Origin of the sequence: Microvirga sp. VF16, assembly GCF_016864375.1 — a bacterium.
Taxonomy (GTDB): domain Bacteria; phylum Pseudomonadota; class Alphaproteobacteria; order Rhizobiales; family Beijerinckiaceae; genus Microvirga.
This window is the reverse complement of sequence record NZ_CP069354.1, coordinates 848284-905402: the sequence shown is the minus strand read 5'-3', so window position 1 is coordinate 905402 and position 57119 is coordinate 848284. Positions and strand designations below refer to the sequence as shown.

Annotated in this window: 55 protein-coding genes (2 of these 55 only partly in view); 18 read left to right on the top strand and 37 right to left on the bottom strand. The window is 59.8% G+C overall.

Annotation, left to right across the window (positions count from 1 at the left end; genetic code table 11):
• From JO965_RS04350 to JO965_RS04340, 3 genes are all read right to left on the bottom strand, one after another.
• A protein-coding gene (locus JO965_RS04350) for an FAD-binding oxidoreductase (protein ID WP_203442489.1) crosses the window boundary here: on the bottom strand, window positions 1–314 show its 5' end (the start). 922 nt of this gene lie to the left of the window's left edge; only the first 314 of its 1236 coding nucleotides appear in the window; the start codon lies at window positions 312–314; its stop codon lies beyond the left edge, outside the window.
• A gap of 39 nt (window positions 315–353) precedes the next feature.
• On the bottom strand, window positions 354–1376 hold the full coding sequence (locus JO965_RS04345) for a 4-hydroxyproline epimerase (RefSeq protein WP_203442488.1): 1023 nt from the start codon (window positions 1374–1376) through the stop codon (window positions 354–356).
• Between the two features lie 79 nt (window positions 1377–1455).
• The gene (locus tag JO965_RS04340; RefSeq protein ID WP_203442487.1) at window positions 1456–2382 is read right to left on the bottom strand and encodes a dihydrodipicolinate synthase family protein; all 927 of its coding nucleotides are present in this window, start codon (window positions 2380–2382) and stop codon (window positions 1456–1458) included.
• A gap of 128 nt (window positions 2383–2510) precedes the next feature.
• On the opposite strand from JO965_RS04340, the gene JO965_RS04335 reads away from it, so the two are divergent.
• The 4 genes from JO965_RS04335 (at window position 2511) to JO965_RS04320 (ending at window position 6531) form a co-directional block, all read left to right on the top strand.
• A complete protein-coding gene (locus JO965_RS04335; protein ID WP_203442486.1) occupies window positions 2511–3212 on the top strand; it encodes a GntR family transcriptional regulator in 702 nt (233 codons plus the stop codon).
• A gap of 301 nt (window positions 3213–3513) precedes the next feature.
• On the top strand, window positions 3514–4938 hold the full coding sequence (locus tag JO965_RS04330) for a sensor histidine kinase (protein ID WP_203442485.1): 1425 nt from the start codon (window positions 3514–3516) through the stop codon (window positions 4936–4938).
• Complete coding sequence (locus JO965_RS04325; protein ID WP_203442484.1) at window positions 4913–5596, top strand: response regulator transcription factor; 684 nt, start codon at window positions 4913–4915, stop codon at window positions 5594–5596. Before JO965_RS04330 ends, JO965_RS04325 begins: the two co-directional genes overlap by 26 nt.
• A gap of 269 nt (window positions 5597–5865) precedes the next feature.
• Window positions 5866–6531, top strand: a complete 666-nt coding sequence (locus tag JO965_RS04320; RefSeq protein ID WP_203442483.1) for a response regulator transcription factor — start codon at window positions 5866–5868, stop codon at window positions 6529–6531.
• A 62-nt stretch (window positions 6532–6593) separates the two neighbouring features.
• Here the strand turns inward: JO965_RS04320 and JO965_RS04315 are convergent, their stop codons facing one another.
• The 5 genes from JO965_RS04315 to dctP form a co-directional block, all read right to left on the bottom strand.
• Complete coding sequence (locus JO965_RS04315; protein ID WP_203442482.1) at window positions 6594–7496, bottom strand: shikimate dehydrogenase; 903 nt, start codon at window positions 7494–7496, stop codon at window positions 6594–6596.
• A gap of 3 nt (window positions 7497–7499) precedes the next feature.
• Window positions 7500–7946, bottom strand: coding sequence for a type II 3-dehydroquinate dehydratase (gene aroQ / locus JO965_RS04310; protein WP_203442481.1), 447 nt, complete (start codon window positions 7944–7946; stop codon window positions 7500–7502).
• A gap of 28 nt (window positions 7947–7974) precedes the next feature.
• The gene (locus JO965_RS04305) at window positions 7975–9276 is read right to left on the bottom strand and encodes a TRAP transporter large permease (RefSeq protein ID WP_203442480.1); all 1302 of its coding nucleotides are present in this window, start codon (window positions 9274–9276) and stop codon (window positions 7975–7977) included.
• Window positions 9273–9791 (bottom strand): TRAP transporter small permease, encoded by a 519-nt coding sequence (locus JO965_RS04300; RefSeq protein ID WP_203442479.1) that lies wholly within the window; start codon window positions 9789–9791, stop codon window positions 9273–9275. Before JO965_RS04300 ends, JO965_RS04305 begins: the two co-directional genes overlap by 4 nt.
• 86 nt (window positions 9792–9877) lie before the next feature.
• Window positions 9878–10870: a TRAP transporter substrate-binding protein DctP gene (dctP, locus tag JO965_RS04295; RefSeq protein WP_203442478.1), complete on the bottom strand. Its 993-nt coding sequence runs from the start codon at window positions 10868–10870 to the stop codon at window positions 9878–9880.
• Window positions 10871–11068: 198 nt separating this feature from the next.
• On the opposite strand from dctP, the gene JO965_RS04290 reads away from it, so the two are divergent.
• From JO965_RS04290 to JO965_RS04280, 3 genes are read left to right on the top strand one after another with little or no spacing between them, the layout of a single operon-like run.
• On the top strand, window positions 11069–11737 hold the full coding sequence (locus JO965_RS04290) for a GntR family transcriptional regulator (protein ID WP_203442477.1): 669 nt from the start codon (window positions 11069–11071) through the stop codon (window positions 11735–11737).
• Entirely contained in the window at window positions 11734–12414 is a 681-nt protein-coding gene (locus JO965_RS04285) for a GntR family transcriptional regulator (protein WP_246776741.1), read from the top strand. The genes JO965_RS04290 and JO965_RS04285 overlap by 4 nt, the downstream gene beginning before the upstream one ends.
• Window positions 12415–12474: 60 nt before the next feature.
• On the top strand, window positions 12475–14361 hold the full coding sequence (locus tag JO965_RS04280) for a bifunctional sugar phosphate isomerase/epimerase/4-hydroxyphenylpyruvate dioxygenase family protein (protein WP_203442476.1): 1887 nt from the start codon (window positions 12475–12477) through the stop codon (window positions 14359–14361).
• Window positions 14362–14387: 26 nt separating this feature from the next.
• On the opposite strand, the gene JO965_RS04275 is transcribed toward JO965_RS04280, so the two are convergent.
• The 6 genes from JO965_RS04275 to JO965_RS04250 form a co-directional block, all read right to left on the bottom strand.
• Window positions 14388–15167 (bottom strand): HpcH/HpaI aldolase/citrate lyase family protein, encoded by a 780-nt coding sequence (locus JO965_RS04275; RefSeq protein WP_203442475.1) that lies wholly within the window; start codon window positions 15165–15167, stop codon window positions 14388–14390.
• Window positions 15168–15276: 109 nt separating this feature from the next.
• Entirely contained in the window at window positions 15277–15996 is a 720-nt protein-coding gene (locus JO965_RS04270; protein WP_203442474.1) for a ribonuclease activity regulator RraA, read from the bottom strand.
• A gap of 15 nt (window positions 15997–16011) precedes the next feature.
• Window positions 16012–17748 carry an L-arabinonate dehydratase gene (araD, locus tag JO965_RS04265; protein ID WP_203442473.1) on the bottom strand — a complete coding sequence of 579 codons (1737 nt, stop codon included), beginning with the start codon at window positions 17746–17748 and terminating at the stop codon, window positions 16012–16014.
• 52 nt (window positions 17749–17800) lie between these two features.
• Entirely contained in the window at window positions 17801–18643 is an 843-nt protein-coding gene (locus JO965_RS04260; protein ID WP_371826861.1) for an ABC transporter permease, read from the bottom strand.
• A 32-nt stretch (window positions 18644–18675) separates the two neighbouring features.
• The gene (locus JO965_RS04255) at window positions 18676–19437 is read right to left on the bottom strand and encodes an ABC transporter ATP-binding protein (RefSeq protein ID WP_203442471.1); all 762 of its coding nucleotides are present in this window, start codon (window positions 19435–19437) and stop codon (window positions 18676–18678) included.
• 65 nt (window positions 19438–19502) lie between these two features.
• Window positions 19503–20510, bottom strand: a complete 1008-nt coding sequence (locus JO965_RS04250) for an ABC transporter substrate-binding protein (RefSeq protein ID WP_203444054.1) — start codon at window positions 20508–20510, stop codon at window positions 19503–19505.
• Window positions 20511–20668: 158 nt separating this feature from the next.
• On the opposite strand from JO965_RS04250, the gene JO965_RS04245 reads away from it, so the two are divergent.
• On the top strand, window positions 20669–21391 hold the full coding sequence (locus JO965_RS04245) for a GntR family transcriptional regulator (RefSeq protein ID WP_203442470.1): 723 nt from the start codon (window positions 20669–20671) through the stop codon (window positions 21389–21391).
• Window positions 21392–21486: 95 nt separating this feature from the next.
• On the opposite strand, the gene JO965_RS04240 is transcribed toward JO965_RS04245, so the two are convergent.
• The 5 genes from JO965_RS04240 to JO965_RS04220 form a co-directional block, all read right to left on the bottom strand.
• Complete coding sequence (locus JO965_RS04240; protein ID WP_203442469.1) at window positions 21487–22224, bottom strand: response regulator transcription factor; 738 nt, start codon at window positions 22222–22224, stop codon at window positions 21487–21489.
• 60 nt (window positions 22225–22284) lie between these two features.
• A complete protein-coding gene (locus JO965_RS04235) occupies window positions 22285–22638 on the bottom strand; it encodes a DUF1236 domain-containing protein (protein WP_203442468.1) in 354 nt (117 codons plus the stop codon).
• A 123-nt stretch (window positions 22639–22761) separates the two neighbouring features.
• Window positions 22762–23517, bottom strand: a complete 756-nt coding sequence (locus JO965_RS04230) for a hypothetical protein (protein ID WP_203442467.1) — start codon at window positions 23515–23517, stop codon at window positions 22762–22764.
• Between the two features lie 33 nt (window positions 23518–23550).
• Window positions 23551–24042: an RNA polymerase sigma factor gene (locus tag JO965_RS04225; protein ID WP_203442466.1), complete on the bottom strand. Its 492-nt coding sequence runs from the start codon at window positions 24040–24042 to the stop codon at window positions 23551–23553.
• A 198-nt stretch (window positions 24043–24240) separates the two neighbouring features.
• Window positions 24241–24648: a DUF1236 domain-containing protein gene (locus JO965_RS04220; RefSeq protein ID WP_203442465.1), complete on the bottom strand. Its 408-nt coding sequence runs from the start codon at window positions 24646–24648 to the stop codon at window positions 24241–24243.
• A 1291-nt stretch (window positions 24649–25939) separates the two neighbouring features.
• Between JO965_RS04220 and JO965_RS04215 the strand changes: the two genes are divergently transcribed.
• Together JO965_RS04215 and JO965_RS04210 are read left to right on the top strand one after the other, a co-directional pair.
• Window positions 25940–27058, top strand: coding sequence for a S8 family serine peptidase (locus tag JO965_RS04215; RefSeq protein ID WP_203442464.1), 1119 nt, complete (start codon window positions 25940–25942; stop codon window positions 27056–27058).
• A 121-nt stretch (window positions 27059–27179) separates the two neighbouring features.
• The gene (locus JO965_RS04210) at window positions 27180–28217 is read left to right on the top strand and encodes an NAD(P)-dependent alcohol dehydrogenase (protein ID WP_203442463.1); all 1038 of its coding nucleotides are present in this window, start codon (window positions 27180–27182) and stop codon (window positions 28215–28217) included.
• 6 nt (window positions 28218–28223) lie between these two features.
• Here the strand turns inward: JO965_RS04210 and JO965_RS04205 are convergent, their stop codons facing one another.
• The 6 genes from JO965_RS04205 to JO965_RS04180 form a co-directional block, all read right to left on the bottom strand.
• The gene (locus tag JO965_RS04205; protein WP_203442462.1) at window positions 28224–29705 is read right to left on the bottom strand and encodes a mannitol dehydrogenase family protein; all 1482 of its coding nucleotides are present in this window, start codon (window positions 29703–29705) and stop codon (window positions 28224–28226) included.
• Window positions 29702–31378: a GMC family oxidoreductase gene (locus JO965_RS04200; RefSeq protein WP_203442461.1), complete on the bottom strand. Its 1677-nt coding sequence runs from the start codon at window positions 31376–31378 to the stop codon at window positions 29702–29704. The genes JO965_RS04205 and JO965_RS04200 overlap by 4 nt, the downstream gene beginning before the upstream one ends.
• A 20-nt stretch (window positions 31379–31398) precedes the next feature.
• Window positions 31399–32532, bottom strand: a complete 1134-nt coding sequence (locus JO965_RS04195; RefSeq protein WP_203442460.1) for an ABC transporter ATP-binding protein — start codon at window positions 32530–32532, stop codon at window positions 31399–31401.
• A 14-nt stretch (window positions 32533–32546) separates the two neighbouring features.
• Complete coding sequence (locus JO965_RS04190; protein ID WP_203442459.1) at window positions 32547–33368, bottom strand: carbohydrate ABC transporter permease; 822 nt, start codon at window positions 33366–33368, stop codon at window positions 32547–32549.
• Between the two features lie 9 nt (window positions 33369–33377).
• On the bottom strand, window positions 33378–34301 hold the full coding sequence (locus JO965_RS04185) for a carbohydrate ABC transporter permease (RefSeq protein WP_246776740.1): 924 nt from the start codon (window positions 34299–34301) through the stop codon (window positions 33378–33380).
• Window positions 34302–34366: 65 nt separating this feature from the next.
• The gene (locus JO965_RS04180) at window positions 34367–35683 is read right to left on the bottom strand and encodes a sugar ABC transporter substrate-binding protein (protein WP_203442458.1); all 1317 of its coding nucleotides are present in this window, start codon (window positions 35681–35683) and stop codon (window positions 34367–34369) included.
• Between the two features lie 464 nt (window positions 35684–36147).
• Between JO965_RS04180 and JO965_RS04175 the strand changes: the two genes are divergently transcribed.
• The 6 genes from JO965_RS04175 (at window position 36148) to JO965_RS04150 (ending at window position 44276) form a co-directional block, all read left to right on the top strand.
• A complete protein-coding gene (locus tag JO965_RS04175) occupies window positions 36148–37248 on the top strand; it encodes a branched-chain amino acid ABC transporter substrate-binding protein (protein WP_203442457.1) in 1101 nt (366 codons plus the stop codon).
• A 24-nt stretch (window positions 37249–37272) separates the two neighbouring features.
• Window positions 37273–40461 carry a response regulator gene (locus JO965_RS04170; protein WP_203442456.1) on the top strand — a complete coding sequence of 1063 codons (3189 nt, stop codon included), beginning with the start codon at window positions 37273–37275 and terminating at the stop codon, window positions 40459–40461.
• Window positions 40458–40835: a response regulator gene (locus JO965_RS04165; RefSeq protein WP_203442455.1), complete on the top strand. Its 378-nt coding sequence runs from the start codon at window positions 40458–40460 to the stop codon at window positions 40833–40835. The genes JO965_RS04170 and JO965_RS04165 overlap by 4 nt, the downstream gene beginning before the upstream one ends.
• Entirely contained in the window at window positions 40832–41878 is a 1047-nt protein-coding gene (locus tag JO965_RS04160) for an adenylate/guanylate cyclase domain-containing protein (RefSeq protein ID WP_203442454.1), read from the top strand. The genes JO965_RS04165 and JO965_RS04160 overlap by 4 nt, the downstream gene beginning before the upstream one ends.
• A gap of 206 nt (window positions 41879–42084) precedes the next feature.
• The gene (locus JO965_RS04155; protein ID WP_203444052.1) at window positions 42085–43440 is read left to right on the top strand and encodes a nodulation protein NfeD; all 1356 of its coding nucleotides are present in this window, start codon (window positions 42085–42087) and stop codon (window positions 43438–43440) included.
• Complete coding sequence (locus tag JO965_RS04150; protein ID WP_203442453.1) at window positions 43437–44276, top strand: slipin family protein; 840 nt, start codon at window positions 43437–43439, stop codon at window positions 44274–44276. Before JO965_RS04155 ends, JO965_RS04150 begins: the two co-directional genes overlap by 4 nt.
• Before the next feature lie 8 nt (window positions 44277–44284).
• On the opposite strand, the gene lpdA is transcribed toward JO965_RS04150, so the two are convergent.
• The 7 genes from lpdA to JO965_RS04115 all read right to left on the bottom strand — a co-directional run bounded on the left by lpdA (window position 44285) and on the right by JO965_RS04115 (window position 51074).
• Window positions 44285–45682 (bottom strand): dihydrolipoyl dehydrogenase, encoded by a 1398-nt coding sequence (gene lpdA, locus JO965_RS04145; protein ID WP_203442452.1) that lies wholly within the window; start codon window positions 45680–45682, stop codon window positions 44285–44287.
• 5 nt (window positions 45683–45687) lie between these two features.
• On the bottom strand, window positions 45688–47013 hold the full coding sequence (locus tag JO965_RS04140) for a dihydrolipoamide acetyltransferase family protein (protein ID WP_203442451.1): 1326 nt from the start codon (window positions 47011–47013) through the stop codon (window positions 45688–45690).
• 1 nt (window position 47014) lies between these two features.
• The gene (locus JO965_RS04135) at window positions 47015–48028 is read right to left on the bottom strand and encodes an alpha-ketoacid dehydrogenase subunit beta (protein WP_203442450.1); all 1014 of its coding nucleotides are present in this window, start codon (window positions 48026–48028) and stop codon (window positions 47015–47017) included.
• Window positions 48029–48031: 3 nt separating this feature from the next.
• Window positions 48032–49264 carry a 3-methyl-2-oxobutanoate dehydrogenase (2-methylpropanoyl-transferring) subunit alpha gene (locus JO965_RS04130; RefSeq protein WP_203442449.1) on the bottom strand — a complete coding sequence of 411 codons (1233 nt, stop codon included), beginning with the start codon at window positions 49262–49264 and terminating at the stop codon, window positions 48032–48034.
• 119 nt (window positions 49265–49383) lie between these two features.
• Complete coding sequence (locus tag JO965_RS04125; protein ID WP_203442448.1) at window positions 49384–49674, bottom strand: hypothetical protein; 291 nt, start codon at window positions 49672–49674, stop codon at window positions 49384–49386.
• Window positions 49675–49797: 123 nt separating this feature from the next.
• Window positions 49798–50175, bottom strand: coding sequence for an SPW repeat protein (locus JO965_RS04120; protein ID WP_203442447.1), 378 nt, complete (start codon window positions 50173–50175; stop codon window positions 49798–49800).
• 65 nt (window positions 50176–50240) lie between these two features.
• Window positions 50241–51074: a universal stress protein gene (locus JO965_RS04115; RefSeq protein ID WP_203442446.1), complete on the bottom strand. Its 834-nt coding sequence runs from the start codon at window positions 51072–51074 to the stop codon at window positions 50241–50243.
• Window positions 51075–51408: 334 nt separating this feature from the next.
• Here JO965_RS04115 and JO965_RS04110 point away from each other — a divergent pair, with 334 nt between their 5' ends.
• Entirely contained in the window at window positions 51409–51735 is a 327-nt protein-coding gene (locus tag JO965_RS04110; protein WP_203442445.1) for a cytosolic protein, read from the top strand.
• Window positions 51736–51755: 20 nt separating this feature from the next.
• Here JO965_RS04110 and JO965_RS04105 read toward each other — a convergent pair whose 3' ends face one another.
• The 5 genes from JO965_RS04105 to JO965_RS04085 form a co-directional block, all read right to left on the bottom strand.
• Entirely contained in the window at window positions 51756–52481 is a 726-nt protein-coding gene (locus tag JO965_RS04105) for a DUF2270 domain-containing protein (protein ID WP_203442444.1), read from the bottom strand.
• A gap of 157 nt (window positions 52482–52638) precedes the next feature.
• Window positions 52639–53670 carry a cysteine synthase A gene (locus tag JO965_RS04100; RefSeq protein ID WP_203442443.1) on the bottom strand — a complete coding sequence of 344 codons (1032 nt, stop codon included), beginning with the start codon at window positions 53668–53670 and terminating at the stop codon, window positions 52639–52641.
• A 35-nt stretch (window positions 53671–53705) separates the two neighbouring features.
• Window positions 53706–54626: an MBL fold metallo-hydrolase gene (locus JO965_RS04095; protein ID WP_203442442.1), complete on the bottom strand. Its 921-nt coding sequence runs from the start codon at window positions 54624–54626 to the stop codon at window positions 53706–53708.
• Window positions 54627–54730: 104 nt separating this feature from the next.
• Window positions 54731–55393 (bottom strand): peroxiredoxin, encoded by a 663-nt coding sequence (locus JO965_RS04090; RefSeq protein WP_203442441.1) that lies wholly within the window; start codon window positions 55391–55393, stop codon window positions 54731–54733.
• A 164-nt stretch (window positions 55394–55557) separates the two neighbouring features.
• A complete protein-coding gene (locus tag JO965_RS04085; RefSeq protein WP_203442440.1) occupies window positions 55558–56274 on the bottom strand; it encodes a GntR family transcriptional regulator in 717 nt (238 codons plus the stop codon).
• 124 nt (window positions 56275–56398) lie between these two features.
• Between JO965_RS04085 and JO965_RS04080 the strand changes: the two genes are divergently transcribed.
• Window positions 56399–57119, top strand: partial view of a sialic acid TRAP transporter substrate-binding protein SiaP gene (locus JO965_RS04080; protein ID WP_203442439.1) — the 5' portion only. Its footprint extends 275 nt past the window's final position; only the first 721 of its 996 coding nucleotides appear in the window; it begins with the start codon at window positions 56399–56401; the stop codon falls past the right edge of the window.

Sequence of the window (57119 nt, the reverse complement as noted above, 5' to 3'; positions counted from 1 at the left end):
GCCATGCTGGTCTTGATCCGCGTCGGCGCCGATGCCAGCACGAAGCGGATGAGCCAGGGCATCAGAGAAGGCAGATAGGCTGGCCTGATGGTGAGTGGGCCCAGCGGATCCATCAGCCAGTTTGGAAGATTTCGCCAGACCTTGGGAGATGCCAGCGGCATGATGTCGGTATGAGCAATCCAGCCGGCATTGCCATCCGTGGGGCGCGCCGTCTGATCGCCCGGATCAATGAGAATAACCTGATGTCCTCTGTCGAGAAGGGCATGAGCGGCCGCGAGGCCGACGATTCCAGCACCGACAATCGCGATCCGCATCGTGCATCCTGTTCAGGGTAAAGATGAGGCTTCTACTGACTATGCTCGTTTGGCCTGATCCACGACTTGGAAGCCCTGCGCGAAGGGATCGCGGTCGTCGATGATGATCGTGTTGAAGCCTGTCACCCGCGCCCATCCCTCAATCGACGGAATGATGGCATCGCGATTTCCGACCTTCGCCCGCCCCTCGATGCGTCCGACAAAGGTCGAGCCGATGATGCTCTCATGAACGAACTCATCGCCCTCTTTCAGCTCGCCGCGAGCCGCAAGATGAGCCATGCGAGCCGAAGTTCCTGTACCGCAGGGTGAACGGTCGATGGCCTTGTCGCCATAGAACACGGCATTGCGGGCCGTGCCCACCTTCGTCTGCGCGCGTCCCGTCCACAGAACATGGGTCAGGCGATCGATGTCCGGATTCTCCGGATGGGCGATCCGATACCGTGCATTGAATGCCTCCCGCAGCTTCGGGCTCCAGCGCAGAATGTCTGAGGGGTTGATATCCGACAGGTCGGAATAGAGCTGTTGCGGCTCCACGATGGCATAGAAGTTGCCGCCATAGGCGACATCCACGGTCAGGTGTCCGAGCCCCTCGACTTCAACCTCGAAGCCCGTTTCATACAGGAAAGAGGGAATGTTGGTGATGCGGACCCGCTCGATGAAAGGGCCGTTCTGCTCGTATCGAGCCTCGACGACACCGGCCGGCGTATCGAGACGCAGGAGACCGGGTGTCTTCGGATGGATCAGGCCGTTCTCGAGAGCGATGGTGACGGTGCCGATCGTCCCGTGCCCGCACATGGGAAGACAGCCGGATGTCTCGATGAACAGAATTCCGACATCGCAATCGGGACGTGTCGGCGGATAAAGGATTGAACCGGACATCATGTCGTGTCCACGGGGCTCGAACATCAAGCCGGTGCGGATCCAGTCATACTCCGCCAGAAAATGCTGACGGCGCTCGAACATCGTCTCCCCCTTCAACTGGGGAATGCTGCCACCGGATACCACACGAACCGGATTCCCGCAGGTGTGACCGTCGATGCAAAAGAAGGTATGACGCGCCATCGCTTCACTCGCTGATCAGAGATATTGCCAACTATCACGAAAAGGGCGAAGGACCTCATGATCCTTCGCCGTAAGCGCATCAGGCGGCGGACTTCAAGCCGACGTCGGGAAGAACGGGGCGGTTCTTCAGGGCCTTGTCCATAACCGCCACCACCTCGGCACGCTCCTGGGCATTGAGAGCAAGACGCGGAGGCCGCGTCAACTCCGACCCACGGCCCATGATGGCCTCGCACAGCTTGATGCATTGCACGAGATCGGGCCGGGCATCGAGATGGAGCAGAGGCATGAACCATTCATAGAGCGCCCTCGCCTCCTCGTAGCGTCCCGCCTTTGCCAGACGGAACAGGGTCTCACCTTCCTGGGGAAACGCGTTCGACATGCCGGAGACCCAGCCGGCAGCGCCGAGCATCACGCTTTCGACGACGACATCGTCAAGGCCCGCGAACAGAACGAAGCGGTCGCCGACCATGTTCTTCGTATCGGTGAAGCGGCGCGTATCACCTGACGAATCCTTGAAGCAGACGATCGTTTCGCAATCCGCGAGCGAAGCCAGAATATCGGGCGTCACGTCGTTCTTGTAGATCGGGGGATTGTTATAGACCATCACCGGCAGGTCTGTGGCCTTGGCAACGCCGCGAAAATGCGCGGCGGTCTCATGCGGCTTCGAGGAGTAGACCAGAGCCGGCATGACCATGACGCCGTCGAGCCCGACTCGCTCGGCCTCCTTGGCAGCCTCGGATGCGAAGGCTGTCGTGAACTCGGCGATACCGGCGATCACCGGCACACGGCCACGGGAGACATCCTTCGCGGTCTCCATGACTGCCACCTTTTCCGAACGGCTCAGAGACGTGTTTTCCCCGACCGTTCCGCAGACGATCAACCCGGAGACGCCGTCTCGGATCAACCCGTCGATCACCTTGGCCGTAGCCTCGATGTCCAAGTCATAATTGGACTTGAACTGGGTGGTTACCGCAGGAAAGACCCCTTCCCATCCGATTCTAGCCATGCCGCCATTCTCCCACACTGGACATTGATGGGCATTATTGTAGATTGTATAAAATCTACCTTGTCAAGCCAAACTCCTGGGATGCTGCTATAGAGGCGGACCTTCCAAGTTCAGTGATTGCCCAACCCATGACGCTCGAAACCAAGCCAGCCGCCAGACCAGCGCAGAAGTCTCTTCAGCATCGGACGATTGCGGCTGCGGTGGCGGAAAACCTGCGGCAACGAATTCTGGACGGCGATTTCAAGGCAGGATTTCCACTGCGGCAGGACGCTCTGGCGGGCGAGTTCGGGGTGAGCCGCATCCCGGTTCGAGAAGCCCTGATGCAGCTCGAAGCGGAGGGGCTCGTCAAGATTCATCCCCACCGGGGTGCCATCGTCTCCGAGCTCTCGACGGACGAGGTGCAGGAGCTTTTTGAACTCAGGGCGCTGCTTGAACCGCGCCTCCTCAAGGCATCCGCCCGGCATCTGACCCCAAATGACTACGAGAAACTCAATCGGATCCTTCAGGAATACAGTGCGGAACTTCGGGCTCACCATGTCAGGCGCTGGGGCGAGCTGAATACGGAGTTTCATACGCTTCTGTACTCTCACGCCAAGCAACCCCGCACATTGGCGATCGTCGCCAACCTCCTTCAGGAATGCGATCGGCATACCCGGCTTCAACTCTCTCTGACGGATGGCATGAAGCGGGCTGAGGCCGAGCATGCCGAGCTATTGCGTCTCTGCGAGAGTGGACAGATCACGGCTGCCTGTTCTCTGTTAAAGACGCATATCGAGGACGTCGGCAAATCCTTGCGGGTCTATATCGAAAATCATCAGAGAGCTGACTGAGCACGATCATTGTTGACCATAAGGGCTCATGCTCGCTTCATTTAACTATGGGATGCCGTTCTCACCGGGAATGAGCTCGCCGTAGAAATCTGTCCGGACCAGAAGACATTGGCTAAGCCTTTGACATTGCTTGTCTTCATCTCGCTTCTCGCACAACTCGCAATCGCAGACCAAACCACCTGAGAACCGCTACCTCTTCGGGATAGTATTTACCCAATAGGGACTCCGGACCTACTTTGGAAAGCCTCTAGGTCCCAACCTCGCCAAGAAGGCTACGGTCCAGGGGTGGGGGATCGTCGCTGTGTCTGCTTCTTATCATGTAGAGCTTGGTACGCTCTCGGGACCGATGCCAAGAAAGAGAAGAAGTCTTGCGGGACAATTTCTTCTCGTTGCATTCGCCGTCATGCTGATGGGCATGCTCGCCATGGGTACTCTCGTGTCATGGCAGATCGAGAGGAGCGTTGCCGAAGTTAAAGGCATATCCACAGCGCTCTATGTCAACACCATTTTTGCTCCGCTTCTGCAAGATCTTGCAACAGGCGACGTCCTTTCTGAACACAATGCTCGCCGCCTGAACCAAGCGATGGAAAAACCGGATCTCCAGGCGAGCATCACCTCGATCCGCGTCTGGAAACATGATGGGCTTATCGCGCATGGTTCAGAGCCGGCTCTCATAGGAAAGAGATTTCCGCTTGACCCTCATTCCAAACGAGCCTGGGCTGGAGCGGTTGTGGCAGACTTCGATGGCACATTCGGCGATGGTGAAATCACTGAACCTTTTACCGGCATACCCGTGCTCAAAGTCTTTGCACCGATCCGAGATTTCGAGAGCGGCAATGTCATTGCCGTCGTCGAATTTCATGAGCGTGCGGAAGCGTTGAACTCGGAACTGATCGCATCGGAATGGAAGACATGGCTCTCGACCGCTTTGATCACTTTGAACATGATGGGATGCTTATTCGTCATCGTCGCCAATGGGAGCAAGACGATTGATCGACAGCGCGAAGCGCTGAGAGAGCGCGTTTCCCAACTTTCAGAACTGTTGCGTCAGAATCGGGTTCTGCAAGGACGCATCGAGCGTGCGGCACAGAACGCCACGGAGGACAACGAGCGCCTTATGCGACGAATGGGCTACGATCTCCACGATGGTGTCGCTCAACTGATCAGCCTCGCACTTCTGCGGTTGGACCGCGTAAAGGGTTCAAAGAGCGATCGAGACAATCTGCAGAAAATTCAAAAAGCCCTTTTGGATGCGCTCAACGATACCCGCAACATCTGCAAAGGTCTCCTCCTGCCGGAGATTCAAACTCTGACACTTAAGGAGGCGCTGCTGTTCATCGTCCGTCAGCATGAACGCAGAACGGGAACAACGATCACCTGTATGATTGCAGACCTTCCGGACCAAGCGCCGCAATTCGTGAAGATCGCCTTGTGCCGGTATATCCAAGAAAGCCTCAACAATGCTTTCAAGCACGCAGATGGCCATGAGCAACAAGTCGAAGTCAACTGGGATGGAGCGACCGTGACTGTCGAAGTGGCAGACAGAGGGCCAGGTATACGCGAATCGAGCGGAACCAAGGGCGAGCCTCGTTTAGGGCTGGCCGGTCTTCGGGATCGAATTGAGAGTATCGGAGGGGCTTTGAGCATCAAGAGCACGCCGGGTGATGGAACGCGCATCACAGCATCTCTGCCTCTGATGGATGCTGGAGGGGCGGATGCAGCATAAGATTCGGGTCGCGGTCATCGACGATCATCCGCTCTACAGAGACGGAGTGGTCTTTGCGCTCGAGTCAGAACATGACATCGAGGTTGTCGGCCAAGGAGAAACAGCCCTTGAGGCTCTTCAAATCGCTCAGGACCATGCCCCCGACGTTCTCCTCCTCGACATGAACATGCCAGGAGGCGGCGTCAATGCCGTCGCCAGAGTTGCGCAAAGTTGTCCTTCGACGAAAGCTCTCATGCTGACGGTCGTCGATGACGAGCATGAAGTGCGCGATGCCTTGAGAAAAGGGGCCAAAGGCTACCTCATAAAGGGAACCGGCAGCTTGGAGCTTGTGAATGCCATACGCTTGGTCAACGCCGGGCAGAATTACGTATCGCCCAGCTTCGCTGCACAACTCTTCATGTCGAGAGGAGCCGACGAAAACACCTCTTCGGAGACATCGAGGCATTTTCCTGAGCTCTCAGATCGGGAAGAACAGATCTTGATGCTCATTCATCAGGGGCTCAGCAATCGGCTGATCGGGGACGAACTCGGACTGACTGAAAAAACCATCAAAGGTTACGTGACCGCCGTGATGGAGAAACTTCATGTGCGCAATCGCGTGGAAGCCGCGATAGTGGCGGCGGAACGGCTGTCTGAGAGGAGGCTATCTCTGAAGTGACGCAGTGGACAAGCCCTTGTTTCCGACTGAGATAGACACGCGCATCGCAGTTGCTCTTTAGCATTTTTGAGAGGCAAATATTCCCTACCCACTTGGGGATAACACGCAAGGGCATGTAAGATACTATTCTCTCACTTCATAGATATTGCTGAATCCAAATTGAACTTAGTATCCTAAAATCCTGACGAAGTTCAATGAGCTCATTATTGAACAGATGAATATTTGCTGCACCTGTAAGCGGCAAGCGAGATTGGAACTGGGGGGCTCCAATGACAGGCCGAATTCGCGTTGGAGTGATCGATAAACATCCTCTCTTTCGGGATGGTGTCGTCCTAGCCTTGAATTCTCAACCGGACATTGACGTTGTTGGCCAAGGCGCAACCGTTTGGGATGCAATAGAGATTGTCAACAAGAGCCGACCGGACGCGATTGTACTCGATTCCAGTACGCTCGATGGCAGCATGGGGGCTGTCGAGTCGATCCTCCAGCAACATCCTACGATCCGTATCCTGATCCTTGCCGTTGTGGCGGGCGAAGAGCATGTCTACACTGCTTTAAAGCGCGGTGTCCGCGGCTATTTGCTGAAGGGCGCCAGCAGCACGGAACTGATACAAACGGTGCGGGTATTGAACCAGGGACAAAGCTTCATCTCACCAAGTCTTGCGGCCAAACTGCTTATGAAATCCGATACGGGTAGCGTCAGCGAAGCACAGGAACCAGGTTCTCTCCCACACCTGACTCCTCGCGAACAACAGATCTTGTCGATCCTGGTTCAAGGTCGCAGCAATAAGGAGATCGGCAACAAGCTTGATCTAAGCGAGAAGACGATCAAGCATCATCTGACCAACATTTTGCAGAAACTGCGCGTCCGCAATCGGGTGGAAGCGGCCCTCGTTGCATCCAATCATCTTCCACAAAGCCTGATGGCTTCCTGATGAGGCACACTGATTAGTCAATCGGCCTCGTTGAGGATGAGAAGGCCGGAAGGATAGCAGGCTCACATCCCGTTGAAATGTTGCAGCATGCGGTCCGCGTTCGGTTCCAGTCCTGTGAAGAGATGAAAGGCACCAACGGCTTGGAAGACAGCCATGCCGCCGCCAGACATGGTTCGGCATCCACGCGCCCGGGCCTGCCGCAGCAGTTCCGTCTCCAGCGGAAAATAGACGATGTCGGCTACCCATAGATCGGGCCGCAGCAGATCGATGGAAACGACCATGCCAGGATATTTGGCCATACCGAGTGGAGTGGTATTGATCATGCCATCGGCTTTAGCCAATGCGTCCGCCGGCGAGGAACTGAAGCACGCACGGTCTTGACCGAACCGCTCACACAAGGCAGTGGCGAGTCTCTGCGCGCGAGATTCATCGGTATCGATAACGATGATTCTGTTCGCCCCCAAAGTCAGAAGAGCATGGGCGACAGCGGTGCCAGCTCCGCCTGCACCGAACTGAACCACACAATCGCGGCGCACATCCGATAATTCGCGCCGGAAGCTCTCGGCAAACCCCCACCAATCGGTGTTGTGCCCCACACGTCGACCGTCCTTCAGAACAACAGTATTCACCGCCCCGAGGGCGGCAGCATCGGGTGCTAACTCATCCAGGAGCGGGATCACGGCCTGCTTGCAGGGATGCGTGATATTGAGACCGGCAAAGCCGAAGCGCTGGGCGGCTGTCAAAAGCTCCGGAAGGTCGTTCACGTCGAGCCCAAGCCCCTCAAGGTCGATCAGCTTGTAGACATAACGCAAGCCCTGCTCGGCCCCCTCCCGCTCGTGCAAGGCAGGCGTCCGGGAGGCCTGGATGCCTGCCCCCACCAATCCAACGAGAACGGACGGATAAGCCCATATCCCCGCGGCTGCTTCTGTCCAAGTTCCCGCTTTAGACAGTTGGCCACTCGCCATGACTCACGCCTTTGCCGATTGGCGGATCATGTCGAGGATGGCGCGAACCGCAACCGGGTAGCCATTCGTGCCGAGACCCGCGATCACGGCTGTCGCCACTGGCGAAACGTACGACTTATGATAGATCGGCTCGCGTCGATGAATGTTCGAGATGTGCAGCTCGATGAGGGGACCTGGAAACATCTTCAAGGCATCCATGATCGCCATGGACGTGAATGTGAAGGCGGCCGGATTGATGATAATGCCGCTAGCCTCATCAATCGCCTCATGCACCCAATCGATGATCTCGTATTCCCGGTTTGATTGCCGGAATATGATCGGATGATCGGATGCAGCCTCACGGCAAAGAGCTTCGACCTCGGCCAGTGTCGTGCGGCCATAGATCTCCGGCTCGCGGGCTCCCAGACGGTTGAGATTGGGCCCATTGAGAATGTAGATCGGTTTGCTCATCGGCAGTCTTCTCTCGAATGGAATTGTTTCATCCCTGGTACCCGAACAGACGAGGCAACCAGAGCACGGTCTCGGGCACGAAGGTCATGATCGCGAGAGAAACGATCATGGCGAAGAGGAAAGGCAGAGAATCCCGCACGATGTCGCGCAGGGGCTCCCCTGAGATGTTCGCCATGATGAACAGGAGCAGTCCGTAGGGAGGCGTGATCAGGCCGATCATGATGTTGACGACCACCACGACGCCGAAATGCACGAGGTCGATGCCGAGTGCCTGCGCCGTGGGAATGAAGACCGGAACGACGATCAGCAGGATCGCCGTTCCTTCCAGCACGCAGCCGAGAAGCAGCAGCAGGACATTGACGAAGATCAGGAAGCCGATCGGCGTGAGGTCCCATCCCTCAAGCAGGGCCTTCACGCCTTCCGGAATATTCTCGACGGTGATGACATAGTTGAACACGAGAGCGCCTGCGATCAGCATGCCGATGGAGGCGGTCGTCCTCGTGCTGGCGGCGAGAGCATTGTAGAAGTCGCGCCAGCTCACGCTGCGATAAAGGCCGGCGGAGATGAGAAGCGCGTAGCCCGCTGCGACGGCGGCTGCCTCGGTCGGAGTCATTACGCCGCTATAGATGCCGCCGAGCAGGACGACCGGCATCATCAGAGATGGAAAGGCCTCCCAGGTGATGCGCGGCAGCTTGCGCAGAGGCACAGGCTTTTCGACGGGGAAGTTCTTGCGGCGGGCCGTGATGGCCACGATGATCATCTGACTCAAGGCCATCAGCAGACCCGGAATGACGCCCCCGAGAAAGAGAAAGCCGATGGAGGCGTCGGACACGAGGGCATAGAGCACCATCGGGATCGATGGCGGGATAATCGGGCCGATCACGGAGGAAACCGCCGTGAGAGCTGCCGCATAGCTTCCCGTGTAGCGCCCGTCACGGGTCATCATGGCCTGCATCATGCGCCCCGTGCCGGCAGCATCGGCGATGGCCGAGCCGGACATGCCGGCGAATATGATACTCTGCAGAATATTGACTTGCGCAAGGCCACCGCGGAAGCGGCCCACCAGTGCATTGCAGAAATTCATGAGTCGGTCGGTCATGCTGCCGATGTTCATGAACTCCGCAGCCAGGATGAACAAAGGCACCGAGAGAATGACGTAGTTGGAATACATGCCATTGAGCAGCTGCTCGGCGGCCGTTCCCATGTCCAGCCCCGCCAGGAATAGATACAGGATCGAGCCTGCGATCATCGAATGGCCGATCGGCAGGCCAAGAAAGGCGAGGACCGTGATCGCAACGAGCGAGATGGAGAAGGGACTGGCCAGGTTCATACGCCGGAGCTCGCTTTCGTGGGATCGAATTCATCCGGCGCCACGCCTCGCAGAGCCTGCCAGGCGATCCAGATATAGCGGATGATGGTGGCAACCGCGAAAACGATGTAGATCGAGAACAGCCAGTCGAATCTGATCTTGAGATAACTTGTCCGCTCCACCTTCATGAAGGTGACATAGTCGACGACGGCCGGAAGTGAGATGGTATAAAGCGTGATAACCGCGAATGCGCTGATGAGCGCCATCACACGGCGAGTTCCAGGGCCGACGGCACCGTAAATGATGTCGAAGCGGATTTCCTCACGCTCGCTGACGACGAAGGCAGCACCCCACAGGACGAGCCAGAGCCACAGCACGACGCTGATCTCGTGCGTCCATCCGATGGGAAGACCCAGGACATACCGGAAGGCGATCTGCAGGAGGAAAGCTGCAAACATCGCAGCCAGCATGGCAGCGGCAATGTTCTCCGCGCGGCGTGCCAGCCAGGAGCCGATCGCCTGTAACGATGAGGTCATGAGAGCCGTTCCTTCCTGAGAAGGCACTGAGCGAAATGAAAAAGGCAGCCGCCGGAGCGCGACGCTCCAGCGGCCGCAGGTTCGCCTCACATCGCGTTGATCTTGTCGATCATCCCCGCAGGCCAGCTCTTCGCCAGATCAGAAGCCAGATACTTCTTCTGGGCGAATTCGCGGAACGCCTTCAGATCGGGCGTATAGATGTCGAGCCCCTTTTCCTTGAAGAAGGTCGCGAGCTGCGACTCCTGCTTCAGGTGTTCCTGCGTGCTCCACTCGATCGCCTTGTCGGCAGCGGCCTGGAACGCAGCTTTCTTCTCCGGCGACAGGGTGTCCCAGACCTTGTTGGACACGGCCAGAACGTCGAAGCCGACGAGATGCGACGTGAGCGCGATCTGCGACATGACCTCGTAGAATTTCATGTTCTGAACATTCGGCAGCGGGTTATCCTGGCCGTCGATAGCGCCCGTCTGCAGGCCGGTATAGACCTCCGCATAGGCCATCGGCGTGGGATTCGCGCCAAGTGACTGGCCGAGGAACTGCCAGGCATCGCCGCCGGGCATGCGCAGCTTGATGCCAGCGAGATCCTCGGGCTTGTTGATCTTCTTGTTGGGCTTCAGGCCTACATGCCGGGCACCGAAATAGGTCGGCCCGAGAATATGAATGCCGAGCTTTTCCGAGGCCATTTTCTTCAACTGCTGGCCGACATCGCCGGCAAAGACCTTCTTCAGATGGTCGGCGTCGCGGAAGAGATAGGCTGACGTGACAATCGACCATTCCGGGATCTGGTTCGAGATGTCCTGCGGCGCGATATTGCCCATCTCGAGGTTGCCGCGCTGCATAGCGACAAGCTCAGTCCCCTGCTTGAACAGGGTGCCGCCGTAATAGGGCTGGAGGTTGAAGCCCTGAGCCTTCAGGTCCTCGCCGAGGCGCTTCATCATATTGGCCCGGATGTCCTGCTCCGAGAAGACTGCCGAGAATCTCAAGTTTGCAGGCGCCTGAGCGCTGGCCACTCCGCCCACGCCCCACGCCAGAAGGGCTGCACCCGCAGCCATTAGAAAGCGACGATTGATCCCGAATGCCATGGTTTCCCTCTCCTTCATATTGCCGCGCATTAATCTGCATCTTAGTCGACACTATCCGCTCTGAGAATTTCAGAATCAATAGTGATTTTTAAAAATATCTGATATTTTGGATTTCAGCCGGCATTCCAAATGCCGTGCCGTTGGGGACAGGATGGTCAGGAGTTTATTCGTGATCAGACGTAGGTTAGTGAGGGCCGGATGAGCGTCGAGCTGCTGGCGACGTCCATTGCCGATCGGGCTTATGACCGGATCCGGGCCGATATCGTCTTCGGCCGCCTGTCCCCTGGGGCAAGGCTGCGGCTGGATCGGCTGGCGAGCCAGTATGGGGCGGGTGTCAGCACCTTACGGGAGATCCTGAGCCGCCTCTCGTCGGAAGGATTGGTCATCGCGGAAGGGCAGCGCGGTTTCCGGGTTGCCCCGGTTTCTCCTGCCGGCTTCGAGGATGTCGCGGCGATGCGGCTGCTCCTCGAAACCTATGCGCTGCCATTGTCCTTTGCGGCCGGCGATCTGGAATGGGAAAGCCGGGTCGTCGCCGCCCATCACAAGCTCGCCTTCATGGAACGGCGGATGTTGGCCGGGGATCAAGAGGGAACCGAGACCTGGAAACGCTACGACCGGGAGTTTCACCAGACCCTCATCGAGGCTTGCGGCTCCCAGACGCTACTCGATCTCTATGGTGGCGTCTTCGACCAGTATCTGCGGTATCAGATGGTGGCGGTCGTGTTCCGGGGCGAGGTCGCAGCGAACGAACATCGGGAATTGTTGAACTGCGCCCTCACGCGCAATGCCGACAAAGCATGCGCGGTGCTGACTCAGCATGTGAACGGATGCGTGGCCTATACTCTGGAGAGCGGAGCGTTGAAATGATCGACGATGTGCAGATGGTCCTGCAGCCATCCACAGTCGGGGAAAGTGCCTATCAGAGGATTCGATCCGACATCGTGTTCGGCCGCCTGCTCCCCGGCAAGAAATTGAAGCTCGACCGGTTGAAGGCCGATTATGGCGCCAGCGTCAGCACCCTGCGGGAAACCTTGAATCGCCTCCATTCCGAGCGGCTGGTGGTCGCCGAGGGTCAGAAGGGCTTCGAGGTCGCTCCCGTATCAATCGCGAATCTGAGAGAGCTCGCCGCTTTGCGCCAACTCCTTGAATGTCGGGCGTTGGAGCAATCGTTCCGGGCAGGAGACATGGAATGGGAAGGCCGGGTCGTCGCCGCCCATCACAGACTCGCGCGCATGGAAGAGCGAATGGCCGATGGGGACAGGGCCCATACCGAGGAATGGAAGCGATACGACTGGCAATTTCATCAGGCACTCATCTCGGCCTGCGGCTCGAAGATGCTGATCGACAACCATGCTGCCGTCTTCGACAAATATCTCCGCTATCAGATGATTGCCTTGAGCTACCGCGGCGAGATCGCGGCACGGGAGCACGCTCTTCTTCTGGAATGCGCTCTGGAGCGCGACGCAAAGCGAGCCTGCGAGGTGCTGACGCGCCATGTAGCGGGGGGTGTCGAGCACGCGCTGGCAACCGGCACCATCAGCTGACGATAGAAGGAGCGGCCATGCGCACGCTCCCAAGATCGAGAGAGGAAATGGACGAGGAGCATGCGCAAAGCCATTGCCACCGTTTGCCTGAGCGGCACGCTGACCGAGAAGATCGAGGCCATTGCGGCGGCCCAGTTCAAAGGCGTCGAAATTTTCGAGAACGATCTTCTCTCGTTCAATGGCACACCGGCCGAAGCACGGCGGATGATCGAGGGGCTCGGGCTCGAGACGATCACGTTCCAGCCGTTCCGCGATTTCGAAGGCATGCCGGAGCCGCAGCGTTCCAAAGTGTTCGCCCGCGCCGAACGCAAATTCGATGTCATGGAAGAACTCGGCTGCGATCTCCTGATGGTGTGCAGCAACGTCTCTCCGGATTCGCTTGGTGGGATCGAGCGAGCTGCGGTCGATTTTCATGAACTCGGCGAGCGCGCCGCAAAGCGAGGCATGCGCGTGGCCTTCGAAGCACTCGCCTGGGGACGACACATCCACGATTACCGGGATGCCTGGGAAGTCGTGCGGCGAGCAAACCATCCAGCGGTTGGGCTCGTGCTCGATTCCTTCCATGTGCTTGCGCGCGGAACGGATCTGTCGGCAATCCGCTCCATTCCGTCAGACAAAATCTTCCTCGTGCAGATGGCGGATGCGCCCAAGCTCGACATGGATTACCTGTCGTGGAGTCGGCATTATCGGTGCTTCCCCGGGCAGGGCGACCTGCCCATCGAGGATTTTATGCTCGCGCTGAACGCGACCGGATTCGACGGGCTCCTGTCCCTGGAAATCTTCAACGACCGTTTCCGGGCAGGCTCGGCGCGCAGCGTCGCCGTCGACGGGCACCGGTCTCTGATTGCCATGCTCGACGACCTGCGTCGGCGGACAGAAACACCATCACCTGACCTTCCGGCCTTGCCGCCCAAGGCCATGTGTTCCGGTGTTGAGTTCGTGGAATTCGCTGTCGATGAGCGAAGCGCCGTCGACTTCCAGCGGACCTTGAGCGGGCTCGGATTCGAAAAGGCCGGCATTCACCGCTCCAAGGCCGTGACCCGCTGGCGGCAGGGCGACATCAACATCGTCGTCAATGCTGACAAGGAAGGCTTCGCTCATTCCTTCAACATCACTCATGGAACCGCCGTCTGCGCTCTGGCTCTGCGCGTCGACGATGCGCCGGGAACGGTTGATCGGGCGGTCATGCTGCTGGACCAGCCTTTCCAGCAACCTGTCGGCCCTGGAGAGATGAACATCCCGGCCGTTCGCGGCCTTGGCGGGAGCCTCCTCTATTTCGTCGACCATAAGACCGGCCTGGACCGCCTTTGGGATGTGGACTTTCAGGCAACCGGGGCTGACGACTTCACCGGAGCCGGTTTGAGATCGGTCGACCACGTTTCCCAGTCGATGCATTACGAGGAAATGCTGACATGGCTTTTGTTCTACACGTCTCTCCTCGACGTGCGGAAGACGCCGGTTCAGACGATGATCGACCCGGGCGGTGTGGTTCAAAGCCAGGCCATCGAGACCCATGACGGCTCGTTGCGGCTGATCCTCAATGCATCCCAGAGCCAGCGCACCTTGTCGTCCCGCTTCCTGAACGATCTCTTCGGATCGGGCGTCCAGCATATTGCTCTCACGACAGACGACATCTTCGCGACGGTCGAACGCCTCAGGGCAACCGGCGTCGACCTCCTGCCGATCCCGGAAAACTATTATGATGATCTTGAGGTGAGAACCGACCTCTCCGCAGAAGATGTGGAACGACTGCGCGCGAACAACATTCTCTATGATCGAGAAGGCACCGCCGAGTACTTCCAGATCTACACCAAAACCATGGAAGGCGGGTTCTTCTTCGAGATCGTGGAGCGGCGCAGCTACCAGGGCTATGGCGCAGTGAATGCGCCGATCCGGCTCGCCTCGCAGACTCTTCTCACCTCCATGGCTGCGCCGCCAGAGATATAGCGCTTGAAAAGCGAGGCGCGCCGACCTCAAGTGCCCATGAGCTTGCGGGTCTCCGCAACACTGGCGCTCGCCGCACCGGCGAGAAGGCGAACATCGTTGGGCAGGGTGACGAGGTCGAAGCCCCAGCCTGTCGCCTTGGCTGCATAACTCGGTGAGCCGCAATGGAGCGCGGCGCGGATTCCGGCTTGATGCGCTTTTGCCAGGATCGTCTGAATAGCTTCGAGCATCTCTGGCTCCTCCCGATCAAAGCCGACGGGATAGCGCTTTCCGGTCAATCCGAGCGTCAAATCGGCAGGACCGATATAGACACCGTCCAATCCAGGCGTCGAGACGATCTCCTCCAGATTCCAGAAGGCTTCCGCCGTCTCGATCATCGCAAAGCACAGGATGTTGTCGTCGGCTTCCATCGCATAGTTCGACCCTGCCGAGAAGTTGGCGCGCGTTGGACCGAGGCTGCGGGTGCCGCCCGGCGGATAGCGGACGTAAGAAACGAGTTCCGCCGCCTCCGCACGATTGTTGATCATGGGGCAGATCACGCCGTAGGCACCCGCATCGAGCGCCTTCATAATGGCGGCAGGATCGAGCCACGGAACGCGTACGAGTGGCGTGACCTCGCTGGCACGCATGGCCTGCAGCATGCCTACGGCCGCCTGATAATCAACGACGCCGTGCTGCAGATCGATGGTGATCGAATCATAGCCCTGCTCTGCCAGGATCTCGGCCGTGAAGGCGCTCGCGATCGACAGCCATCCGTTCAGGATAGGCTTGCCGTCCGCCCAGAGCGCTTTGATCTTGTTCGGCTTCATCACGCCTCCTGGCAACCTGACATCGCATGAATCTGATTTTGTATCCCGTGGGGAAGGCCATCGTCAAAGGAGACCGACACGGCAGATCGCATGCCGGTCTCCACTGGCCTCAGCGCCCCTTCGCCTTGCGCCAGGCGGCAAAGTCGGTGGGCGTCTGCGGATCCGTCGGCGGATAGAGGCCCAGGATGGAGCGACCCTTCAGTACCTCCTCCTGCACGAAATCCTCGAACGCGGTCATCTCGACGGCTTCCGCGGCGATCTGATCCGCCAGATGAGCCGGAATGACCACCACGCCCTCGCCATCGCCGACGACGACATCGCCGGGCCACACCGGCACGTCGCCGCAGCCGATGGGAACGTTGATGTCGAGCGCCTGATGATGGGTGAGGTTTGTCGGCGCCGATGGGCGGTTGTGATAGGCGGGGATGCCAAGCTGGGCGATCTCAGGGGAATCCCGGAATCCGCCATCGGTCACGACGCCGGCAACGCCGCGCTTCATCAGGCGGGAGACCAGGATGCCACCGGCCGAAGCCGCGCGGGCATCCTTGCGGCTGTCGATCACCATGACCGCTCCCGGCGGACACTCCTCGACGGCCTTGCGCTGGGGATGGGCGCGATCCTGGAACACGCTGATCGGGTTCAGATCCTCGCGCGCCGGAATGTAGCGAAGGGTGAAAGCTTCGCCCACCATGTTGCCGAGATTGGGATTGAGCGGGCGCACATCCTGGATGAACTGGTTGCGCAAACCGCGCTTGTAGAGCGCCGTGCACAACGTCGCCGTGCTGACGGTCTTGAGCTTCTCGCGGGTTTCCGGTTTCAGCGTGGTCATGATCCTCTCCCAATCTCAATAAATCGCAGGTTCGCCAGTCGGCGCACCGAAGCTTGTTTCCAGGAAGTCGAAGTCGCAGCCCTCGTGAGCCTGCTTGATGTGCCGGGTAAACATCCAGCCATAACCGCGTTCGAAGCGGGGTTCGGGCGGGGTCCAGGCGGCGCGTCGGCGATCGAGTTCCTCATCGGAGACGTCGAGGCTGATTTTGCGCTCCGCCACGTCCACCGAGATCATGTCACCATTCTTCACCAAGGCCAGCGGCCCGCCGATATAGGCCTCCGGCGAGACATGCAGGACGCAGGCGCCATAGCTCGTGCCGCTCATGCGGGCATCCGACAGACGCAGCATGTCGCGCACGCCCTGCTTCACCAGCTTCTTCGGGATCGGCAGCATACCCCATTCCGGCATGCCAGGACCGCCCTGAGGACCAGCGTTGCGCAGGATGAGAATATGGTCGGCGGTCACATCCAGATTTTCGTCGTCGATGGCAGCTTTCATGGATGGGTAATCGTCGAAGACGAGAGCCGGTCCGGTATGCTTCAGATAACGCGGATCACAGGCACTCGGCTTGATGACACAACCATCGGGAGCGAGATTGCCTTTAAGGACCGCGAGCGCGCCCTCGGCATAGATCGGATTGTCGACGTTACGAATGACGTCCTCATTATAGACCTCCGCCTCAGCGATATTCTCGCCCAGGGTCTGGCCACTGACGGTCATGGCATCAAGATGAAGGTGATCCTTGATGCGGGTCATCAGCGCCGGCAGACCACCAGCATAATAGAAGTCCTCCATCAGGTATTTATCGCCGCTCGGCCGCACATTGGCAATGACCGGTACCTTACGGCTCGCCACCTCGAAATCGCCAAGGCCGATCTCCTGCCCTGCCCTTCTCGCCTGAGCGATCAGGTGAATGATGGCGTTGGTCGAGCAGCCCATCGCCATGGCAACGGCAATGCCATTCAGGAAGGCTTCACGGGTCTGGATGCGGCTCGGCGTCAGATCCTCCCACACCATCTCCACAATGCGCCGCCCGCATTCGGCACTCATGCGGACATGATTGGCGTCAGGGGCCGGAATCGAGGACGCACCCGGCAAGGTCATACCGATGGCCTCCGCGATGGCCGTCATGGTCGAGGCCGTTCCCATGGTCATACAGGTGCCATGGCTGCGGGCGATCCCCGCCTCCATGTTGAGCCAGTCAGCATCCGTGATCGTGCCGGCGCGACGCTCGTCCCAGTATTTCCAGGCATCCGATCCGGAGCCCAGGATCTTGCCCTTCCAGTTGCCGCGCAACATCGGCCCCGCGGGCAAGTAGATCGCCGGGAGTCCGGCACTCGTAGCGCCTAGAAGTAGCGCCGGCGTGGTCTTGTCGCAACCGCCCATCAGGACCACGCCGTCGACAGGATGGGAGCGCAGCAACTCCTCGACATCCATGGCCAGCATGTTGCGGTAGAGCATGGTCGTCGGCTTGACATATTGTTCTGCCAACGAAATTCCCGGCAACTCGACCGGAAAGCCTCCGGCTTGCAGGACACCTCGCTTCACGTCGTCAACGCGTAGCTTGAAATGGGCGTGGCACGGGTTGATGTCGGACCAGGTGTTGAGGATGGCAACGACAGGTCGGCCCACCCAATCCCTGGGAGCATAACCCATCTGCATCATACGGGAGCGATGGCCGAAACCCCGCAGATCGTCGGGCGCGAACCACCGCGCACTCCTGAGCGACTCAGGCGTCTTTTTAGCAGTCATGGTGCGGACACTCGTCAAAATGGAGGAAAGTTAGGAAGAGCCGAGCGAAGGCTCAGCTCTGGAGACCCCACTTCCGGATGGTCTTGCGCTCGATGGTCCTGAAGATCAGGTTCTCGACGACAAGACCGATGATGATGACGGTCAGAAGCCCTGCGAAGACGGAGGGAATGTCGAGCAGATTGCGATTCTCGAAGATGAACCAGCCCAGACCGCCCTGCCCCGACGAAACACCGAAGACGAGTTCCGCTGCGATCAACGTACGCCACGCGAAAGCCCATCCGATCTTCAAGCCTGTCAGGATCGACGGGAAGGCGGCGGGCACCAGGATCTTGAAGACGTAGGAGAGGCCTTTCAGGCCATAGTTGCGCCCGACCATGCGCAGGGTCTGCGATACGCCGAGGAATCCCGAATGGGTGTTGAGCGCCACTGCCCAGAGAACCGAATGGATGAGGATGAAAACGAGGCTGCCATTGCCAAGCCCGAACCAGATCAGCGCCAGAGGCAGCAATGCGATGGCCGGCAGGGGATTGAACATGGCCGTCATCGTCTCGAGAAAGTCGGTGCCGATGCGGGTGTTGATGGCGAGGATCGTGAGGACTGCCGCGATCGTGACACCTGACGCATAGCCCATCAGGAGAACCTTGAGCGATGTCCAGGCCCGGAGCGGGAGCGTTCCGTCCTTCACCCGGTCGACGAGCGTGACCAGGGTATCGGTGAGCGTCGGAAAGAGGAGGGGATTATCGAGGTAACGGCCGTAAATCTCCCAGACGATTCCGAGAAAGATGATGATCGCCGTCTTGCGGACGAAGCCGTTGCCCCAGGCCAGTTCCAGGGTGCTAAGCTTGCGCTCGATCTCACCTGTATGCGTCTGCGCCGCACCCGTGTCGGCGCGCATCACGATCTGTACATTGCTCATGAGCGTCATCCCTAATGCGCGACTTCGTCGGCGAACAGAAGTTCGTGGATATGCTTCTCAAGCTGTCCCGCGCTGCCATCCGTGGGCGAGACGCGATCCACGTCGTTCACCTCGGCCTTCACGCGGCCCGGATGAGGCGAGAGAAGCAGAATGCGATTGCCGATCTTGATGGCTTCCGCGATGGAGTGGGTCACGAACATCACGGTGAATTTCGTGTCTTCCCAAAGCTGCAGAAGCTCGTCCTGGCAGGTTCTCCGGGTGAGTGCGTCAAGCGCCGCGAAGGGCTCATCCATGAGCAGAATGTCCGGCTCCATCGCCATGCCGCGGGCAATCGCGACGCGCTGCTTCATGCCCCCGGACAGGGTATGTGGAGAGGAATGGATGGCGCGGGTGAGGTTGACCTTCTCGATATAGGCGCACGCCCGGTCCTCGGCCTCCTTGCGCGGCAGCTTGCGCGCCACGAGCAGAGGAAACATCACGTTTTCCAGAACCGTCTTCCAAGGTAATAGTTGATCGAATTCCTGAAAGACCATCATCCGATCCGCACCGGGCTCGGTGACGTCGCGGCCCTTGATACGGATCCTGCCTTCGCTTGGACTCAGATACCCTCCGACGGCCTTGAGCAGCGTGGACTTGCCGCATCCGGATGGACCAAGCAGAACGAAGCGGTCCGATTGATTGACTTGAAAGCTGACCCTGTCGGTCGCCGTCACGAGAACGCTAGGCGTTTTGTAGCGCAGCGTCACGCCACTGACATCAAGAAGAGCGGACATGAATGAATACCTGAAATGAAAGGCGGATGATGCGCCCTGCCCTTTCGCAGGGCGCGTCCGTTGTCTCAGCTGCCCTTGAGATCGTGCGCGATCGGCAGGTAGAAGTCCGTCCAGGATTTCGGCATCGTCTTGAGCGTGCCGATCTTGTAGAGATGCTCGGCAAACTTCATCGTGCCCTGAGGCTCAAGGTTCCATTCCATCATGCCCGGCTGCTTCAGCCACTCCAGCAGATCCCCGGGGCTGGTCTTGTCGCCGGTGATTTCCTTGTAAATGTCGACCGCCGCCTTGGTGTCGTTGCGGATGAAATCCTGCGCTTCCTTGGATGCAGCGCGAACGGCCTCGATCACCTTCGGATTGGCCTCGGCGAATTTCGTCGTCGTGAAGAACTGGCCCTGCGTAAGCGGCCCGCCAATGATATCGGGTGATTGCAGGATGATGCGTGCATTAGGCACGGTCTTCATCTCGATGTACTGGAAGGGCGGCGCCGCGAAGTGGTTCTTCACCTCGTGCTGCGGATTGGTCATGGCGACGACGGCATCGGGATGGCCGAGCTGAACCGTGTTCGCATCGAGCTTCGCCCATTGATCGGCGCCGAACTCCTTGGCGCTGGCCATCTGGAGAAGGATCGCCTGAGTCGAAACCTTCACGGTCGGCACGGCAATCTTGTCGCCTGGCCCGAAGTCCTTCAGGGATTTGATCTTGGGATCGTGCGTAACGAAAGCCAGCGGCAGTGCCGAGGATGCCACGATGCCCTTCACCCCGCCCTTGGTGCGGTCCCAGAGCAGGAGCAGATTGCCGACGCCGGTATTGACCATGTCGACGCCGCCGGAGAGGAGCGCATCCGTCTGTGCGCCGCCACCGCTGAAGGTGATCCACTTGGTCTTGAGCTCGGGCAAACCAAGCCTCGCAGCATGCTTCTCGATGAGTTGCTGCTTTTCGATGATGTGGGTCGGCAAATAGATGATGCCGGGTTGGCGCGTGATGGAAACTTCGCTTTTCTGCTGCGCCGAGGCGGTGTTTGCGAGAGCAAGTAACCCAACGGCAGCCGCCACACCGGCGCATAGGCGCCTCATCTGCTTTTTCATGGTGCTTCCTCGAGATGGGCTCCTCTTGTCGGGAGCCTTGATGGCCAAGATCGGCTAATCTGTCCGATGTCTCATACACTAATGCATTAGTGCATCCGAGACAAGTGTGGTATAGAAGGAGTCGACAAAAGTTCAGGTTCTTCCGAATGGCGCCTCTTCGCACAGTCCTCAGCCAGCCGATCCCAACCGCACCCTCCGATCGCCTCGAGCGGGGCCGCCAAGCTGCGCCCCAGGTCTTCGAGCGTCTGAGGGAGATGATCATTTCCCTCACCTTGGCTCCTGGGACCGTGCTGAACCGACTGACCCTCCAGAAGGAATTTGGTCTCAGCTCGACTCCGATCCGTGATGCCCTCTTAAGGCTCCAGGAGGACGGTCTTGTCGATATTTTCCCGCAGCATGCGACCGTGGTCAGCCCCATCGACCTCACGCTTGCGCATCAGGCGCACTTCCTGCGGCGCTCGCTGGAACTTGAGATCGTGCGGGGCTTGGCGCTCGTTCCGGATCCTCGGTTGATTGCCAGGCTTCAGGGCTTTCTTGCGCAACAGCAGGCCCTTATGGAGGCGGAAGACTTTGAAGCCTTTTCCGCAGCCGACCAAGCCTTTCACCAGCATCTCTACGAAGCGGCCAGAATGAATGACCTATGGGTTCTCGTGCGCAGCCGCAGCGGGCATATCGATCGCCTGCGCCGCCTCCATCTTCCGACTCCGGGCAAGGCGCAGGACATCGTGCAGCATCACAGGTTGATCGTGCAGGCGATTGCAGATGGGCAGCCGGAAGAAGCCCAAAGGCACTTGCGCCATCACCTCTCCGGCACTTTGTCTCATGTGGATGAGATCAGAGCGAAGTATCCCGGTTATGTGAGGGTCTAAAGTTGTCTTCCTGGCTTGCCGCATTTTTTGACGGCAAACCCGATCCACTTCGCCGAGAGTGCGCTAGAGTCTAGCGAGGCGCTGAAGATGCGCCTTTACAAAGGTTTCGGGTCTATCGAGATATATCTTCTAGCCCAAAGCGCGGCCTGAGTGCGATTGCAGGCGCCGATCTTCTTCAAAATGGCCTTGACGTGGACCTTCACAGTGGCCTCGGACAGATTTAGCTTGCGTGCAATGACCTTGTTGGGTGCGCCCTCCGTCAAGCAAGTCAAAATTTCCGCCTCTCTGCAGGACAATTTCCGACTTTGATGGCCGTTGGCGTTCTCTACCATCGAGTCCCCAGCAGATTCACGATGGGTGTTATGTGCGTCTATTCCTGCAATCGGGAGAACAATCGTTGCTGGAAGAACGGGTTCTCCTAGCATCACCAGTTCAAGTGACTTAACAAGCACATCCTGGTTATGGGTCGAGAGACAGAACCCGTGAACTCCTGCGCCCCAGGCTGCGGACACGGTGCCGGGATCAAAGGCATCCGCCAGTATGACAAACCGTGCCGCAGGAGCATGAGCTTTCAATCGTCGAACCAGATCGATGGCTCCGCTGGTGAAGCTGCTTGCATCAATGATGAAAAGCGCAGAGAACTCGTTCTCGATAGCGGGCAGGCTCGAGAACCCGTCGACGATGTCGTGCCACACGACAAAATCTGTGTCGGGAAGGATGCTTTCCAGTCCAATTCGAAGCAACGGATTGGTGCAGACGGGAAAAACGATTGCCAGGGTAATGGCCTTATCGTCAAACGCCAAATGTGTCCCGTTCGCGCTTTGCAGTGACATGATTTCGTCGCCTTTTCTTCGAGCGGAAATGTTTTTCTTCTTTACCTAGGCTCTGGACATTCATTGTATGACGTAGACGATTTTTCGGGATGTCGCATCGACGATCACACGATGACCGTCGACGACCGCATAACGATAGGTTTCATGCTTCGGGATAGGGTATAGTTCGATCGTCTCGGACAGGCTTTCTCCGGGAGATATCCCCCGGTCGAGAGCTGCGACCGGGAAATTCTCCTGTCCCGCATTCAGGCGCGCGGAAAGATCCGCCGCAATGTTACGAACGGTATCAGGAATAGGGTGCGATTGAATTGACGATGTCGCAGTGGTCGGATCTGGTGCGTTCGGCACTGTTGTGGGTGCCGCAACGGTGCCCACAGAGAATACGGCGAAGGCCAGATGATACGCGGCTCTCATACCCATCCTCTATCACTCGCCAAGTTGGACAGAGAACGGCGCGACTCGCGGGTTTATTCCACCTTTTTAGAAAAATTCTCAAAACTGGCAGGCAAGTCCGTTACGAGGCCTTAGACCGACAGCTTAACGGTGAGCCTCAGCGAGAGCCCTGGCTTCCGCCTCATCGACAAGAGGCCGGTCGGCGCCGATGCTTTCCAGGTAGGTTGCCATTGGCTCCCCTCCTCCGCTGGGAGTGAATTCAGCATCGTTGATGGCTTTTGCCAGGGCGATGGTCGCGTTCCATTCACCGTTGCGGCAAGCAACGGCTTCTGCTGCCGCAGTGGACGATTGAAGCCGGAATTCACGACACAGAGAGCCGTTTGCAAGACGATAGGTCGAAATCACCCGCAAGCGGCCAAACGGCAGTTCCACGTCCTTCCCTGACGCAATCCTACTTAATTCACGATGAACCAGCGGACTCTCTAGCTGCCCCATCAAACCGTCCATCCCTGGTCTGCCTTGCCAACCAGCGAAGTAGCCCAAAGCAAGCGCCACGGCAGCAATGGACGCCGCCAGAGCCATCGGCATGAACGAACCCTTTCGCGCAAGCCGCTCGTGCCGCGGCGCCTTGAGAGCGGGCTCTGCATCCAGCCTATTGGCATCCTCATAGGCCTCAACCTGAGCCGATACAGCCGCCCGCAATTCGGGCGGCACATCAGGCATCAAGGCGACAGAGAGTGCAGAACGGGTCAACCGGCGGCTCTGCTGAAAATCCATGATCCGCTTGGCCACAATGGGATCCTCTGCCATCGCTTTGGCAACGGCAGCGGCCGTAGGCTCTTCGAGTTCGCCGTCGGCAAAGGCCATCAGGATCTCATCACTGAGATACAACCGGGACATTACTATTGCTCCGCTTTTGCTTTTCTTCAGTCCCTAGGCGGCGGCTGTCATCTCCATCAGCCGCTTGCGTGCGCGCGCAAGGCGACTCATGACAGTCCCGATGGGGACACCCAAGACCTCAGCCGCCTCCCGATAGCTGAGATCCTCGGCGCATACGAGGACGAGGACCTCCCGTTGCTCCTGAGGCAGATCATCGACGGCTCGTTGGACCTCAGACAGAACCAGCCTGTTCAGGATTGGCCCCTCCCCTGGATCTCCAACAAGCTGTGTTTGCAGTGTCACGTCTTCCATTATGCCTTCAGTTCTCATCCGTCGCAGGTGATCGATCCAGTAATTGCGGAGAATACGGAACATCCATGCATCGAACTTTGTCCCCGGCGTCCAGCTATCCGAATTAGCAAGCGCACGCTCGCAAGCCCCCTGGACGAGATCGTCCGCAAGCGGCTGTGAGCGACAAAGCACCAGCGCAAAGCGCCTCAGCCGCGGCAGGAGCGCCACCAATTCCTGTCCTATGGCTGCCGGCATTCCTCCTCCGCATAGTCTCTTCGCATCATAACGAAGAACCTAGCCGCTTTATTCCAATCTCAAGTGGGAGAACTTTCGAATGACGAACGATGCGGGCGGGGCCGGCATGAATTGTCGTCGGGAATCCGCCCGCTCTGCCAATGCAAAAAAGGGCGGCCCATTCGGCCGCCCTTAGCTGAATTCAAGAAGTGGCGGGCTCTAGCGGATCACCTGCACGATCTTGCGGCTGCTCGGCTCCACCAGTACCGGCGTATTGTTCACAACCGTGTACCGGTAGCCTTTCACCTTGTACTCGGCCGGAACCTCGTGATAGGTCACGCCACTTTCCGGAAGAACCGCGCCGACGCGGACCTCTTCCCTATAGGTATAGGAAGGCACGCGCTGCGTCGTCACATACTGACGGAACTGCGGCTGCTGCTGATCGGCGATACCGCCCACGATGGCTCCCGTGACACCACCCACAGCCGCTCCGACCGGACCGCCGACGATCGCACCGCCAACCGCGCCCGTGGCGGCCCCAGCGGCAGCACCGCCCGACTGCGCGAAGGCAGCAGCAGGCGCAAGAGCGGCGAGAGCAGCGGCTGCAAGAAGGAACTTCTTCGACATGATCATACTCCTGAATGAACATTCGGGCTTTGCACCCGGCAACCGACAACGCGTCATTCCTAAAGTAGTTTCAAAGCAATTCTCGGCCCATGCGGCCAAACTCAAGTTACTGACAAGCATGAACAGAGGCTGAGCACCATCTACTATGATTATACACTTCGCCGTTATTCATCTTCTGTTCATCTGAGCCTTCCATCCAGCATCGCTTTCGGATCAGCGCCGACAGAAACTCTGAACGGAGCGTCGCCGTTCGCCAAGCCCATTCTGCTATCCAACAAGTCTCCGGCCATCCCTTGAAACAAACCCTGTGCCTTAGCCGTTATTGTCGTTTGGATGCGCTTCCCGAAATCGATTGCAGAATGTCTCGCTGGATGTCCGACTGCAAAGGTGAACCGTTTCGATGAAACCACGTCAGCGCACTCTTCTGATTGCGGTATCGTGCCTTGCCCTTGCGTGCCCGGTGAAGGTTCAGATCGATATCGCCGAGAGCGGTGGCTTAGCCTTGGAGAACGCACTCGCGACAGCTAAGGAAGGCAATAATTCCGGCGGAAAAGGCGGAGGCAACGGAAACGGTCATTCAGGTAGCACTGGTAACGCCGGGAACAATGGAAATTCCGATAATAGTGGGAACGCTGGGAGCAAAGGGAGCACAGGTGGCAGCGGCGCCTCAAGAAATAGTGGAGCTGCAAGTGCTACCGCGAGCAATGGGAACGGCAAGGGAAACAGCAACGGAAGTGAAGGGGGGAGCGAAAGTAGTCGAGGCAACGGCAACGCGAACGCAGGGCAGAGCAATTCCGGCAACCGCGGAAGCGCCTCAAATCAGGGAGGCACTTCGAAATCCGGAAAGTCATCAAGTGAGGGAAGTTCCTCCGGCCGAGGCAATGCATCTGGACAGGAGAAGCCCTCAGATAAGGGAAAGACACCGAGGCGGAATGCTGGCGCTCCGGTCGGAATTGATGGTTCCACGTCGACCATAACCAGGGGATTGTCGGCCCTTTTCGGAGCTATCTCTGACAGCCTTCGCCCTCGCACGGTGGCACCGGTAAGATCCGTTGAGAAAGCCAGAACTCGCAAGAGCGCCGCGAAAGCAAAATCGACATCAAGCAGTGCCGGATCGAAGAAAGCTGAATCCTCGCGCGTGGACAAAGTAGGCAAAGCGCAAGCGGCGGTCGGCAAGGGGAACGCAAGACAGGCGAGCGCGACGGAGCTCCATGCAGGCAAGGCATTGCCTTCCCGGCCTGCCATGCCTGCAGCAGCGGCTGATCGCCCTCTCCCTAAACCCGCTCGTGCCATGCGTTCGATCGTAGCGCTTGGCGTGACATCGGCTGACCTGGCTCGGCTGCGCGCACAAGGATTCCGCGCTGAGACGCGGACGAAAGGAACCCTTGCGAGCGTTGTCAGGCTCGTTCCACCACGTGGAATGTCTCTTGGCGAGGCGCAGCGCCGGGTGCGTATGGTCGACGCAGATACGGCGGCCGATTTCGATCATTACTATTACACGGATGAAGGTTCCGGCTGCACGGGACCGAGCTGTGAGGCTATTTCACTTGTGGGCTGGAGCGGATCCGCCTCCGAACAATGCGGCCCCCTCCCGACCATCGGCCTCATCGATACAGGCATCAACCGCGATCATGAATCTCTAAAGGGACAATCGATCGAAGTCCTGTCGGGACTCGAGCTCCACGGCAACCCGTCTCAGCCCGATCATGGGACGGCCATGGCCGCCATCCTTGTCGGACGGAGCGAGAGCAGCACGCCCGGGCTTCTCCCTGGCGCACGTCTTCTCGCCGTGGATGCGTTCTATCGCAATGGTGGAACGGCGGACCGAACGGACGTGATTACCCTCGTCCGGGCCTTGGAGGTTCTGGCAGAGCGCAATGTACGTGTCGTCAACATGAGCCTGTCCGGTTCGCCCAATGAAGTCCTGAAGCGGGCGATTGCCTCCGCTCAAGCGAAAGGCATGATCATCGTGGCGGCGGCAGGCAATAACGGTGCGGGTGCAGAACCATCTTATCCTGCTGCCTATCCGGGCGTGATCGCCGTCACAGCCGTTGACAAGAATCTCACCATCTACTCCCGGGCAACCCAAGGAGAATATATCGACATGGCCGCGCCCGGAGTGGATCTGTGGGTTGCCTCTGCTGGGGGTGGCGGGACCATCAAGAGCGGGACATCCTATGCTGTGCCGTTCATATCGGCCGCGGCAGCGATCCTCACTGCATCCAGCAGCACAGTGAATGCAACAGACCTTCAGGCGGCGCTTGAGAGCAGCACTCTCGATCTTGGCGCGCCAGGGCGCGACAAAACTTATGGTTACGGGCTGCTGCAAGCAGCCCATCTGTGTTCGCCTCGCCAGGGCGAGACACCTGTTGCACACTCGGCGGCTGAGAAAAGCTCTGAACTTCCCTGATCGGCTTTTACGGTCAATCGCATCCTTCATTCAAGAAGAATGAACTGGGCAATGGCTCGGAAGTGCTATGCACTTCCATCGCGATAGGGCAAAATAAGACGCCCGAAGAGGAGAGTGAGTCATGAAAGCGCTGGTGCTCGAGCGCAAGGACGAGCTCAGTTTGCGCGATATCCCGGTTGACGAAAAGCTTGGACCTCGAGATGTCAGGATCGCTCTTCGAACGGTCGGCGTCTGTGGGAGTGACGTGCATTACTACACGCACGGCGCTATTGGGCCCTTCGCGGTCAAGGAGCCGATGATCCTCGGGCATGAGGCCGCAGGCCAGATTGTCGAGGTCGGCCCGGCCGTGACGGAATTCAAACCTGGCGAGCGCGTCTGCATGGAACCAGGGATTCCGGATCCGGCGAGTCGCGCAACACGTCTGGGAAAGTACAATCTCGATCCAGCCGTGCGGTTCTGGGCAACCCCGCCGGTGCACGGCGTGCTCCGCCCGACAGTCGTCCATCCGGCCGACTTCACCTTCAAGCTTCCGGATCATGTCTCATACGCCGAAGGCGCCATGGTCGAGCCCCTTGCTGTGGGAATGCATGCCGCTACGAAGATTCAGGTTCAACCCGGCGACCTCGCTGTCGTCATCGGGGCGGGCCCGATCGGAATGGTCACGATCCTGGCCGCTTTAGCAGCCGGTTGCTCGCGGGTCATCGTGAGCGACATCCACGAGCCGAAACTTGCATTGGCACGCTCTCTCGGCCCCGTCGTGCCGGTCAATGTCAGGAACCAAAATCTTCTGGACGTTGTCAAACGCGAGAGCACCGATTGGGGCGCGGATATCATTTTCGAATGCTCAGGCTATCTGCCGGCCATGGCGGAGATGTTCGATCTCGTCTGTCCTGGCGGAAAGGTTGCGCTGGTCGGCATTCCCCTTGAACCATTCCCCTTCGACGTCAGCAAGGCGCAGGTGAAAGAGGCCAGGGTCGAAAGCATCTTCCGCTATGCCCATGTCTATCCGCGGGCAGTGGCAATGATCGCATCAGGCAAGATCGACGTGAAGCCGTTGATCACTGATCGCTTCGCTTTCAAGGACAGCGTCGAGGCCTTCGACTTCGCCAAGGCGATGCCTCCGGCTTCCGTGAAGGTGCAGATCGACATGCCTGCCTGACCGGCCTCAAAGGCTTCCGTTCAAGTAGCGCTGCAGGGTGGCGCGGGTTCCATCGCGCCACAGGCTGTTCAGGGCCGTCTCGAACCGGGAGCGAAACTGTGGAGCATCCGCGATCTCGCCGAAGATGTCGCGCAGGTCGAGAAAGGATGTCGGATCATCCTTCGCGGCCAAAGCGGCCGGTGTCAGGCGGCTCGCATTGGGATCGTCGAGCTTGAAAGGCTCGCCGGCATCGGTGGTCCCTGCACAATACCGGCACCACAGGGCAGATTCGAGTGCCAATCCCGTCACGTCGGCTCCCGCCTTCATGCGATCCCGCGTCGAAGGCAGGATGAATTTGGGCTGCCGGTTGGAACCGTCCTGGGCGAGACGCGGAATCGTATCGCCCACATCCGGATTGGCGAAACGGCGGGCGATCAACTGGTAATAATCCTGAAGATCGACACCCGGTACCGATGGCACGCAGGGGATGATCTCTTCGGTCTCGAGCTTATCGAGGAAGCCCCGCACCAACGGATCCGCCATGGCGTCATGCACGAAGTGGATGCCTAGGAGCCCTGCCGGATAAGCGATGGTGGCATGGCCTCCGTTGAGAATGCGCAGTTTCATCAGCTCGAAAGCCGCCACATGCGGCGTGAAGGTCACGCCGACATCCTCAAGCGCTGGGCGGCCCGTCGGGAAATTGTCTTCCAGAACCCATTGACGAAACGGTTCGCAGAAGACGGGCCAATTGTCCTGGATATCAAAGCGCTCCGCCAGCATGGCACGCTCCCGATCGGTCGTCGCAGGGGTGATGCGATCCACCATGCTGCTGGGAAAGGCGACCTGCTCTCGCACGTAAGTCGCCAGAGCAGGATCGACAAGGTCGGCGAGGCCCACCACCGCATCCTTCGCTACCTGCCCGTTATGGGGAATGTTGTCGCACGACATCACAGTGAAGGGTGCAGCTCTCTGATCGCGGCGGCGCTTTAATGCCGCTAGGAGGACACCGAACACGCCTCTGGGCGCATCCATATGCACGGCATCATAAACAATGTCAGGATGCTCCGGATTAAAAGCCCCCGTTGCCGGATCGATGCAATAGCCGCCTTCCGTGACGGTCAGGGATACGATCCGCAAAGCCGGATCGTCGAGAGCATTGACGATGGCACGTCCATCCTCGTTGACAGGCACGAAGCCTGCCATGGCTCCAGTCACCCGAGCGACATTGGCGCCGGGCTCGAGTTCCACCACCGTGGTCAGCCAATCCTGAGGCTCCAGTGCCTGGCGCATCGCTCTATCGCCCGCACGGATGCCCGCACCGATCAGAGCCCAATCGCGGCTCTTTCCGGCATTAAAGAGATCGTCCAGATACACGGCCTGATGGGCACGGTGAAAGTTGCCGACGCCGATGTGCAGAATGCCGGCCTTGAGCTCCTCGCGGGCATAGCGAGGCTTGGCGACACTGCCGGGCAGGTTCGCGAGATTGGCAAGGTTCAAGCTCTGGCTCATAACGGTTGGACCTGGTCGGGCATGGAGGAAACGCGGTTCGCTGAAACAGCTTCCGGCGCAAGGCGCGCAGACCCTGTTATGATGTCAACCGCCTTGTCGGCAATGGCCAGCACCGGTGCATTCGTGTTGCCGCTGGTGATCGTCGGCATGATTGAGGCATCGACGATCCTCAGGCCTGCGATGCCATGCACTGCCAGACCCGGCGAGACCACAGCAAGCGGATCATCGTCGCGACCCATGCGACAGGTGCCGGCCGGATGGTAGTTGGTCTTCACCGTTCTGCGGCAGTGCTCGGCCAGATCTTCATCCGAAGTGATCGCCTGCCCGGGGAAGAGTTCCTGTTCGATCATGCCTCGGATGGGGCTCATCGCGAGAACCTCCCGCGCATAGCGCAGCCCGGCCATGGTCATGCGAAGATCGCCCGGATCGGCAAAGGTCTGCGGATCCACCAGCGGCAGTGCTTTTGGATCGGCGGATGCGAGGCGCACGGATCCGCGCGCCTTCGGACGCAGCAGACACGGGTTCAACGTCACTCCGTGCGTCGGCTCGACACCAGAGACGTCGCGGTCGAGATAGACCGTCGGAACGCAATAGAGCTGAATCGTCGGCCGCGTACCGCCATCGGGATCGATGAAGGCGCAGGCCTCCACGCCGGTCGTCGTGACGGCTCCCGACTTGAACAGCACGTATTGCAACCCGTTCCGCAGCATCGCCAAGCCACGATCCTGGCCGAAATAGCCGAAGGCTCCGGACGATGCAGCGATGATGGGAACCTCATGGTGATCCTGTAGATTCCGGCCGACGCCGGGCAGATCGGCAACAACCTTGAGTCCAAGCCTGGAAAGTTCGTCGGCAGGACCGATGCCGGAGAGCATCAGGAGCTTCGGCGTCAGGTAGGTTCCGGCCGCAATGATCACCTCCGCATCGGCGAAGACTCTCTCCGATCCGGAAGGTCCGACAAGATCTATGCCTGTTGCGCGGTCCCGCTCGATATGGATACGAGTGACCGTCGTCTCCGTGAGCAGGGTCAACTTCGGATCGGCGAGAACGGGCCGGAGGAACGCATCGACCGCACTGCACCGACGACGTGTGGTCCAGTCGATCGTGTGCTGCATGAAACCGACCCCGTTTTGCCGGACTCCATTGAAATCGGCCGTATAGGGAACACCCAATGTCTGCATTGCCTGCACAAAGGCACGGCTCATAGCGGAGTGCTGCCCCAGATGGGAAATTTTTAAGGGACCGCTGACACCGTGATAAGGTGCGCCCAGGTGATCGTTCCCTTCCTGCCTGATGAAATGGGGCAGAAGATCCCTATAGCTCCACCCGGCACCGCCCAGGGCCGCGTCCCATCCATCGTAGTCCTCCGCCTGACCGCGGATATAGACCATGGCGTTGACTGCGCTTCCGCCGCCGAGCACCTTCGCCTGCGGCACGATGGGCGCGCGACCGCCAAGCTGCTCCTGAGGGAGAACGTGGTGCATCGTGAGATAAGTGTCACGGGCGAGAAACTTCATATAGCCCGCCGGCATCGCAAGGATCGGACTTACCCGGCGAGGCCCTGCCTCGACGAGCAGCACCCTGGCGCCGTTCTCGGCCACGAGACGGCTCGCGACGACGCATCCTGCACTGCCGCCCCCAACAATGATATAGTCAAATCGTTTCGAGGCCATGATCCGCCTCTGGAAAGGCCTCAACTTGCCTTGCGGGTCGGCAACCGACGCAGATTGGCCAACGGATGCCGCTGCACGCGCTCGATCGCGAGGCCGTCGCCATCGAACAGATGACAGGTCGCCGGATCAAGCTTGATGGCGATGCGCTCATGCACGCCGGTCGGGATCTCTCCGTCCGCCTGTACGATCAGCATCGTGCCATCCTTGAGCTGGGTATAGAGGAATGTCTCGCCGCCAAGGCGCTCGACCACCATCACCTCGCCGGCGATCTCCCCCTCTCCGGCCAGCCGCATATGCTCGGGCCGCACACCGAGCGTTACTGCATCCCCAACCTTCTGGCGACCGGGACGAACAGGAACACCCAGGCTTGCGCCACCGGCAAGCTGGATGGTGGTTGCCGCATCTGTTACCGCTGTGACTGTTGCGGGAAGGAAGTTCATCTTGGGACTGCCGATGAAGCCCGCCACGAACAGGTTCCGTGGATGATGGTAGAGTTCGAGCGGAGTTCCGGCCTGCTCGACAATGCCTCCTTGCAGCACCACGATCTTGTCCGCCATTGTCATGGCCTCGACCTGATCGTGGGTGACATAGATCATGGTTGCAGCAAGCTCATCGTGCAGGCGGGCTAGCTCGATCCGCATCTGGACACGCAAAGCCGCATCGAGGTTGGACAATGGTTCGTCAAAGAGAAAGACCTTGGGCTTGCGCACAATGGCCCGGCCAATGGCCACACGCTGCCGCTGACCGCCGGATAACTCCTTCGGCTTGCGATCCAAGAGCTTGTCCAGATGCAGAATGCGCGCGGCCTCCGCGACCTTGGCACGCCGTTCCTCCTTGGGCACACCGGCAAGGCGCAACGAGAAGCCCATATTGTCTGCTACAGACATATGCGGGTAGAGCGCATAGGATTGGAACACCATAGCGAGGCCGCGCTCGGAGGGTGGCACGTCATTGACGCGCTGGCCGTCGATCATGAGATCTCCCTCGGTGATCTCTTCAAGCCCGGCAATCATTCGCAGCAACGTCGACTTTCCGCACCCGGATGGGCCGACGAAAACACAAAACTCACGGTCGTCGATGGACAGATCGACTCCCTTGATCACCTGCACCGCACCGTAGCTTTTCTCAATGCCTTTGAGGACAATCGTCGACATAGCATATTTCCCGTTTACTTGACCGCACCGAAGGTCAGGCCACGCACGAGCTGGCGCTGGCTCATCCAGCCAAAGACCAGGATGGGTGCGATGGCAATTGTTGATGCGGCGGAGAGCTTGGCCCAGAACAGTCCTTCCGGTGCGGAGAAGGAGGCGATGAAGGTAGTCAGAGGTGCCGCCTCCGACGTGGTGAGGTTCAGGCTCCAGAAGGCCTCGTTCCAGCACAGAATGATGGACAGAAGCGCCGTCGACGCGATGCCGGGCAGCGACAGGGGCAGGAGCAGCATCCAGACCTCCTGCTTCGGCTTGGCTCCATCCATGCGCCCGGCCTCAAGAATATCCTTCGGCACTTCCTTGAAGAATGTGTAGAGCATCCACACCACGATCGGTAGATTCATCAGCGTGTAGACGACGATCAGGCCCCAGCGCGTATCGATCGCACCGGTATCCCGGAAGAGCAGATAGATCGGGATTAGGACGCCGACAGCCGGCATCATCTTGGTCGACAGCATCCAGAGCAGCAGGTCCTTCGTGCGCTTCCCCGGGAAGAACGCCATGGCATAGGCAGCCGGCACGGCGATGAGGGTCGCCAGCAAGGTTGCTCCCACCGAGATGACGATGCTGTTGATGGCGAAGTGAATGTAATCGGCCCGCTCGCGCACCGTAATGTAGTTTTCCAGCGTCGGGCTGAAGAAGAGTTTGGGCGGCGTTGCAATCGCCTCCACTTCCGTCTTGAAGCTCGTCAAGATCATCCAGAAGATCGGGAAGAAGATCAGCCCGGCGGCGAACCATCCGACCAGAGTGAGGATGAGCTTTTCGCGGGTTTTGGGATGCATGGCTCAACCTCAATCGGCAATGTTCTTAGCAATCGAGCGGACGAGGAAGATCGCCACGATGTTGGCGAGGATCACGGCGATCACGCCTGCTGCCGACGCGCCGCCCACATCGTACTCACGCAAGGCCCGCAGATAGATCAGAAAAGCCAGATTTGTCGAGGCAAGGCCGGGGCCGCCGGAGGTGGTGACGTAGATCTCGGCAAAGACCGACAACAGGAAGATCGTCTCGATCATGATAACGACGCTGATGGCGCGGCCAAGATGGGGCAGGATGATGAAGAAGAACATCGAGAAGGGGCCCGCACCGTCCATGCGCGCGGCCTCCTTCTGCTCGCTGTCGAGTGACTGGATCGCCGTGAGCAGGATCAGCAAGGCAAAGGGCAGCCATTGCCAGGCCACGATGATAATGACGGAAGTCAGCGGGAAGCTGCCGAAAAAGTCGATGGCCGGCAGGCCGAGGGAGCGTGCGAAGAATGCAAAGAGCCCGTTGACCGGGTGCATCAGCATATTCTTCCAGATCAGCGCACTGACCGTCGGCATGACGAAAAACGGGGCAATGGCGAGAAGGCGCGCAATGCCCCGGCCGTAAAAATCCTGGTCGAACAGGACGGCGAGCAGAGTGCCCAATCCAACCGTAATCACCAGCACCCAGAAAACGAGGAAAAGCGTGTTCGCCATCGCTGTCCAGAGCGACGGATCGGTCAACAGGAAGGTGTAGTTCTCGAATCCGGCGAACCCGCCGACCGATGGATCGAGCAGGTTATAGTATTGAAACGAGAACCAGAGCGTCATCACCAGCGGCACGATCATCCAGAGAAACAGGAGGATCACGGATGGCGCGATCAACGGCAGCGTTCTGACATTACGCTGGCTGCGTCGCCCGGCCGGAGCCGTGGCGCTGGGAACGGGAACAGTCGTGGTGGTGCTCGCCATCTCGGTACTCGCAAATGGAGAGCAATCGGCAGGCGTCTATGCCCGCCGATTGCGTGGCGATTGGCTTATTTTGGATAGCCTGCCTGCTTCATCGTGCGCTCGGTCGAGCGTTGCGCCGTTTCCAGAGCCTGCTCCACGCTCGTCTGACCAGCCAACGCGGCCGCGATCTGCTGTCCGACCGCCGTACCGATGCCCTGGAATTCGGGAATGGCGACATACTGGATGCCGATATAGGGCACGGGATCCTTCGTCGGCTTGGTGATGTCCGCATTGGCGACCGACTCGTAGACTACCTTCGCGAAGGGCGCCGCCTTCTGGTACTCGGGATTGTCATAGGTCGACTTGCGTGTGCCGGGAGGCGCAGCGACCCAACCGGCCTCGGTGCCGACCAGCGTGATGTAATCCTTCGAGGTCGCCCATTTCACGAAGGACTTGGCGGCATCGACCTTCTTCGAGGAGGCGGGAATGCCGAGCGACCACGCCCAGAACCAGCCCGAGCCGTTGCTCGTGACCTCGACCGGCGCTGCCGTGAAAGCGGTCTTGTCCGCAACCTGGCTTTCCTTCGGATTGTAGATGTAGCCCGCCGCCGACGTGGCATCGACCCACATGGCGCAATGTCCCGTTGCGAACAAAGCGCGGTTCTCGTTATGCCCGTTCGCCGTCGCGCCCGGAGGCCCATATTCCCGCATGTTCTTGACGTAGTAATTGATCGCGTTCTTCCACGGTTCTGTCGTGAGCTGAGGTTCCCATTTCTCGTTGAACCAGCGTCCGCCGAAGGCATTCACCATGGGACCGACGAAGGCCATGTTCTCACCCCAGCCCGGCTTGCCGCGCTGGCAGAAGCCGTATTGCTCCTTCGACTTGTCGGTCAGCTTGGCCGCGTATTCGGCAATCTGATCGTAAGTGGGCTTGTCCGGCATCTTGATGCCGGCCTGATCGAACAGGTCCTTGCGATAGAACGTGAACGAGCTTTCGGCATAGAACGGCACGGCATAGAGCTTGCCGTTGTAGGACAATCCATTCTTCACGGATGGAATGATGTCGGCATAATCATAATCGGCGCCGAGATCATCCAGAGTGACGAGCCAGTTCTGCTTGCCCCAGATCGGAGCCTCGTAGGAGCCGATCGTGATGATGTCGAACTGCCCGCCCTTGGTGGCGATATCGGTGGTCGCGCGTTGGCGCAGGACGTTTTCCTCGAGCACCACCCAGTTCAACTTGTTGCCGGTCGCCTGCTCCCACTTGGGTGACAGTCGCTGCATGATGATCATGTCAGCATTGTTGACCGTGGCGATCGTCAGAGTCTGACCTTGCGCCAGAGCCAGACCCGTGCCTGCAATCCAACCCGCTGCAGACAATAGCGTAAGCTGCCTCAACTGCATTGTTCCCTCCCAAAGGAAGTTACTTTGGATTGTTTTACTTGTAATAATGAATGCTCTCACGCCCAGTTATGGCCGTCAATTACTCAGACAAACCCTGAACCACTGGAGCATCTATCAATATTCATTATCAGTTTTGCTGAACTGTTTCTATTATGTGATTTACCTCCTGAGAGGAATTGCCACCATCCTCGTCATGCCTAGATAGAGCCGCCACGCTGCAGGTCAGCTTTCTGTTCTCTGTTTTAAAGCAGAAGCGAACGGCATCGACCCTCGCGCTCATATCGTTTAGTATGCGAGCTGGAGCGTAGCTTATACTGTCGACGGAAGGCTTTCGTTGTTGGTGGAAGGTCCTCGGCGCCAGATGATACTCTAAAAAAAACCGAGCCCTGCCTTGCTGTAACGTTTGATCTTTCCCGTCAGCAGCTGACACTCCATTGACGCACCCGGATCTCGGGAGGCTCGCCATGAGACAGCTGCCGTGGAGTCTTGCCGTCGTCATCGCTTGGGCAATGAATGCCGCTTCCGCCAACGCGGAAATCCTGATCGGCATGGCGGGAGCTCTGACGGGTCCCAATGCGTATCAGGGCGAGCAACAGCAGCAGGGCGTCGAAATGGCCGTCGCTGATCTCAACGCTGCCGGTGGGATCCTCGGTCAACAATTGAGGCTCATTTCCGTCGACGACGCCTGCGACAGTGGCCAAGCGATTGCTGCAGCGCAACGACTCGTCGCCGCCAAGGTATCGTTCGTCGTCGGGCACCAGTGCTCAGGAGCGTCCATTCCGGCCGCTGCGGTCTATACGAGGGCGGGTATCATCCAGATGACGCCGGCATCGACCAATCCGCGCCTCACGGAGGAGGGCCGCGCCAATGTCTTCCGCATCTGCGGACGCGACGACCAGCAGGGCGCCATCGCCGGCGACTTCCTCGTCGCGCGATGGCGCAATGCCAAGATCGCCATCGTCCACGACAACTCCGTCTACGGCAAAGGCCTCGCGGAAGAGACCCAGCAGCAACTCCATAAGCATGGAGTCACCGAGACACTGTATGAGGACCTCGTACCGGGGCAGAGCGATTATGCCCCTCTGATTGCGAAACTGCGAGCCGCTGGGATCGAGGTTATCTATTTCGGTGGCTATTATCGGGAAGCGGCATTGCTGATCCGCGGTGCCCGCGAGGAGGGCTATCAATTACAGCTGGTGTCTGGGGACGGAATTGCCAGCGAAGCCTTCGTGCAGGTCACCGGGGAGGCCGGCAAAGGCACCCTCTTCACCTCCTTCCGCGACCCGCGCCGGAGCCCTGTGGCGGCAAGCGTCGTCGAGCGCTTCCGCCAGCAGGGCTTCGAACCTGAAGGCTATACGCTCTACAGTTACGGGGCCATCCAGGCCTGGGCCCAGGCGGCCGCGAAGGCCGGATCGACGGAATCCAAGGCCGTCATCGATGCTCTGCGGAGCACCGAGTTCGATACGATCCTCGGCCGGATCAGCTTCGATGGCAAAGGCGATGTGAAACAGCCCGGTTTTGAGTGGTTCGTCTGGCGGAGTGACCGGTATGTTCCCCTGGAGTGAGGGAGGGGCAATGCCCTTACCATCATGCCCGTCCGGTTGAGCGTTCGTTGGCGCCTGCTCCTTGCGTTTCTCGGCATCAGCGCTTTCGCGGTGCTCGCGGCTGCGGCAGGCACCTACGCCTTCCGCCAGATGGCCTATGTCATCGAGCGGATCACGGAGCAGCGCGTTCCTTCGGCGCTCACCGCTCTCGATCTGTCCCGGCAAGCCGAGCGCATCGTCGCCGCCGCCCCTACTCTGCTGAGTGCGCGCTCGCAGGCACAATACCAGGAGATCTCGGCGACGATCACGGCGGAGGTCGACCGTCTCGAGGCCCTGCTTGCACAGATCAAGGGCGACGTCGATCCGGCGACAGGAACGGCCATGGAACCTGCCGTCGAAAGGCTTCGTCGCAATCTCACAGCCCTCGCCGGCCTCGTCGCCGGTCGGCTTGCGGTCTCCGCCCATAAGGACGCTCTCCTGCGACGTCTCTCGAATGCCACCGTGGCGGCACAGCGCCTGGTCGCCCCTGCCCTCGTGGTTTTGGACTCTAAGTTTGCAGCCTCGCGCCGGGAGCAGCCGACTCAAGGAGCTCCTCAGCCTCCCGCCGTGATCATCCAGGAGATCGCCGAGGACCTGCTGATGCAGAAGGCGCAACTCGAATTCGCGGCCATCGGCGATGGTCTGCTCAAAGCCTCGTTGACCGAGAACGCGGCGGACCTTGCCGTTCTGAGCTTCCCATTGAATCGATCACTCGCGGCCTTGCGTCAAATCTCGTCCGATCTGACCGATCCACGCCAGCGCTCCCGTTTCGATCAGCGCATCACTGATTTCGCCAAACTGGTCGAGGGACCGGACAGCCTCCTGTCCGCACGGAGGACAGAGCTTGGACTGATAGAGGATGCCGAGCGCCTCTTGCAGGAAAATGCCGGTCTGTCATCGCAGCTCACGAAAGCCGTCGATGGCCTCGTCACCGCGGCCCGGCATGACATTCAGGCTGCCAGCGGAGAAGCGCTGATGGCGCAGCGTGTCGGCAACAATGTGCTCCTCGGCGTTGTCGCATTGAGCCTCCTCAGTTCGCTCCTCATCGTCTGGCTGTATGTCGACGGCAACCTCGTCGCGCGCCTGCGCAATCTGAGTGACAGCATGCTGGCCATTGCGGGCGGGAACCTGCGGGCACCCCTGCCCGCGGATAGCGGCGACGAAATCGGGCAGATGGCGAAAGCACTCGCGGTTTTCAGGGACACGGCGATTGAAGTCGAGGAAAAGAATCTGCGCGAAGTCGCCAACGCCCGGCAACGTCTGATCGACGCCATTGAGAGCATCAACGAGGGATTTGCGCTTTACGACTCCGATGACCGCCTCGTCCTATGTAACAGTCGCTACGAAGAACTGCTTTATCCCGAAACCGATGTGCCCATGACTCCCGGCACACCGTTTGAGACGGTGATCCGACGCGCAGCAGAACTCGGTCTCATTCAAGAGGCAAAGGGACGAATCGACGCCTGGGTTGCCGAGAGGTTGGCCCGTCACAGAAATCCGGTTGCATCCGAAGCCCAGCACCGTGACGGCGATCGCTGGATCCAGGTGAGCGAGCGCAGAATTGCCGGCGGCGGAACCGTTGCCGTCTATACCGACATCACCGAGATCAAGCGCCACGCGGCGCAGCTGGAGCTTGCCCGCGATCAGGCCATGGCGGCGACGCGAGCAAAGAGCCAGTTCCTCACCAATATGAGCCATGAGTTGCGGACACCATTGAATGCCATCATCGGGATCACCGAAATGCTGAAGGAGGAGGCCCAGGAAACGGGCGAAGACCCGTTGATCGAACCGCTCGACCGGATCCATCATGCCGGAACCCACCTCCTGGCCCTCATCAACGAGATCCTCGATCTTGCCAAGATCGAATCCGGCAAGCTCGAACTGCATCCTGAAGAAATCGATCTCGGATCCTTGATGGAGGATGTTGCGCGGACAGCCGAGCCACTCGCGGCGAAGAACGGCAATCGCCTCGATATCAGAATCGCATCGGATCTCGGCTGCATCCAGGCTGATCCCGTTCGAATCCGTCAGGTGGTGCTCAATCTCCTGAGCAACGCCTGCAAGTTCACCAGAAACGGCACCGTCACTCTTCACGCCAATCGAGAAATCGGTTCAGGTGGGGACCGCGTGCGCATTTCCGTTGAGGACACGGGAATTGGCCTGACCGCGGATCAATGCGCCAAGCTCTTTCAAGAATTTACTCAGGCCGATAGTTCGACAACGCGAAAATATGGAGGAACCGGCCTCGGTCTCGCCATCAGTCGCCGGCTCTGCCGTATCATGGGCGGAAATATCGACGTTCAAAGTATCGTGGGGGTGGGGAGCACTTTCACCGTTACGCTGCCTGCTGGGCGAGGGCACCTAAGCAAACTCGGCTTGCACTCCGACTTAAGTCGGCCTCCGGTCCATACGCAACCGATCGGACAGGGACGGCGTGCATTGGTCATCGACGATGAGGACACATCGCGGGATATCCTGCGGCAGATCCTGACGCGCGAGGGCTTCGACGTCATGACGGCTGAAAGCGGCCGCCAGGGAATTCAGATGGCTCGCGACTTTCAGCCCTCTGTCATCACGCTTGATGTTCTGATGCCCGATCTCGATGGCTGGAGTACGTTGCAGGAATTGAAGCGCGATGTTGAGCTGAGGGAGATTCCCGTCATCATGATAACCATCGTCGACGAGGAGAACCGCGGTTATGCCCTAGGAGCTGCGGCCTATCTGACGAAACCGGTCAATCGGGAGTGTCTCCTGAAGGCTCTCGCCACCTGCCGCCCTGATCATGCGAGCCCGCGTGTCCTGGTCATCGAGGATGACGCGCATACCCGTGGATGGCTGACACGCATCCTTCGGGAAGATGGATGGGAGGCCGCAGAGGCGGAGAATGGGCGCGTTGCCCTGGAGCGCCTTTCTCTCATCAATCCTGACATCATTCTCCTCGATCTGATGATGCCGGAGATGGATGGTTTTGAGTTCGTCGATGAGATCCGCCGGGATGAGAAGACCCGCCATATCCCCGTGATTGTTTTGACGGCGGCGGACCTCAGCGACGAGGATCATCGCCGTCTAAGTGGCGGCATACGGAAAATCCTACGCAAACGACTTGGCGGGAAAGACGAGGTGCTGTCCACCTTGCGGGAAGTGATTGCCGACTGCCTGCGTCTCGGCCGCATCGACTACCAGGAGCACCTATGATCCGGATTCTGTATGTCGAAGACAACGAGGACAACGTGTACATGCTGTCTCAACGCCTAAGAAAGCATGGCTTTGAGGTCATCGTTGCGTCCGACGGTGAGCAGGGTGTGGAAATGGCTCGCCAGGAAAAACCCGATCTGATCCTGATGGATCTTGGCTTGCCTTCCCTCGATGGCTGGAGCGCGACACGTCAACTGAAGGACGCTCCCGATACCAAGTCGATCCCGGTCATCGCTCTTTCCGCACATACAATGCCCGGAGACCGGGAACGGGCATTGGACGCAGGTTGCGATGAGTACGATGCCAAGCCGGTCGTTTTTGAGAGACTTTTGGCAAAGATCGATTGCCTTTTGCAGGATCGGATGCGCCCATGATCTATACCGGGGTTCGCATCCTCGTCGTGGATGACAACGAGGACAACCGATACACTCTGACGCGGAGGTTGCAGCGCGAGGGCTGGGCGGACGTGGTCACGGCCGAGAATGGGCGCGAGGCATTGGATAGGATCGCACAGGGAAGATTTGACCTCATTCTTCTCGATATCATGATGCCCGAAGTGAATGGATACGAGGTTTTGAAGCAGCTGAAGTCCGACCCGGCAACGCGCGATATACCAGTGCTCATGATCTCGGCGCTCTCCGAGTTCGAAAGTGTCGTCCGCTGCATCGAACTCGGTGCGGAAGACTATCTGCCCAAACCCTTCAATCCGGCGCTGCTGCGGGCCAGGGTCGGTGCTTGCCTGGAGAAGAAGCGCCTGCACGATCAGGAATTGAGCTACCTTGAGGAGATCGAGCGGCAGCGCTCCCGCGCCGAGGCGCTCCTCTATGCGATTCTTCCCGCTCAGGCGGTGGACGAACTCGAAAGCTCCCAGAGCGTCACACCCCGTCGGCACGAGAATGTCGTCGTGCTCTTCGCGGACGTGGTCGGCTTCACGGCCTATTGCGATCTCCTGGCGCCTGAGGAGATCGTCGCCAACCTTCATGTCTTCGCCACGGCCTTCGAGGACAATGCAACGGAGCATGGCCTCGAGAAGATCAAGACGATCGGCGACGGGCTTCTCGCCACGGCCGGCCTTCTCCTGCCCAATGCAGACCCGGTGATGTCCAGCATCGCATGCGCGGCCTCGACGATTGCCTCGGCCCGGCGGCTGCCGATTCCTTGGGATGTCCGGGTCGGTATTCATATCGGACCTGTGGTCGCCGGCGTCGTCGGCCGGCAGAAATTCAGCTTTGATATCTGGGGCGACACGGTCAATGTCGCCGCCCGCCTTGCTGCCTATGGCACCAGCGCCAGCATTAATGTCAGTGCAGCTGCTTGGGAGCAGGTGAAAACCCGCAGAAAGGCTGTGCCGTTGGGCTCGATCCCGATCAAGGGCAAGGGCGACCTAGAGGCCTATAAGATCATCCTCGGCGACTAGAGTTCGCTGCGGTCCAACCTTGACCGGAAACTGGGATTTCATCTGTCCAATCTCAGCCCTTGTCCTTTGCAGAGGCACACTTTTCAACCTCAAGCGGACCTATTGATGCTATAATACATCCAGGGACACAAAGACCTCATTGTTGAGGAGATTGGTCCGTGTGCCTGCGGCGTCTCATCTTGAGCGTAATCGCCATTGCTCTGCCGATGGCATCGGCCATCTTGAGTGTTTCCGGAGCAGAACGGGAAACGAGCGCGGATCGGCATGTGGCGTCAATTGCCATTACCGGCGCCATCGGCCCGGCAACCGCCCAGTATGTTAAGGACACGCTTCTCTCCGCAGACCCGCAACGGGTCGAAGCCATCATCCTGCGCATCAATACGCCCGGTGGATTGGCCACCAGTATGCGCGAGATTATTGCCGACATTCTCGCTTCGCCCGTTCCGGTCATCGGCTTCGTCGCCCCGGCCGGGGCCCACGCCGCCAGCGCCGGGACCTATATCCTCTATGCCACTCATGTGGCTGCCATGGCGCCCGGCACCAATCTGGGAGCCGCCACCCCCGTCCAGATCGGCAACCCGATTTCACCCTCGCCTCAGGAGCCCGAGAAAAAAGACAAGGACGGCGGCGGACAGGCTGCATCGGAGACAAAAGATGCCTTGACGGCAAAGATGACCAACGATGCCGTGGCCTTCATCCGCAGCCTTGCCGAGCTCCGGCACCGGAATGCCGACTGGGCGGAAGAAGCTGTCCGGAAGGCGGCGAGCCTCTCGTCCCAAGCAGCCCTGGACAAGGGCGTCATCGATCTTGTCGCCCAGACTCCCGAGGAACTCCTGCGCCGCATCGATGGGCGCGATGTCCAGGTCATCGGCGAGCAAAGACGCCTCGCCACCAGGAATCTGCCCATCCGAACGAGCGAGCCGAGCTGGCTCATTCGGCTGCTCGCGGTGCTCACCGATCCCAACGTGGCCTTCATCCTCATGATTGTCGGCTTGTACGGCCTGATCTTCGAATTCAGCAGCCCGGGAGCCGTCGCGCCCGGTGTCATCGGCGCCATCTGTCTCGTCCTCGGCTTGTATGCCCTGAACATGCTGCCGGTGGATTACACGGGCCTCGCACTCATGCTCCTCGGAATCGCGTTCCTCGTGGCGGAAGCCTTCAATCCGACCATGGTGCTCGGGCTGGGCGGCCTTATCGCCTTTCTTCTCGGTGCGATGATGCTGATCGATACGGATGCGCCCGAATTCCAGCTCTCCTGGACCGTGATCGGCGCCGCCATGATCGCCAGCATCGGCCTTCTGTCGCTGACTCTCGGCTATGTCTGGCGGGCACGGCGCAACCCCGTCCGCACCGGCACTCCCGCCATGCTCGGGCAGCCCGCGGAGGTGCTCGACTGGTCGGGCCAGGAAGGCCATGTGCTCGCTCTCGGGGAACGCTGGCAGGCGCGGGCTCCTCGCACCCTAGCACCAGGCGAGCATGTCCAGATCACGGGGGTCGAGGGATTGGTTCTCGAGGTGCGCCATACGCCTGACCTGGCGGTGAATTCAGGAGGACAGCCATGATCTTCGATTATGTCGCCTACCTGGTCCTGGCGCTGCTCGTCGCCGGCTTCCTGGCATCGGCTATCCGGGTCCTCAGGGAATACGAGCGTGGCGTCGTCTTCACCCTCGGCCGCTTCACGGGCGTGAAGGGCCCTGGGCTCATCATCCTCGTCCCGTTCGTGCAGCAGATGGTCCGGGTGGATCTGCGTGTCATCGTCCAGGACGTGCCAACCCAGGACGTGATCTCGCGCGACAACGTTTCGGTCAAGGTCAACGCGGTGATCTATTTCCGTATCGTCGATCCCGAACGGGCGATCATCAAGGTCGAGCATTTCATGGCGGCGACGAGCCAGCTCGCCCAAACCACCCTCCGCTCGGTCCTCGGCAAGCATGAACTCGACGAAATGCTGGCGGAGCGCGACAGACTCAACGCCGACATCCAGCAGATCCTCGACCAGCAGACGGACGCGTGGGGCATCAAGGTGGCGAATGTCGAGATCAAGCATGTCGATCTCAACGAGAGCATGGTGCGCGCCATCGCCAAGCAGGCGGAAGCCGAGCGGTTGCGGCGCGCCAAGGTGATCAATGCCGCCGGCGAGCAGCAGGCAGCAGAGAAGCTCGTGGAAGCGGGAAAGCTGCTCGCGGCGGAGCCGCGCGCGATGCAGCTGCGCTATTTCGCAGCTCTGCACGACATCGCCAGCGAGCGTTCCTCGACCATCGTCTTTCCGCTGCCGGTCGACCTTCTCTCCCGCATCAGTGAAGCGGTCGAACGCCAGACCGTCACGCCGCCCGCCGCCGGTTCGCAGGACGATGTCCATACGGCGGAGGTATCCAGCTTAGGCGCCAAGCGCGCCTGATGGCCGCCTCAGATATGAAGCTCCTGCCCCAGAGCCTTGAGCGCCGCTTCCTGGAAGCCCTCGCCCTGCGTAGGATGGGCATGGATCGTGCCGCCGATGTCTTCGAGGCGCGCGCCCATCTCCAGCGCCAGGCTGAAAGCCGCCGCCAGCTCGGAGACGCCTTGCCCCACGGCCTGGATGCCGAGCACCAGATGATTGTCTGCTCGGGCAACGACCCGCACGAAACCATCCTCGCCCTGCTTGGTCATTGCCCGGCCGTTGGCTGAGAACGGAAACTGGCCGATCTTGATGTCGACATCCGTGCGACGCGCTTCCTCCGACGACAGGCCGACGGTCACGATTTCGGGATCGGTGAAGCAGACGGCCGGAATGCTGCGCTTGTCCCAGACACGTTTGTGGCCAGCGACGATCTCGGCCACCATCTCGCCCTGCGCCATGGCGCGATGGGCCAGCATCGGCTCACCGGTCACGTCGCCGATGGCATAGATCCCGCGCATGGATGTCTGGCACCGCTCATCGATGCGGATGAAAGGGCCGTCCATGTCGAGGACCAGTTCGTCAAGCCCCCATCCTTGCGTGACCGGCCTCCGTCCAACCGTGACGAGGATCTTGTCGGCGGCTAACGACGTCTCCGATCCGTCCTCCGCCTCGACCAGCAATGTTCCGCCCGCTCTCGCCAGGCCTTTCGCCTTGGCCCCGGTCATCACCTCGATGCCGAGGGCCTGCAGCCTCTTGGACACGGGACGCGTCAACTCGGCATCGTATTGCGGCAGGATGCGCGACTGCGCCTCGACCACCGTCACCTTCGCTCCCATCTTCGCGAAGGCCGTGCCGAGTTCGAGCCCGATATAGCCGCCGCCGACCACCACGAGCCGCTCCGGAACAGAGATGAGCGCCAGCGCCTCGGTCGAGGAGATCACGGGACCGCCGAACGGCAGGCTCGGCAATTCGACGGGAGCCGATCCGGTTGCGATCACCAGGTTCTCGGCGCGGATGATCTGCCGGCCTGTTTCAGTTTCGACCTCGACCGTCTTGCCGTCGCGAAAGCGCGCACGGCCCTGGACGATCTTCACCTTCGCCTTCTTGAGCAGGCTCGACACGCCGCTGTTGAGTCGCCCCACGATGCCATCCTTCCAGGCAACCGTCTGCGAGAGATCGAGCTCCGGCTTCGTCGTTCGGATCCCGAGGACGTTCCGGCCATTCGCCAGATGCACGACCTTATCATATTCCTCCGCCGCGTGAATGAGCGCCTTGGAGGGAATGCACCCGACATTGAGACAGGTGCCACCGGGCTTGCCCGCCTCGACGATGACCGTGTCGAGGCCCAGCTGTCCGGCGCGGATGGCGCAGACATAGCCTCCAGGCCCGGCTCCGATAACGAGGAACTTGCAGGAAATATCCTTCATCGGTCTCAAGCCTCCACGAAGATCATGGCGGGTGTCTCGAGAAGCGCCTTGATGCGCTGCACGAACACCGCCGCGTCCCAGCCGTCGATGATCCGGTGATCAAAGCTGGAGGACAGGTTCATCATTTTGCGGGGGATGAAGGTCGAGCCGTCCCAGACCGGTCGCACCATCATCTTGTTGACGCCGATGATGGCGACCTCCGGATAATTGATCACCGGCGTCGTGACGATGCCTCCCATGGCGCCGAGCGACGTGATGGTGATCGTCGATCCGCTCAGTTCCTCACGGCTTGCAAGGCCGGACTTCGCCGCCTCGGCCAGCCGGTTCAGCTCCGCTGCGCATTCCCAAAGATCCCGCGCCTCCGCGTGCTTCACCACCGGCACCATGAGGCCCGAACCCGTTTGCGTCGCAATGCCGATATGCACGCCGCCATGCTGATGCACGATGCCTGCGTCATCATCATAGATGGCGTTCAGATGCGGCTGCTCGGCAATGGCCTTCACCATCGCGCGCATCAGGAACGGCAGCAGCGTCAGTTTCGGCCGGTCGCCTCGCTTGTTCGCGTTGAGCGAAGACCGCAGGTCCTCGAGCGCCGTCACATCGACTTCCTCGACATAGGTGATGTGCGGGATGCGCGATTTCGCAAGGGCCATCTTCTCCGCAATCTTGCGGCGCAGACCAATGACCTTGATGTGCTCGACCGATGTATTCTGGGCAAGCCCCGGCGCCTTGGCGATCTGGCGGCCATGGGTGAAGAAGGCATCCAGATCCTCATGGGTGATCCGGCCCGCGGGACCGGAGCCCGGAACCTGCCGGAGATCGACCCCGGCCTCGCGCGCTCTCAACCGAACGGCGGGTGAAGCAACGGGCTTCTCGCCCTCAGCGCGCGTCACGGGTGCGCGGTGCATCCTCACGGGCGGGGGAGCCTGCGGCTTCTCGATCGGTTGAGGCGACGCACTCTTCGCCTGCCGCTCGACGATGGCATCGGGCACTTTGACCGCGCCATCCGCCTGGGCCTCGATCTCACCAGTCCGGGCAGGCGGCGCGGCCGCCTTCTCATCCTGACTGCCGGGAGCGATGTTGTCCTCTCCTTCCACCTTCAGGCGGATCAGAGGCGAGCCGATGGCCACTACATCGCCGATCTCCGCGCCAAGCCACAAAACCTCGCCGTCGACGGGAGAGGGAATTTCCACGGTGGCCTTGTCGGTCATCACCGCGGCCAATACCGCATCCTCTCGGACGAGGTCGCCAACCTTGACATGCCACTCGACGAGTTCGGCCTCGGCAATGCCTTCGCCGACATCGGGCATTTTGATCAGGTGCTCGCCCATGTCAGGCCTCCATCGTCTCGACAAGGGCGCGGCCGACACGGGCCGGTCCCGGGAAGTAATCCCATTCCTGAGCATGCGGATAGGGCGTATCCCACCCGGTCACACGGGCAACGGGCGCTTCCAGCTGGAAGAAGCACGCTTCCTGAACGAGCGCCGCCAGCTCCGCCCCGAAGCCCGATGTGAGGGTGGCCTCATGCACGACCACGCAGCGACCCGTCTTCCGGACAGATGCCGCAATGGTCTCCATATCGAGCGGCAGCAGCGTTCGCAGGTCGATGATCTCCGCATCGATACCGGTCTCCGCGGCAGCCGCCTGCGCGACATAGACCATCGTGCCATAGGCCAGCACGGTGACGGCGGCGCCTTCCCGCACGATGGACGCCTTGCCGAGGGGGAGGCTGAAATGACCGCTCGGGACTTCGCTCAGCTCGTGCTTCGACCATGGCGTCACCGGACGGTCGTGATGTCCGTCGAAGGGGCCGTTATAGAGCCGCTTCGGTTCCAGGAAGATTACGGGATCTGGATCCTCGATAGCCGCGATCAGAAGGCCCTTGGCGTCGTATGGATTGGACGGCACGACCGTCTTCAAACCCGATACGTGCGTGAACAAAGCCTCGGGGCTCTGGCTATGCGTCTGCCCGCCGAAGATGCCGCCGCCGGTCGGCATGCGGATCACCATCGGGCAGGTGAATTCGCCGTTCGAGCGGTAGCGCAGCCGCGCCGCCTCGGAGACAATCTGGTCGTAAGCCGGATACATGTAATCGGCGAACTGAATCTCGATGCACGGATGAAGTCCATAGGTCGCCATGCCGATCGCCGTTCCGACGATGCCGGCTTCGCTGATCGGCGCATCGAAGCAGCGCGTCTTGCCGTATTTCTGCTGCAGACCTGCCGTGCAGCGGAAGACGCCGCCGAAATAACCGACGTCCTCGCCGAACACCACGACGCGCTCGTCGCGCGCCATCATCACATCCATTGCATCGCGGATGGCTTCAATCATCGTCATGCGCGGCATGGCTCAGACCCCCGCCTGCTGACGCTGACGACGCAGATGCGGTGGCATCTCGGCATAGACACCGTCGAACATCTCGCGCGCGGACGGCTTCGCACCGGCATGGAGCGTGCCATAGCTCTCGGCCTCCTTCTGCGCCGCGATCACCGTATCAAGGATCTCGGCCTCCGCCTGCTTGTGCCGTTCCTCTGACCAAGCTCCTCGCAGGATGAGATGGTTTTTCAGGCGAATGATCGGATCGCCGAGCGGCCAGGCGTCGGACTCGGTTTTCGGTCGATAGGCCGACGGATCATCGGAAGTCGAATGCGCGCCGACCCGATAGGTGACGTATTCGACGAGCGTCGGACCGAGATTGCGCCGCGCCCGCTCGGCCGCCCATTTCGCGACCGCATAGACGGCGAGATAGTCGTTGCCGTCGACCCGCAGCGAGGGAATACCGAAGCCTAATCCACGGGCGGCAAACGTTCCGGCCCCGCCCCGTGCGATGCCCTGGAACGTGGAGATCGCCCATTGATTGTTGACGATGTTGAGAATGACCGGAGCCTTGTAGGTTGATGCAAAAACAAGCGCCGCGTGAAAATCCGATTCCGCCGTCGATCCGTCGCCGATCCAGGCTGCCGCGATCTTGGTATCGTTCCGGATGGCCGAGGCCATCGCCCAGCCCACCGCCTGGACATATTGCGTGGCAAGGTTGCCCGAGATCGTGAAGAAGCCATGCTCCTTGGAGGAATACATGACGGGCAGCTGGCGGCCCTTCAACGGATCGCGGGAATTCGAATAGACCTGACACATCATATCGACCATCGAATAGCCGCCGGCGATCAGGAGACCGGCCTGCCGGTAGGTCGGAAAATTCATGTCGCCCGGCTGCAATGCCTTGCGAAAGGCGGAGCTGATGGCCTCTTCGCCCAGATGCTGCATGTAGAAGGAGGTCTTGCCCTGTCGCTGCGCGATCAGCATGCGTGCATCGAAGGTGCGCAGCGTCATCATGTTGCGCATGCCCTCGACAAGTTCCTCATCGCTCAACAATCCGGCCCACGGCCCAACCGCCTCGCCCGCACGGTTAAGAACGCGGATGATGGAAAAAGCGAGATCGCGGATGGTTTCCGGATCCACATCGACATCTGGTCGGGGAACGGCGCCGGCTTTGGGTATTTTTACATTCGAGAAATCGGGCGTCCCCCCCGGTCGAACGGCCGGTTCGGGAACATGAAGGGTCAACGGTCCATAATCGGTCATGGTCTTTCGTTCTCCTCCCGAGAGAACTAGGAACGAAACACCATTCGGCCATAGGCTGAGCCGTTTCTAAAGGGCTTAAAGCCAGTTATCGACAGGCTCCGACAACCGGCGTGGCGGCTTCAAGGTTTTACAGACGCCAGAACCTCACCCGCCGTGATTTCAGGTTCTCCCTGAATCAGATCGGCCAAACTGGCGCGGATCCAGGACAGAGCCTTCTCGTTCGCCGCAAGCGCAGCCTCCCGGCTGTCGAACAGAGTGACGGAACCACCAACGCCATTGCCGCAATCGAAGACGTGATAACCCTGGAATCCCGGAGATTGCTTCAGGATCTGGCCGAGGCCGCTCTCAGCCCGCCGTGCCGCCTCAGGCACGGAGCGCATATTGCTGAATTTTCGAATGACGACATACATGGATGCCTCCACCTGCTGCAGACGAACGCAACCCCAAGGAACGTTAGAACGAGAGCAAGCATGCGCGAACCGGGATCAGAAACGACTGACACCGCGGCCGCGCCTCCATCGGACGTGCAACGACTATCTCGATCGCCCGCGGGGAGAGATCATGTCATCCCGTTCGGAATAGAGCCGGTAGAGTTCGAAGGCTGCCATGGCCACAATGCAGAATCCGATGATCACATGGGTCCAGCGCGCGGAGAGCACATTCTCGAACCAGAGGAGCCAGGGTGCCCCTGCGATCCAGAGACCTGCCATCACATTGAGCCACTCCTCCCAGTCATGCGTCCGGATCAACGCCAGGAGTGCCAGCAGGACCACGATTCCTCCACTGAGCCTGGCATTCAAGGCCGCCCAGGTCTCCTGACTGAAGCCGAGAAGCCATGGGGAGAGAAACAGGATGCCGCCAAGCACGGCATTGGTGAGATTGACGGTCATGTCGGTACGGTTGTTGATCATGCTCCATGCCCTCCTCTTCCATTGGGCATTCTTACAACCCCCGTGGCACCGCCATGCGCCATTCCCTAATGGGCCATCAGGACCGGTATGCCCGCGTGGGTGATGATGTGGCTCGTGGCCCCGCCGAAAATCATCTGTCTCAGACGACTCTGGGTATAGGCTCCCTTGACGAGCAGATCTGCATGGAACGAGGCAGCCTCTTCCAGGATGGCTTCGCCCGGGGAGCGCGTATTCAGCCGGCGTGCCGCCGTCTCGGCTCGGATGCCGTTTCGCTGCAGGCGAAGAGTGAGTTCCGCACCGGTCGGCCCGTCAACGCCCCACGCCTCCAACGACAAAACGATGACCCGACCGGCCTTCTCCAGAATGGGCATCGCGAGCGCCACAGTCCGGGCCGTTTCCGTGCTGCCGTTCCAGGCAATCACGACGGTCTCGCCGATCGATGCCGGGGAGGATGGGGGAACCATCAGCACAGGCCGTCCGCCCTCGAACAGAGCGGCCTCGAGAGTCGCCAATCGCGGCGGCTCATCGCGCGATCCGGGACGGCCGAGCACGATCAGGTCGAAGACCCGACCGAAGCTGCCGATATAGCTGTCCCCGAACAATTGCTGGCCGAGCCATCCGCAGGAAACCTCATCCGGCGCTTCGGTCTTTCGCGGCACCGCGCAGGAGAGCATGAACTCCTCGAAGAGCTGCCGCGACCGCTCCACGAGTTCACGCTGCTCCTTTTCGCTCAAGATGGTCCAGCCGACCGGAACATCGAAGGCGATGACATCGGGAATGTCGGGACCGAGCGCCAAGCCCTCCACATGGCTCCCGAACCGGCCCGCAACCAGAAGGGCCGCGTCCAGAACCGAGCGGATGAAGCTATGCTGCTCAACCGGAACCAGAATGGCTTTCATGGCAAACACCTCGGTCAGCCTGCTAGAGCATCGGACCCAAAAGTGGACCCCACTTTTGGGATCCAATCCGATGCTCAATCCCTTAAGCGGCGCATCGTTGATGCGGAAAACCGGCTCCACTTTTCCGCACGATGCGCTAGCCGCTACTTAGAGCTTTATTATACTCCCGGTTCCGCCGTTCGACATACGATTCTTTTCATGGTTCGTTTGTCGCCGTCCGGCCGCGGGTGTATCATACGGCGCAGTACCGGCAGACCCGCGAGACCTCGGTTCTCGGTGGATGAAGCCATTCCCCCATAAAGCCGAGGCCATCGTGAGCTGGGGGAGAATGACCATGAAAGCAGCTCTTATCTTTGCAGGCAGCGGGCCGATCGTCATCCTGACATCCTATCCGTCGCTCTCGGATCCGGGCCTGCTGCAGGCCCTCAAGGAGCATGGCGTCGGCAAGTTCATTGCCTATGAACTGCCGCTCGAGACCGTAGCAGCCCGATATGGCGGCCATTTCCAGGTCGTGATGAACGATGCCAGCGACAGTGACGACTTACGGGTCCTCGACGTCAATGGCGACCGCGCCTTCCGGCTCTTCCGGTTTTCCGAACTCGGCCCGCCGTTGATGTACGACGAGGGTCGTCTGGTGGAGAGGTCGGAGGCGGCAGCCTGAAGGACGGACCACACCGGATTTCAGACATGCACGTTGCCAAAGGCCAGTTCGCCCTCACCCATCGGCTTGCGCAGCGTGGCATAGAGAATCCAGCCATAGAAGATCGTCAGCGCAACAATGACAGCCCATCCAGGAATGGGGCCGACAGAGGCATTCTCGACCCATTCTCCGAGCGACGTGACGAGGTGGGCCTCGACGGCATTCTCCTGCATCCTGATGAAGGTCGTCTTTATTATCCAGGCGAGCAGGAGGATCAGGAACATCCAGCAATAGTTGCGCCGCAGGCGGCGCGTGAGAGCCTGGCTGGTGCTCGTCAGGAACAAGGGGCGCCTGAGATCCTCTCCCAGCTTTTGAATCCACTCGTCCGTCGTCCCCTCCTCCGGAGCGAAGATCTGGGCGAAGTAATTGCGTTCCATCCGGCGCACGCGATTGCGGTAGACGTCGAAGAAACGATACCGACGCGCCTCAATCACCAGCAGCAGCAGAACCAGGACCATGGCGAAGATCAGCACACCATGGTGAGCGGTCGGCGTGGAGAGCGAGACCGACAGCATGGCAGCCACGACCGTGATAGCCCAATTGGTCGTCCGGTCGATCCGATCACGCCACCCCGCCATGCGGGCGATCTCGGCGCGATGATAATGCGCCATGACGTTGATGAACTCAGTTGGCGTGCTAGGAAAGACCGGCGCCTTGATAGGCGGGCGCAGGGTCTGCACGATGCCTTGGTCGTTCTTCGGCAGCATAGCGTTGCTCCCTCAGCCCCAACGGCATGTGAACATGACCGGCCAGCTCTGAAGGCTCGTCCTATTTAAGGTCTTACCGGGACAAACTGATTATAGCACTGAAAGATGTCGTTCGAAGTTCCACGATGTGTGGAATGAACTGCCAAATCGCCGACTTTTAAACGAGGCACTTGTCCAGGGTGCTTTCCCGCTCCAGCCAAGCTGGAACAGGCAGATTCTTGGTGCGGAGGAAATCCGGATTGAACAGCTTCGATTGGTAGCGTGTACCGTAATCACACAATACGGTCACGATCGTGTGGCCGGGGCCGAGATGCTGCGCAAGACGGATTGCGCCGGCCACATTGATGCCGGAAGAGCCACCCAGGCACAGGCCTTCCTGCTCCAGCAGTTCGAAGACAAGCGGGATCGCCTCCTCATCCGGGATCTGGAAGGCCACGTCGGGCTCGAACCCTTCCAGATTCTTGGTGATCCGGCCTTGGCCGATGCCCTCCGTGATCGACGATCCATCGGCCTTCAGTTCGCCTCGCGTATAATAGCTGTAAAGGGCAGCCCCCATCGGATCGGCGAGGCCGATGGCAACCTTCGGGTTACGCTCTTTAAGGGCGAGGCCGACCCCGGCCAGCGTGCCCCCAGTCCCGACCGCACACACGAAGCCATCCACCCGGCCATTCGTCTGAGCCCAGATCTCCGGTCCGGTGGTCACGACGTGCCCGTCACGATTGGCGACATTGTCGAACTGATTGGCCCAAATGGCTCCGTTCGCCTCGCTTTTCGCCAAGCTTTCGGCAATCCGGCCCGAGACCTTCACGTAATTGTTGGGATTCGCATATGGCACGGCCGGAACTTCGATGAGCTCTGCACCGCAGAGGCGCAGCATATCCTTCTTTTCCTGTGTCTGTGTTTCCGGGATGACGATGACCGTGCGATATCCTAGCGCGTTGCCGACGAGCGCCAGACCGATCCCCGTATTGCCGGCAGTTCCCTCGACGATCACACCTCCAGGTCGCAGAAGGCCCCGCTTCTCCGCATCCTGGATGATGAACAGGGCCGCGCGGTCCTTCACCGACTGGCCCGGATTCATGAACTCGGCCTTGCCGAGGATGGTGCATCCCGTCGCTTCGGACGCGCGCTGAAGGCGGATCATCGGTGTGTTGCCGATCGCGTCGACGATTCCATGATGAACGGACATGTGCGGCCCTCCCGCTTCCGTATTGCGCTGCAGCGTCAGTCCCAAACGGCATAGGGCAGTGCATCGAGCGGTATCTTGAGATAACGCGTTCCATTGCTCTCCGGCACCGGTAATCGTCCACCCGCCATGTTCACCTGCAAGGCATGCAGGATCAGCTTTGGCATCGGCAGCTTGGCATCCCGTGCCTGACGCATCGCAACGAACTCATCCTCGGAGCGAGCTTGAACAAGGTGGATGTTCCCGGCCTTCTGGCTGGCAACGGTACTCTCCCAGGCTGGTGGCCTCCCGCCCGGCATGTAATCGTGACCTGAGAATAGCCGAGTATCGCTCGGCAGAGAGAGAATGCGCTGAATGGTGCGCCACAGAGCTTTCGCATCCCCGCCGGGAAAGTCACATCGAGCCGTGCCGAAATCTGGCATGAAGAGCGTGTCGTGGATGAAGGCGGCGTCTCCGACGACATAGGTGATGGATGCAAGGGTATGGCCTGGGGAGAAGAGGACCCGGACGTCCATGTCTCCGATCTGGAAGTCATCGCCATCGGCAAACAGGCAATCCCATTGCGATCCATCCGCCTGAACATCCGGAAGGTTATAAATCTCCTTCCAGAGCCGCTGGACATCAACGATACGTTCGCCGATGGCAGTCTTCGCACCCGTCTTGTCCTTCAGATAGCCGGATGCGGAGAAATGGTCGGCATGGGGATGCGTGTCAAGGATCCACTCGACCGTCAAGCCCCGCTCCTTAACACGAGCGAGCATGGCATCGGCCGATGTCGTCGCGACCGAGCCCGATTTCTCATCGTAGTCGAGAACCGGATCGATGAGAGCGCAGCGTCCGGTAGCAGGATCGGCGACGATATACTGGACGCTGCAGGTTCGTCTGTCGAAAAACGCGTCGACCTGTGGCCGGGCGGTGGAGCGCTCGGGCGCCGGTTGAGGGAAAGACGCTGTGCTCATCGCTTCTACTCCTTCAACCGCAGACGCACGAAACCGCTACGATCCTTCGAACCGTCATGCAGGCGGCTTGGCACACGGATATCCGCCAATAGATCTGGCCCCTGTCAAGCGCCAGGATGCGGCACGATCCGGATATAGGGCTTTGGAGCTTTCCAGCCCTGAGGATAAATCTTCTTGGCCTCTTCGTCCGGCACCGAACCAGCAATGATGACGTCCTCGCCCTGCTTCCAGTTCGCCGGTGTCGCGACCCGATGTTTGGCTGTCAATTGAAGGGAGTCGATGACGCGCAGAACCTCGTCGAAATTGCGGCCTGTGGTCATCGGATAAACGAGAACCAACTTGATCTTCTTGTCAGGCCCGATGACGAAGACGTTACGCACGGTCTGGTTGTCCGCGGGCGTCCTGCCTTCCGAAGTGCCGCTGGTGCTGGCCGGCAGCATGCCGTAGAGCTTGGAAATCGTAAGATTGGAGTCGCCGATCATCGGGAAGTTGGGTGCGGCGCCTTGAGTTTCTCTGATATCCTCGGCCCATCGCGCGTGATTGTCCACGGGGTCGACGCTGAGCCCGATGACCTTCACATTGCGTCGATCGAACTCCGGCTTAATCTTGGCCATGTATCCCAGTTCGGTCGTGCAGACCGGGGTGAAGTCCTTGGGGTGAGAGAAAAGCACGCACCAGGAATCGCCGATCCAATCGTGGAGGCGAATGCGTCCTTCGGTCGTCTCGGCTTCGAAATCCGGCGCGACATCGCCAATCTGGAGTGTCATCGAAAGCCTCCCGCTACAAGCGCGCCCCTCGCCGGTTGACATATATATACCGCGGGGAAGCGACGGTGAAGTAGCGCTCGGCAAAGGGCAAAATGCGCGTCGGCGGTACTTCCTGAGGCTCCAGAATAACGCTCCGAATTGCTGAGCCGACGTTTCCTTCCCTCTCATGCCTGCACAAAGACTTCGGCGTGCTCGACCGAGAACCGCTCCAATTCCTCCACGACTGCCTCGAGATGAGCCTCCATCGCCCGGCGGGCAGCCTGAACATCTTGAGTTTCAAGGGCCCGAAAGATTTCCCGGTGCTCGGCGAGGGTTACGACATGACGCCGGGGAGAAGAGAGAAGACGGCGCACACGGTCGATATTGGAGCGCGAGGCTTCGATCACCGCGGCCACGCGGGGCAACTCCAAACCTTCGACCAGGATTGCATGGAATTCCAGATCCAGGGCGTGGAAGCCAGAGCGATCTCCTCTTGAGACCGCCTCCTGCTGTGCTTCCAGGTTGTTGCGAAGTGCCTCGATGGCCGTGGGAGCAAGGTGCTTTGCCGCAGTCTCAGCCACCACGCCTTCCAGAGCCTGACGGATCAGCATCGATTCCCTGATTTCCGAAAGGCGGATGCGCGCGGCGCGGGAGCCACGCTGGGGCAGGATTTCGACGAGTCCCTCCGCCGCGAGCCGCGACAAGGCTTCAGAAACCGGGAAGCGGGACACGCCGAGCGCCGTGCAGGCAGCCGCTTTATCGATGAACTCGCCAGGGGCAAAATCGAGAGCCACGATGGCAGTTCTCAGCGACCGCTCCACCTGCTCGGTCGTGTGCCCACGCGCTCCCCGCTCGAGGGGAGCAAGGAATTCATATCTTTTTCTCTTGTCGATCGCGTCCATTTGCCTAACATGTTAGCCGAACCGGTGGGCGAACGCCACTAGGCCTGCCGGGTCTATGCGAGCAGAGCGCTCGTGGGAACTGAGAATCCGGCCGCAGAGCTAAGGCCTTGGGAGGAATATTGATATGATACGCTGTTCACGCCGTTTGCTGCTCGGACTTTCTGCGGCGGCCGCCCTCGCTCTGCCGGCGCTTCCAGCCCAAGCGCAAACGAAACTCAAATGGGCGCACGTTTACGAGACCTCCGAGCCGTTCCATACCCAATCCGTCTGGGCTGCGCAGGAAATCGCCAAGCGAACCAATAATCGCTACCAGATCGACGTCTATCCGGCATCGCAACTCGGCAAGGAGAGCGACATCAATCAGGGGCTGTCCCTGGGCACGGTCGATATGATCATCTCGGGGCCGAGCTTCGCAGCTCGCAGCTACCCGCCGATCGGGATCGGCTATTACCCCTACATCTTCCGCGATGCGGCCCATCTGCTCGCCTTCGCCAAGAGCGACGTCTTCAAGGATCTCAGCGCGGGCTATACCGAGAAGACCGGACACCAGATGGTCGCCCTCACCTATTACGGCATCCGTCACAGTTCGACGAACAAGCCCTTCAAGACCTGCGCCGAGATGAAGGGTCTCAAGATCCGCGTTCCCGACGCACCGGCATATCTGGCCATGCCGCGCTCCTGCGGTGCCAACACCTCGCCGATCGCCTTCGCCGAAGTCTATCTGGCGCTCCAGAACGGCACCGTCGATGCGCAGGAAAACCCGTTGACCACGATCGAGGCCAAGAAGTTCTACGAGGTCCAGAAGAACATCGTCCTCACCGGCCACATCGTCGACCATCTCGCGA

Bases quoted from the DNA above. Each gene is read 5' to 3' on its own strand.
- JO965_RS04345 (WP_203442488.1), bottom strand. From the start codon at position 1,376: ATGGCGCGTCATACCTTCTTTTGCATCGACGGTCACACCTGCGGGAAT.
- JO965_RS04340 (WP_203442487.1), bottom strand. From the start codon at position 2,382: ATGGCTAGAATCGGATGGGAAGGGGTCTTTCCTGCGGTAACCACCCAG.
- JO965_RS04335 (WP_203442486.1), top strand. From the start codon at position 2,511: ATGACGCTCGAAACCAAGCCAGCCGCCAGACCAGCGCAGAAGTCTCTT.
- JO965_RS04325 (WP_203442484.1), top strand. From the start codon at position 4,913: ATGCTGGAGGGGCGGATGCAGCATAAGATTCGGGTCGCGGTCATCGAC.
- JO965_RS04320 (WP_203442483.1), top strand. From the start codon at position 5,866: ATGACAGGCCGAATTCGCGTTGGAGTGATCGATAAACATCCTCTCTTT.
- JO965_RS04315 (WP_203442482.1), bottom strand. From the start codon at position 7,496: ATGGCGAGTGGCCAACTGTCTAAAGCGGGAACTTGGACAGAAGCAGCC.
- aroQ (WP_203442481.1), bottom strand. From the start codon at position 7,946: ATGAGCAAACCGATCTACATTCTCAATGGGCCCAATCTCAACCGTCTG.
- JO965_RS04305 (WP_203442480.1), bottom strand. From the start codon at position 9,276: ATGAACCTGGCCAGTCCCTTCTCCATCTCGCTCGTTGCGATCACGGTC.
- JO965_RS04300 (WP_203442479.1), bottom strand. From the start codon at position 9,791: ATGACCTCATCGTTACAGGCGATCGGCTCCTGGCTGGCACGCCGCGCG.
- dctP (WP_203442478.1), bottom strand. From the start codon at position 10,870: ATGGCATTCGGGATCAATCGTCGCTTTCTAATGGCTGCGGGTGCAGCC.
- JO965_RS04290 (WP_203442477.1), top strand. From the start codon at position 11,069: ATGAGCGTCGAGCTGCTGGCGACGTCCATTGCCGATCGGGCTTATGAC.
- JO965_RS04285 (WP_246776741.1), top strand. From the start codon at position 11,734: ATGATCGACGATGTGCAGATGGTCCTGCAGCCATCCACAGTCGGGGAA.
- JO965_RS04280 (WP_203442476.1), top strand. From the start codon at position 12,475: ATGCGCAAAGCCATTGCCACCGTTTGCCTGAGCGGCACGCTGACCGAG.
- JO965_RS04275 (WP_203442475.1), bottom strand. From the start codon at position 15,167: ATGAAGCCGAACAAGATCAAAGCGCTCTGGGCGGACGGCAAGCCTATC.
- JO965_RS04270 (WP_203442474.1), bottom strand. From the start codon at position 15,996: ATGACCACGCTGAAACCGGAAACCCGCGAGAAGCTCAAGACCGTCAGC.
- araD (WP_203442473.1), bottom strand. From the start codon at position 17,748: ATGACTGCTAAAAAGACGCCTGAGTCGCTCAGGAGTGCGCGGTGGTTC.
- JO965_RS04260 (WP_371826861.1), bottom strand. From the start codon at position 18,643: ATGCGCGCCGACACGGGTGCGGCGCAGACGCATACAGGTGAGATCGAG.
- JO965_RS04255 (WP_203442471.1), bottom strand. From the start codon at position 19,437: ATGTCCGCTCTTCTTGATGTCAGTGGCGTGACGCTGCGCTACAAAACG.
- JO965_RS04250 (WP_203444054.1), bottom strand. From the start codon at position 20,510: ATGAGGCGCCTATGCGCCGGTGTGGCGGCTGCCGTTGGGTTACTTGCT.
- JO965_RS04245 (WP_203442470.1), top strand. From the start codon at position 20,669: ATGGCGCCTCTTCGCACAGTCCTCAGCCAGCCGATCCCAACCGCACCC.
- JO965_RS04240 (WP_203442469.1), bottom strand. From the start codon at position 22,224: ATGTCACTGCAAAGCGCGAACGGGACACATTTGGCGTTTGACGATAAG.
- JO965_RS04235 (WP_203442468.1), bottom strand. From the start codon at position 22,638: ATGAGAGCCGCGTATCATCTGGCCTTCGCCGTATTCTCTGTGGGCACC.
- JO965_RS04230 (WP_203442467.1), bottom strand. From the start codon at position 23,517: ATGTCCCGGTTGTATCTCAGTGATGAGATCCTGATGGCCTTTGCCGAC.
- JO965_RS04225 (WP_203442466.1), bottom strand. From the start codon at position 24,042: ATGCCGGCAGCCATAGGACAGGAATTGGTGGCGCTCCTGCCGCGGCTG.
- JO965_RS04220 (WP_203442465.1), bottom strand. From the start codon at position 24,648: ATGTCGAAGAAGTTCCTTCTTGCAGCCGCTGCTCTCGCCGCTCTTGCG.
- JO965_RS04215 (WP_203442464.1), top strand. From the start codon at position 25,940: ATGCGTTCGATCGTAGCGCTTGGCGTGACATCGGCTGACCTGGCTCGG.
- JO965_RS04210 (WP_203442463.1), top strand. From the start codon at position 27,180: ATGAAAGCGCTGGTGCTCGAGCGCAAGGACGAGCTCAGTTTGCGCGAT.
- JO965_RS04205 (WP_203442462.1), bottom strand. From the start codon at position 29,705: ATGAGCCAGAGCTTGAACCTTGCCAATCTCGCGAACCTGCCCGGCAGT.
- JO965_RS04200 (WP_203442461.1), bottom strand. From the start codon at position 31,378: ATGGCCTCGAAACGATTTGACTATATCATTGTTGGGGGCGGCAGTGCA.
- JO965_RS04195 (WP_203442460.1), bottom strand. From the start codon at position 32,532: ATGTCGACGATTGTCCTCAAAGGCATTGAGAAAAGCTACGGTGCGGTG.
- JO965_RS04190 (WP_203442459.1), bottom strand. From the start codon at position 33,368: ATGCATCCCAAAACCCGCGAAAAGCTCATCCTCACTCTGGTCGGATGG.
- JO965_RS04185 (WP_246776740.1), bottom strand. From the start codon at position 34,301: ATGGCGAGCACCACCACGACTGTTCCCGTTCCCAGCGCCACGGCTCCG.
- JO965_RS04180 (WP_203442458.1), bottom strand. From the start codon at position 35,683: ATGCAGTTGAGGCAGCTTACGCTATTGTCTGCAGCGGGTTGGATTGCA.
- JO965_RS04175 (WP_203442457.1), top strand. From the start codon at position 36,148: ATGAGACAGCTGCCGTGGAGTCTTGCCGTCGTCATCGCTTGGGCAATG.
- JO965_RS04170 (WP_203442456.1), top strand. From the start codon at position 37,273: ATGCCCGTCCGGTTGAGCGTTCGTTGGCGCCTGCTCCTTGCGTTTCTC.
- JO965_RS04165 (WP_203442455.1), top strand. From the start codon at position 40,458: ATGATCCGGATTCTGTATGTCGAAGACAACGAGGACAACGTGTACATG.
- JO965_RS04160 (WP_203442454.1), top strand. From the start codon at position 40,832: ATGATCTATACCGGGGTTCGCATCCTCGTCGTGGATGACAACGAGGAC.
- JO965_RS04155 (WP_203444052.1), top strand. From the start codon at position 42,085: ATGGCATCGGCCATCTTGAGTGTTTCCGGAGCAGAACGGGAAACGAGC.
- JO965_RS04150 (WP_203442453.1), top strand. From the start codon at position 43,437: ATGATCTTCGATTATGTCGCCTACCTGGTCCTGGCGCTGCTCGTCGCC.
- lpdA (WP_203442452.1), bottom strand. From the start codon at position 45,682: ATGAAGGATATTTCCTGCAAGTTCCTCGTTATCGGAGCCGGGCCTGGA.
- JO965_RS04140 (WP_203442451.1), bottom strand. From the start codon at position 47,013: ATGGGCGAGCACCTGATCAAAATGCCCGATGTCGGCGAAGGCATTGCC.
- JO965_RS04135 (WP_203442450.1), bottom strand. From the start codon at position 48,028: ATGCCGCGCATGACGATGATTGAAGCCATCCGCGATGCAATGGATGTG.
- JO965_RS04130 (WP_203442449.1), bottom strand. From the start codon at position 49,264: ATGACCGATTATGGACCGTTGACCCTTCATGTTCCCGAACCGGCCGTT.
- JO965_RS04125 (WP_203442448.1), bottom strand. From the start codon at position 49,674: ATGTATGTCGTCATTCGAAAATTCAGCAATATGCGCTCCGTGCCTGAG.
- JO965_RS04120 (WP_203442447.1), bottom strand. From the start codon at position 50,175: ATGATCAACAACCGTACCGACATGACCGTCAATCTCACCAATGCCGTG.
- JO965_RS04115 (WP_203442446.1), bottom strand. From the start codon at position 51,074: ATGAAAGCCATTCTGGTTCCGGTTGAGCAGCATAGCTTCATCCGCTCG.
- JO965_RS04110 (WP_203442445.1), top strand. From the start codon at position 51,409: ATGAAAGCAGCTCTTATCTTTGCAGGCAGCGGGCCGATCGTCATCCTG.
- JO965_RS04105 (WP_203442444.1), bottom strand. From the start codon at position 52,481: ATGCTGCCGAAGAACGACCAAGGCATCGTGCAGACCCTGCGCCCGCCT.
- JO965_RS04100 (WP_203442443.1), bottom strand. From the start codon at position 53,670: ATGTCCGTTCATCATGGAATCGTCGACGCGATCGGCAACACACCGATG.
- JO965_RS04095 (WP_203442442.1), bottom strand. From the start codon at position 54,626: ATGAGCACAGCGTCTTTCCCTCAACCGGCGCCCGAGCGCTCCACCGCC.
- JO965_RS04090 (WP_203442441.1), bottom strand. From the start codon at position 55,393: ATGACACTCCAGATTGGCGATGTCGCGCCGGATTTCGAAGCCGAGACG.
- JO965_RS04085 (WP_203442440.1), bottom strand. From the start codon at position 56,274: ATGGACGCGATCGACAAGAGAAAAAGATATGAATTCCTTGCTCCCCTC.